Source organism: Promicromonospora sukumoe 327MFSha3.1 (assembly GCF_000385135.1).
Lineage (GTDB): Bacteria > Actinomycetota > Actinomycetes > Actinomycetales > Cellulomonadaceae > Promicromonospora > Promicromonospora sukumoe_B.
This window is the reverse complement of the sequence record NZ_ARQM01000012.1, coordinates 1-57671: the sequence shown is the minus strand read 5'-3', so window position 1 is coordinate 57671 and position 57671 is coordinate 1. Positions and strand designations below refer to the sequence as shown.

At 72.6% G+C, this 57671-nt stretch carries 50 protein-coding genes and 1 riboswitch (1 of these 51 running past the window's edge); of the genes, 34 read left to right on the top strand and 16 right to left on the bottom strand.

Annotated features, from left to right (window positions below; genetic code table 11):
- From H291_RS0119130 to H291_RS0119100, 7 genes are all read left to right on the top strand, one after another.
- Window positions 1–479: the 3' portion of a TrmH family RNA methyltransferase gene (locus tag H291_RS0119130; protein ID WP_026365919.1), read on the top strand. Its footprint begins 358 nt before the window's first position; 479 of the gene's 837 nt are visible here — the last part of the coding sequence; its start codon lies beyond the left edge, outside the window; the stop codon is at window positions 477–479.
- A gap of 44 nt (window positions 480–523) precedes the next feature.
- Window positions 524–1087, top strand: a complete 564-nt coding sequence (locus H291_RS0119125; protein ID WP_020016625.1) for a VanZ family protein — start codon at window positions 524–526, stop codon at window positions 1085–1087.
- Between the two features lie 93 nt (window positions 1088–1180).
- Window positions 1181–1630: a spore germination protein GerW family protein gene (locus tag H291_RS0119120; protein WP_020016624.1), complete on the top strand. Its 450-nt coding sequence runs from the start codon at window positions 1181–1183 to the stop codon at window positions 1628–1630.
- Between the two features lie 44 nt (window positions 1631–1674).
- Window positions 1675–2271 carry an RNA 2',3'-cyclic phosphodiesterase gene (thpR, locus tag H291_RS0119115; protein WP_020016623.1) on the top strand — a complete coding sequence of 199 codons (597 nt, stop codon included), beginning with the start codon at window positions 1675–1677 and terminating at the stop codon, window positions 2269–2271.
- A gap of 589 nt (window positions 2272–2860) precedes the next feature.
- Window positions 2861–3928 carry a phenylalanine--tRNA ligase subunit alpha gene (gene pheS / locus H291_RS0119110; RefSeq protein WP_020016622.1) on the top strand — a complete coding sequence of 356 codons (1068 nt, stop codon included), beginning with the start codon at window positions 2861–2863 and terminating at the stop codon, window positions 3926–3928.
- A 1-nt stretch (window position 3929) separates the two neighbouring features.
- On the top strand, window positions 3930–6488 hold the full coding sequence (gene pheT / locus H291_RS0119105) for a phenylalanine--tRNA ligase subunit beta (protein WP_020016621.1): 2559 nt from the start codon (window positions 3930–3932) through the stop codon (window positions 6486–6488).
- The gene (locus H291_RS0119100; RefSeq protein WP_020016620.1) at window positions 6481–7383 is read left to right on the top strand and encodes an SDR family NAD(P)-dependent oxidoreductase; all 903 of its coding nucleotides are present in this window, start codon (window positions 6481–6483) and stop codon (window positions 7381–7383) included. The genes pheT and H291_RS0119100 overlap by 8 nt, the downstream gene beginning before the upstream one ends.
- 239 nt (window positions 7384–7622) lie before the next feature.
- On the opposite strand, the gene H291_RS0119095 is transcribed toward H291_RS0119100, so the two are convergent.
- Window positions 7623–8873 (bottom strand): GDSL-type esterase/lipase family protein, encoded by a 1251-nt coding sequence (locus H291_RS0119095; protein WP_026365917.1) that lies wholly within the window; start codon window positions 8871–8873, stop codon window positions 7623–7625.
- 245 nt (window positions 8874–9118) lie between these two features.
- Between H291_RS0119095 and H291_RS0119090 the strand changes: the two genes are divergently transcribed.
- Window positions 9119–10363: a hypothetical protein gene (locus tag H291_RS0119090; RefSeq protein WP_026365916.1), complete on the top strand. Its 1245-nt coding sequence runs from the start codon at window positions 9119–9121 to the stop codon at window positions 10361–10363.
- Window positions 10364–10483: 120 nt separating this feature from the next.
- Window positions 10484–12397 (top strand): glycoside hydrolase family 15 protein, encoded by a 1914-nt coding sequence (locus tag H291_RS0119085; RefSeq protein WP_157237190.1) that lies wholly within the window; start codon window positions 10484–10486, stop codon window positions 12395–12397.
- Here the strand turns inward: H291_RS0119085 and H291_RS0119080 are convergent.
- Window positions 12343–13122, bottom strand: coding sequence for an LLM class F420-dependent oxidoreductase (locus H291_RS0119080; RefSeq protein ID WP_020016616.1), 780 nt, complete (start codon window positions 13120–13122; stop codon window positions 12343–12345). The genes H291_RS0119085 and H291_RS0119080 overlap by 55 nt on opposite strands.
- Window positions 13123–13165: 43 nt before the next feature.
- Window positions 13166–13258: riboswitch (TPP riboswitch) on the top strand.
- Between H291_RS0119080 and H291_RS30805 the strand changes: the two genes are divergently transcribed.
- Window positions 13250–14035: a TenA family protein gene (locus H291_RS30805; RefSeq protein WP_198012549.1), complete on the top strand. Its 786-nt coding sequence runs from the start codon at window positions 13250–13252 to the stop codon at window positions 14033–14035. Its footprint overlaps the riboswitch before it by 9 nt.
- A 37-nt stretch (window positions 14036–14072) precedes the next feature.
- Window positions 14073–14504: an SRPBCC family protein gene (locus H291_RS0119070; protein ID WP_020016614.1), complete on the top strand. Its 432-nt coding sequence runs from the start codon at window positions 14073–14075 to the stop codon at window positions 14502–14504.
- Window positions 14505–14552: 48 nt separating this feature from the next.
- On the opposite strand, the gene H291_RS0119065 is transcribed toward H291_RS0119070, so the two are convergent.
- From H291_RS0119065 to H291_RS0119055, 3 genes are all read right to left on the bottom strand, one after another.
- Window positions 14553–15311: a methyltransferase gene (locus H291_RS0119065; RefSeq protein WP_020016613.1), complete on the bottom strand. Its 759-nt coding sequence runs from the start codon at window positions 15309–15311 to the stop codon at window positions 14553–14555.
- 138 nt (window positions 15312–15449) lie between these two features.
- Window positions 15450–16829, bottom strand: a complete 1380-nt coding sequence (locus H291_RS0119060) for a family 43 glycosylhydrolase (RefSeq protein ID WP_020016612.1) — start codon at window positions 16827–16829, stop codon at window positions 15450–15452.
- 244 nt (window positions 16830–17073) lie between these two features.
- Window positions 17074–18057, bottom strand: coding sequence for a quinone oxidoreductase family protein (locus H291_RS0119055; RefSeq protein WP_020016611.1), 984 nt, complete (start codon window positions 18055–18057; stop codon window positions 17074–17076).
- Window positions 18058–18126: 69 nt separating this feature from the next.
- On the opposite strand from H291_RS0119055, the gene argC reads away from it, so the two are divergent.
- The 13 genes from argC (at window position 18127) to H291_RS0118990 (ending at window position 31531) form a co-directional block, all read left to right on the top strand.
- Window positions 18127–19218 carry an N-acetyl-gamma-glutamyl-phosphate reductase gene (argC, locus tag H291_RS0119050; protein ID WP_020016610.1) on the top strand — a complete coding sequence of 364 codons (1092 nt, stop codon included), beginning with the start codon at window positions 18127–18129 and terminating at the stop codon, window positions 19216–19218.
- Window positions 19215–20396: a bifunctional glutamate N-acetyltransferase/amino-acid acetyltransferase ArgJ gene (argJ, locus tag H291_RS0119045; RefSeq protein WP_020016609.1), complete on the top strand. Its 1182-nt coding sequence runs from the start codon at window positions 19215–19217 to the stop codon at window positions 20394–20396. Before argC ends, argJ begins: the two co-directional genes overlap by 4 nt.
- The gene (argB, locus tag H291_RS0119040) at window positions 20393–21340 is read left to right on the top strand and encodes an acetylglutamate kinase (protein ID WP_020016608.1); all 948 of its coding nucleotides are present in this window, start codon (window positions 20393–20395) and stop codon (window positions 21338–21340) included. The genes argJ and argB overlap by 4 nt, the downstream gene beginning before the upstream one ends.
- Complete coding sequence (locus tag H291_RS0119035) at window positions 21337–22653, top strand: acetylornithine transaminase (RefSeq protein WP_020016607.1); 1317 nt, start codon at window positions 21337–21339, stop codon at window positions 22651–22653. The genes argB and H291_RS0119035 overlap by 4 nt, the downstream gene beginning before the upstream one ends.
- Window positions 22650–23579 (top strand): ornithine carbamoyltransferase, encoded by a 930-nt coding sequence (gene argF, locus H291_RS0119030; protein ID WP_020016606.1) that lies wholly within the window; start codon window positions 22650–22652, stop codon window positions 23577–23579. The genes H291_RS0119035 and argF overlap by 4 nt, the downstream gene beginning before the upstream one ends.
- The gene (locus tag H291_RS0119025; protein ID WP_020016605.1) at window positions 23579–24088 is read left to right on the top strand and encodes an arginine repressor; all 510 of its coding nucleotides are present in this window, start codon (window positions 23579–23581) and stop codon (window positions 24086–24088) included. The genes argF and H291_RS0119025 overlap by 1 nt, the downstream gene beginning before the upstream one ends.
- 51 nt (window positions 24089–24139) lie before the next feature.
- Window positions 24140–25387 carry an argininosuccinate synthase gene (locus H291_RS0119020; RefSeq protein WP_020016604.1) on the top strand — a complete coding sequence of 416 codons (1248 nt, stop codon included), beginning with the start codon at window positions 24140–24142 and terminating at the stop codon, window positions 25385–25387.
- On the top strand, window positions 25384–26862 hold the full coding sequence (argH, locus tag H291_RS0119015) for an argininosuccinate lyase (RefSeq protein WP_020016603.1): 1479 nt from the start codon (window positions 25384–25386) through the stop codon (window positions 26860–26862). Before H291_RS0119020 ends, argH begins: the two co-directional genes overlap by 4 nt.
- Window positions 26863–26956: 94 nt before the next feature.
- Complete coding sequence (locus H291_RS0119010) at window positions 26957–27508, top strand: uridine kinase family protein (protein ID WP_026365915.1); 552 nt, start codon at window positions 26957–26959, stop codon at window positions 27506–27508.
- A gap of 122 nt (window positions 27509–27630) precedes the next feature.
- Entirely contained in the window at window positions 27631–28830 is a 1200-nt protein-coding gene (locus H291_RS0119005) for a hypothetical protein (protein WP_020016601.1), read from the top strand.
- A 170-nt stretch (window positions 28831–29000) separates the two neighbouring features.
- Window positions 29001–29642: a DNA-3-methyladenine glycosylase gene (locus H291_RS0119000; protein WP_020016600.1), complete on the top strand. Its 642-nt coding sequence runs from the start codon at window positions 29001–29003 to the stop codon at window positions 29640–29642.
- A 117-nt stretch (window positions 29643–29759) separates the two neighbouring features.
- Entirely contained in the window at window positions 29760–30122 is a 363-nt protein-coding gene (locus tag H291_RS0118995; protein ID WP_020016599.1) for a PadR family transcriptional regulator, read from the top strand.
- A complete protein-coding gene (locus tag H291_RS0118990; protein ID WP_232216113.1) occupies window positions 30122–31531 on the top strand; it encodes a permease prefix domain 1-containing protein in 1410 nt (469 codons plus the stop codon). The genes H291_RS0118995 and H291_RS0118990 overlap by 1 nt, the downstream gene beginning before the upstream one ends.
- 113 nt (window positions 31532–31644) lie before the next feature.
- Here H291_RS0118990 and H291_RS0118985 read toward each other — a convergent pair whose 3' ends face one another.
- The 3 genes from H291_RS0118985 to H291_RS0118975 all read right to left on the bottom strand — a co-directional run bounded on the left by H291_RS0118985 (window position 31645) and on the right by H291_RS0118975 (window position 35428).
- Window positions 31645–32625 carry an ATP-grasp domain-containing protein gene (locus H291_RS0118985; RefSeq protein WP_020016597.1) on the bottom strand — a complete coding sequence of 327 codons (981 nt, stop codon included), beginning with the start codon at window positions 32623–32625 and terminating at the stop codon, window positions 31645–31647.
- Window positions 32626–32682: 57 nt separating this feature from the next.
- Entirely contained in the window at window positions 32683–34008 is a 1326-nt protein-coding gene (locus H291_RS0118980; RefSeq protein ID WP_020016596.1) for an MFS transporter, read from the bottom strand.
- Between the two features lie 97 nt (window positions 34009–34105).
- Window positions 34106–35428, bottom strand: coding sequence for an alpha-L-fucosidase (locus tag H291_RS0118975; protein WP_020016595.1), 1323 nt, complete (start codon window positions 35426–35428; stop codon window positions 34106–34108).
- Window positions 35429–35567: 139 nt separating this feature from the next.
- Here H291_RS0118975 and H291_RS0118970 point away from each other — a divergent pair, with 139 nt between their 5' ends.
- Both H291_RS0118970 and H291_RS0118965 read left to right on the top strand, forming a co-directional pair.
- Window positions 35568–36374 carry an SDR family NAD(P)-dependent oxidoreductase gene (locus tag H291_RS0118970; RefSeq protein ID WP_051109549.1) on the top strand — a complete coding sequence of 269 codons (807 nt, stop codon included), beginning with the start codon at window positions 35568–35570 and terminating at the stop codon, window positions 36372–36374.
- A 36-nt stretch (window positions 36375–36410) separates the two neighbouring features.
- Window positions 36411–37256, top strand: a complete 846-nt coding sequence (locus tag H291_RS0118965) for a fumarylacetoacetate hydrolase family protein (RefSeq protein ID WP_020016593.1) — start codon at window positions 36411–36413, stop codon at window positions 37254–37256.
- Between the two features lie 58 nt (window positions 37257–37314).
- On the opposite strand, the gene H291_RS30800 is transcribed toward H291_RS0118965, so the two are convergent.
- Window positions 37315–41304 (bottom strand): Ig-like domain-containing protein, encoded by a 3990-nt coding sequence (locus H291_RS30800; protein ID WP_020016592.1) that lies wholly within the window; start codon window positions 41302–41304, stop codon window positions 37315–37317.
- 162 nt (window positions 41305–41466) lie between these two features.
- Here H291_RS30800 and H291_RS0118950 point away from each other — a divergent pair, with 162 nt between their 5' ends.
- From H291_RS0118950 to H291_RS32755, 3 genes are all read left to right on the top strand, one after another.
- Window positions 41467–42132 (top strand): SGNH/GDSL hydrolase family protein, encoded by a 666-nt coding sequence (locus H291_RS0118950; RefSeq protein WP_020016591.1) that lies wholly within the window; start codon window positions 41467–41469, stop codon window positions 42130–42132.
- Entirely contained in the window at window positions 42129–42800 is a 672-nt protein-coding gene (locus H291_RS0118945; protein ID WP_020016590.1) for a GntR family transcriptional regulator, read from the top strand. The genes H291_RS0118950 and H291_RS0118945 overlap by 4 nt, the downstream gene beginning before the upstream one ends.
- Before the next feature lie 87 nt (window positions 42801–42887).
- Entirely contained in the window at window positions 42888–44570 is a 1683-nt protein-coding gene (locus H291_RS32755; protein ID WP_020016589.1) for a SpoIIE family protein phosphatase, read from the top strand.
- Window positions 44571–44580: 10 nt separating this feature from the next.
- Here H291_RS32755 and H291_RS32750 read toward each other — a convergent pair whose 3' ends face one another.
- The 7 genes from H291_RS32750 to H291_RS0118905 are packed head-to-tail and all read right to left on the bottom strand — an operon-like array spanning window position 44581 to window position 52311.
- Window positions 44581–45456: an amidohydrolase family protein gene (locus tag H291_RS32750; protein WP_157237189.1), complete on the bottom strand. Its 876-nt coding sequence runs from the start codon at window positions 45454–45456 to the stop codon at window positions 44581–44583.
- Window positions 45453–46445 (bottom strand): aldo/keto reductase, encoded by a 993-nt coding sequence (locus H291_RS0118930; RefSeq protein WP_020016587.1) that lies wholly within the window; start codon window positions 46443–46445, stop codon window positions 45453–45455. The genes H291_RS32750 and H291_RS0118930 overlap by 4 nt, the downstream gene beginning before the upstream one ends.
- The gene (locus H291_RS0118925; protein ID WP_020016586.1) at window positions 46415–47245 is read right to left on the bottom strand and encodes a hypothetical protein; all 831 of its coding nucleotides are present in this window, start codon (window positions 47243–47245) and stop codon (window positions 46415–46417) included. The genes H291_RS0118930 and H291_RS0118925 overlap by 31 nt, the downstream gene beginning before the upstream one ends.
- A complete protein-coding gene (locus H291_RS0118920) occupies window positions 47242–49224 on the bottom strand; it encodes a hypothetical protein (protein ID WP_020016585.1) in 1983 nt (660 codons plus the stop codon). The genes H291_RS0118925 and H291_RS0118920 overlap by 4 nt, the downstream gene beginning before the upstream one ends.
- Window positions 49225–49228: 4 nt before the next feature.
- Window positions 49229–50098, bottom strand: coding sequence for a carbohydrate ABC transporter permease (locus H291_RS0118915; protein WP_033327395.1), 870 nt, complete (start codon window positions 50096–50098; stop codon window positions 49229–49231).
- Entirely contained in the window at window positions 50098–51024 is a 927-nt protein-coding gene (locus tag H291_RS0118910; protein ID WP_020016583.1) for a carbohydrate ABC transporter permease, read from the bottom strand. The genes H291_RS0118915 and H291_RS0118910 overlap by 1 nt, the downstream gene beginning before the upstream one ends.
- A 27-nt stretch (window positions 51025–51051) precedes the next feature.
- A complete protein-coding gene (locus H291_RS0118905) occupies window positions 51052–52311 on the bottom strand; it encodes an ABC transporter substrate-binding protein (RefSeq protein WP_020016582.1) in 1260 nt (419 codons plus the stop codon).
- A gap of 150 nt (window positions 52312–52461) precedes the next feature.
- Between H291_RS0118905 and H291_RS0118900 the strand changes: the two genes are divergently transcribed.
- From H291_RS0118900 to glmS, 5 genes are all read left to right on the top strand, one after another.
- Window positions 52462–53163, top strand: a complete 702-nt coding sequence (locus H291_RS0118900; protein WP_020016581.1) for a helix-turn-helix transcriptional regulator — start codon at window positions 52462–52464, stop codon at window positions 53161–53163.
- An 87-nt stretch (window positions 53164–53250) separates the two neighbouring features.
- On the top strand, window positions 53251–53658 hold the full coding sequence (locus tag H291_RS0118895) for a VOC family protein (protein WP_020016580.1): 408 nt from the start codon (window positions 53251–53253) through the stop codon (window positions 53656–53658).
- 115 nt (window positions 53659–53773) lie between these two features.
- The gene (gene tyrS / locus H291_RS0118890) at window positions 53774–55033 is read left to right on the top strand and encodes a tyrosine--tRNA ligase (RefSeq protein ID WP_020016579.1); all 1260 of its coding nucleotides are present in this window, start codon (window positions 53774–53776) and stop codon (window positions 55031–55033) included.
- Window positions 55034–55207: 174 nt separating this feature from the next.
- Window positions 55208–55471 (top strand): hypothetical protein, encoded by a 264-nt coding sequence (locus H291_RS0118885; protein WP_020016578.1) that lies wholly within the window; start codon window positions 55208–55210, stop codon window positions 55469–55471.
- A 34-nt stretch (window positions 55472–55505) separates the two neighbouring features.
- Window positions 55506–57329 (top strand): glutamine--fructose-6-phosphate transaminase (isomerizing), encoded by a 1824-nt coding sequence (gene glmS, locus H291_RS0118880; RefSeq protein ID WP_020016577.1) that lies wholly within the window; start codon window positions 55506–55508, stop codon window positions 57327–57329.
- Window positions 57330–57671: the final 342 nt, after the last annotated feature.

Genomic DNA, 57671 nt, shown 5'->3' with positions numbered 1-57671 from the left:
TGCTCGTGGCGGTGCTCGCCACCGTCCGCGACCCCGGGAACGCCGGGACGGTCATCCGCGCCGCGGACGCCGCCGGGGCCGACCTCGTGGTCCTCGCCGGCGAGAGCGTCGACGTGCACAACCCCAAGGTGGTGCGCTCGACCGCCGGATCCCTCTTCCACCTGCCCGTCGTCACGGGGCTCCCGCTGGATGCCGCCCTGACGGAGCTGCGCGGCATGGGCTGCCAGGTCCTCGCCGCCGACGGCACGGGGCCGCTCGACCTGGACGACCTGCTCGACGACGCCGGGAGCGGCACCGCCCCGGACCTCGCCGGGCCGACCGCCTGGGTGTTCGGCAACGAGGCCTGGGGCCTGCCCGAGGCCGACCGGGACCTGGCCGACGCCGTGGTGCGCGTGCCGATCCGGGGGCGCGCCGAGTCGCTCAACCTGGCGACGGCGGCGACGGTCTGCCTGTACGCGAGCAGCAGGGCGCAGCGCTGAGGCTGCCGGACGCCGCCTCCGACGTGTGGGGCGCGTGGGGTCACGTGCTGCGGCCCGCCGTGGTGGGCCTGCTGGTCGCCGTCCTGGCGATCCGCCTGCTCGTCCGGGTCCGCCGCCTGCGCGGCGTGCCGCACTCGCGCGCGTGGCGGCACTCCGTGGCCGAGGTCGGCATGGTGGCCGGCACGGCGCCGTGGCTGTGGATGATCCTCACGCCCCAGCCGGGAGAGGGTGGGCTCTCGCTCGTCCCGATCCAGGACCTCGCGGCCCAGTTCTCAGGCGCGACGTCGTCGGCCGTGGTCCAGGTAGGCGGCAATCTGCTCGTGCTGGCGGCGCTCGGCTTCTTCCTGCCGGTCCGGTTCTCGCTGGTGTCCATGCCTGGCAGGTTCGGTATGCCGGCCGGGCCTGGTGTGCCGGCCAGGCCCCGTGGTCGCACCGCGGCCGTGCTGCTCCGGGTCGGCGGTGTGCTCGCGGCGGTGGCCGTGACCGTCGAGGTGCTCCAGTACGTGCTGGGGCTCGGCCGGGTCACCTCCGTGGACGACGTGCTGGTGAACGTCGCCGGTGGCCTGCTGGCGGCGCTGTGCTCCCGCAGGTGGTGGGCCGCGGGCTGACCGCGCGCACCGCGCGGGCCGGGCGAGCGGGTGACAAATGCTCCTGCTGTATCGCCCCGGCGGACGGTCCCCTACGGTGATCGCATGAGGTACATGCCTGATCTGAACCGCATCAGTGAGGCCCTGACCGAGGCGTTCGGCGTCCGGCAGGTGTACGGCGAGCCGATCGAGCGCGAGGGGACCCTCGTGATCCCGGCCGCGCGCGTGGCGACCGGCGGCGGCTCCGGCGCCGGAGGCGGCACCGAGCCGGGTGGCCACCACGCCCGGGCCGATGACGTCGAGGGCGACGCCGCGCCGGGTACCGACGCCGGGACCGATCCCGAGGCAGGCGACGAGCCGCGCGCCCTCGGCGAGGGTGGTGGTGGCGGGTTCGGCTTCGGCCGGCGCGCCGAGCCCGCGGGCGCGCTCGTCGTCGACGACGAGGGTGTGCGCTGGGTGCCTGCCGTCGACGTGAACCGGATCGTGCTCGGGGGCCAGATCGCGTTCGTGCTCGCGGCCGCCGCGGTCGCGTGGGCCCTGACGCGCCGTCGTCGTCGCCGGTGAGAAATGGCTCCCCGGAGCGCGGGGAGCGCCCCTAGGATCGTCGGGTGCGGTTGTTCACGGCGGTCATCCCGCCCCAGAGCGTCCTTGACCATCTCGGGCTCGCCATCGACGGCGTGCCGGCATCTCCGCGGTGGGTACCCCGGGAGAGCCTGCACATCACGCTCGCCTTCTACGCCGACCTCCCCGAGGGGACGGTCCCGGAGCTGCGCGACGATCTGTCCGACGTCGCGCGCAAGCACGGGCCGATCGACCTGCGGCTGCGCGGTGCGGGCTCGTTCGGCGCCCGCGTCCTGTGGATCGGCGTCGACGGCGGCACGGCCGAGCTGAAGGACCTGGCGACCGACTGCCTCGCGGCCTCGCCCCGCGAGGTGCCCGACGATGTGAAGCCGCACCGGGCGCACGTGACCATCGCCCGCGCGCGGGCCGGTCAGGTGAAGCCGCCGCGCGGACGCGACCGTTGGGGCAAGCGTGCGGGTGCCGAGCCGAGGTCGGCCCTGGAACCCGCTGCCCAGGCGCTCTCCGTGTACGCCGGTCCGGGCTGGACCGCCGACTCCTTCGCCCTCCTGGAGTCCCACCCGGGGGAGGGGCCGCAGGGCGGTCCGCGCTACGAGATCGTCCAGACCTGGTCGCTCGAGGGCTGAACGCGCGGGTGCTGACCTGCCCGGGGCCGTCGAGCCTCGCCTCCGTGGCCGGGACCAGGGCCGCCCCGACCACGGAGACATGACTGCCCGAAGTGCCGGTGAGCGGTGCGGCGGGCGCGCCAGGGAAGGGGCCGGTGTACCGGCCGACGCGCCTTGCTCGCTCCCACCAGACTCGAACATGTGTTCCACCGTAACGCACCGATTCGCGATACGCCACCGCATGCTGCCAACAAGAATCAATAGGTATCGATCGAGTTCAAAGACGTAAATCGGGCAGTGCGCTATCGACGGGTGGTGCGAGGCTACGCCCGCCCACCGACACCCATAAAAAGTGTGCCAAGCGTGACCGCGCCACCCCACATACACGTTGCCCGGTTTCGCCGAAGCATGGAATGATCACGGCATGCAGCCACTCACCCGCCGATTTATGCGGCCCGCCACGGGCCGTGCGGCGAGCGCTGCGCGCGGGCACTGAGCTGCCCTGTGGACAACGCGTCCTGAGCCCTGGCGGGCACCTAGACTTCACATGCCGGTACGGCTGCCCGAGCAGGGGAGCGGGCCGGCTCCCGAATCCGCCAGGAAGGCAAGCATGTCCACGCCCGAAGAGAAGGCACCCATCGATCCGCTCGACGAGGCGGCACTCGACGCCGCGGTCAAGACCGCTCTCGACGACATCGCCAAGGCCGGCGACCTCGACGCGCTGAAGGCCGTCCGCACGCAGCACACGGGCGACCGCAGCGCCCTGGCCCTCGCCAACCGGGGGATCGGCGCGCTGCCCGGTCCCGACAAGGCGAAGGCCGGCAAGCTCGTCGGCCCGCGCCGCGGCCGGATCAACCAGGCGATCGCCACCCGCCAGTCGGAGCTCGAGGCCGACCGCGACGCGCGAGTGCTGCTGGAGGAGACGGTCGACGTGACCCTCCCCGTGCAGCGCACGACGACCGGCGCGCGGCACCCGATCGAGCTGGTCCAGGAGCGCATCGCCGACTTCTTCGTGGGCCTCGGCTGGGAGATCGCCGACGGCCCCGAGGTCGAGGCCGAGTGGTTCAACTTCGACGCCCTGAACTTCGGACCGGACCACCCGGCCCGCCAGATGCAGGACACGTTCTACGTCGCGGGCCAGGACGGTGCCGACTCGAACCTCGTGCTGCGCACCCACACCTCCCCGGTCCAGGCGCGCTCCCTGCTCGAGCGCGGCGTGCCGCTGTACATCGCCTGCCCCGGCCGGACGTTCCGCACGGACGCGCTGGACCAGACGCACACTCCGGTGTTCCACCAGGTCGAGGGCCTCGCCGTCGACAAGGGCCTGACCATGGCCAACCTCGTGGGCACGCTGGACGCCTTCGCCCGGGCCATGTTCGGCCCCGAGGCCCGCACGCGCCTGCGCCCGGCGTTCTTCCCGTTCACCGAGCCGTCCGCCGAGATGGACCTGTGGTTCCCGCAGAAGAAGGGCGGGGCCGGCTGGATCGAGTGGGGTGGCTGCGGCATGGTCAACCCGAACGTGCTGCGCGCCGCGGGCGTGGACCCCGACGAGTACACGGGCTTCGCGTTCGGCATGGGCATCGAGCGCACGCTCATGCTGCGCCACTCGATCGCGGACATGCACGACATCGTGGAGGGCGACGTGCGCTTCTCCACCCAGTTCGGGACGGAGATCTGAAGTGCCCCTCATCGTGAAGGACTGGCTCGCCGACCACGTCGAGCTGCCCGCCGGCCTGACCGCCGAGCAGCTCGCGGCCGACCTCGTGAAGGTGGGGCTGGAGGAGGAGGCGATCCACCCGGCCGCCGTCACCGGCCCCCTCGTCGTGGGCCGCGTGCTCGAGATGACCCCCGAGCCGCAGAAGAACGGCAAGACCATCAACTGGTGCCGGGTCGACGTCGGCCCCGAGCACAACGACGAGCAGGGTGCGCGCGGCATCGTCTGCGGCGCGCACAACTTCGGCGTGGGCGACCTCGTCGCGGTCTCGCTGCCCGGCACGGTGCTGCCCGGTCCGTTCCCGATCGCTGCCCGCAAGACCTACGGGCACGTGTCCGACGGCATGATCTGCTCGGTGCGCGAGCTCGGCATCGGCGACGACCACGACGGGATCCTGGTGCTGACCCGCCACGGGTTCGCCGCCGAGGACCTCACCCCCGGCCAGGACGCGATCGCACTCCTCGGCCTCGGGGAGGAGGTCCTGGAGATCAACGTGACCCCCGACCGCGGGTACGCGTTCAGCTACCGCGGTGTGGCGCGCGAGTACGCGCACTCCACGGGCGCCAAGTTCACCGACCACGGCCTGGCCACCGGCGCCGAGCCGGCGGCCACGCCGGACGGCTTCGAGGTGCAGGTACGGGACGACGCGCCGATCAACGGCGTGACGGGCTGCGACCGGTTCGTGACGCGCATCGTGCGCGGCATCGACCCGGCCGCGCCCACGCCCGCCTGGATGAAGCACCGCCTCGAGGGCTCCGGCATGCGGTCCATCTCCCTGGCGGTCGACATCACGAACTACGTGATGCTCGACCTCGGGCAGCCGCTGCACGCCTACGACCTGGCCAAGGTCGCGGCCCCGATCATGGTGCGCCGTGCCACGGCGGGCGAGCGCCTCACGACGCTCGACGACGTCGACCGCGTCCTGAACACCGAGGACCTGCTGATCACCGACTCGCCCGCGGGCCCCGGCAGCCGCGTGCTCGGCCTCGCGGGCGTGATGGGCGGGGCGTCGTCCGAGGTCAGCGACACCACGACGGACGTGCTGGTGGAGGCCGCGCACTTCGACCAGATCACGGTCGCGCGCACGTCCCGCCGACACAAGCTCTCCAGCGAGGCCGCCAAGCGCTTCGAGCGGGGCGTCGACCCGCTGCTGCCCGCGGTCGCGGCGCAGCGCGTGGTCGACCTGCTCGTCGAGCTCGGCGGCGGCACCGCCGACCCCGCGGTGAGCGACCTCGACCACACCGCCGCGACCAGCCGCGAGCCGATCGCGCTCAAGGTCACCGAGCCCACCCGGCTCTCGGGCGTCGAGTACACCCCCGAGCAGGTGCGCAGCACGCTCGAGGAGATCGGCGCCACGGTCGAGGCGGCCGGCGACGGCGTGCTCGCCGTCACCGCGCCGTCCTGGCGGCCCGACCTGACCGAGCCGGCCGACCTGGTCGAGGAGGTCGTGCGCATCCAGGGCTACGACCAGATCCCGTCGGTGCTCCCGGCGGCCTCGGGCGGTCGCGGGCTCACGGCCGAGCAGCGCACGCGGCGCTCCGTCGCGCGCGCCCTGGCCGAGGCGGGCTTCGTCGAGACGCTCAGCTACCCGTTCGTGGGCACGCCCGAGTACGACGCCCTCGGTCTGCCCGCCGACGACGAGCGCCGCAACGCGCTCCGCCTCGTCAACCCGATGGCCGACGACAAGCCGCTGATGCGGACCAACCTGCTGGTCACGCTGCTCGACACCGTGCGGCGCAACGTGTCGCGCGGGCTCACCGACCTCGCGGTCTACGAGATCGGGCTCGTCACCCGCCCGGTGCCGGGTGCCCCCGCGGCGCCCGCGCTGCCCGGCGGCGTGCGGCCCACCGACGAGCAGCTCGCCGCGCTCGCGGCGGCGGTCCCGGACCAGCCGCGCCGGGTCGCCGGTGTGCTGACCGGCAAGCGGGAGCTCGCCGGCTGGTGGGGCGCGGGTCGTGCCGCCGGCTGGGCGGACGCCCTCGCGGCGGCCCGCCTCGTGGCCGAGCGCGCCGGTGTCGAGGTGGTCGTCACCGCCGACACCGAGCACATGCCGTGGCACCCGGGGCGCTGCGCGCGTCTCGAGCTCGCGGACGGCACCCTCGTCGGCCACGCCGGTGAGCTGCACCCCAAGGTGGTCGAGGGGCTGGGCCTGCCCGCCCGCGCGGCGGCGTTCGAGGTCGACCTGACCGTCCTGGTCGGCGCGGCCTCCGGCGAGCCCGTCAGCGCCACGCCCGTGTCGGCGTTCCCCGCGGCCAAGGAGGACTTCGCCTTCGTGGTCGACGGCGGTGTGCCGGCCGAGGCCGTGCGCTCGGCGATCGTGGCCGGTGCCGGTGAGCTCCTGGAGGACGTCGCCCTGTTCGACGTCTTCACGGGGGAGCAGGTGGGCGAGGGCAAGAAGTCCCTCGCGTACTCGCTGCGCCTGCGCGCCGCGGACCGCACGCTGTCGGCCCAGGAGGTCCGCGCGGTGCGCGACGCCGTCGTGGAGTCGGCGTCGGAGAAGGTCGGCGCGGTGCTGCGTGGCTGACGCGCCAGCGGCGGGCGCTGCGGCGGCGGACACCTCTGCGGAGGTGCCCGCCGCCGTGCCGCCCGCGCGCACGGCTCTCGTCACGGGCGCCTCGCGCGGCATCGGTCGCGAGATCGCGCTGGGTCTCGCGCGGGCAGGGCTGGACATCGCCCTGCTCGCGCGGGACGCGGCGCGGCTCGAGGCCGTCGCCGCCGAGGCGCGGTCCGCCGGGTCCGCGACGGTCGTGGTGCTCAGCGCCGACGTCTCCGACCCGACGGCGGTGCGGGCCGCCGTCGGGCAGGCCGAGGAGGCGCTCGGGTCGATCGACCTGCTCGTCAACAACGCGGGTGCCATCGAGTCCGAGCACCCGCTGTGGGAGGCCGACCCCGACGAGTGGTGGTCGGTCTTCGAGACCAACGTGCGCGCGCCCTTCCTGTTCAGCCGCAACACCGTGCCCGGCATGATCGCGCGCGGTGGGGGCCGGGTCGTCGACCTGGCCTCGGGTGCGAGCTCGCACGAGATGTCCGGCGGCAGCTCGGCGTACAACGCGAGCAAGACCGCCCTGGTACGGATGGGCGCCAACCTGCACGACGAGGGCTTCCGCCACGGGATCCGCGTCTTCGAGCTGGCGCCCGGCGTCGTGAAGACCGACATGTCGACGGGCATGACGCTGCACGAGAACCGCACGGAGTGGACCCCGGTCGAGCGGGTCACCGACGTCGTGAACGCGATCGCGGCGGGCGACCTCGACGAGTGCTCGGGCTGGTTCCTGCGTGTCACGGATGACACCCCGGCCTCGCTCAAGGAGCGCGCGGCGCAGGTCGCGGCCGAGGGCACGGAGCGGACGGCGCGCCGGCTCCGCGTGCTGCCGGCAGGCAGCACCGACCCCCTGACGGGAGCCCTCACGGGCCGCTGAGACGTGCTCTCGCGGGCGCGGTCCCGACACGTGGCCGACCGAACCGGGCGCGACGTTCGTTGACCGGGCGGTCGGCCGGCTGACCGGGCACGCGGCCCCCGGCCCAGCCCGTCGCAACTGGCGCGGCCAACCTCCGCTTTGAGGCCTAAGTTTCTTCGCTTTGAGACGACGCAAAGCGAAGAAACTTAGGCCTCGAAGGCGATCGGCGGACACGACCCGACCCGCGGCCGCCCGCCTCCTCAGCGCTCCGCCAGCACGCCCCGCCAGAGCCGCCCGAGCGGCACCGACCTGGCGATCGCCGTCTGCCCCGCGATGTTCGCGTGGACCCCGTCGCCGGTGTCGTACGGCGGGTAGATGGAGTTCGGGTTCTCCGGGTCGCGCAGCACGGCGTCGAAGTCGAAGACGCCGTCGCACGTCCCCGAGCAGTTGCCGCCCGCCCGGACGAACTCGTTCACCACCGCGCGGCGCGCGTTCTGCTCGGCCGTGTAGCCGGGGCGCGGCGTGATCGGCGTGACGTAGACCTTGATCCCGGCCGCGCGCAGGCGGGCGAACGTGTCCCGGTAGGCCGCCAGGATGGTCTCCGCGTCGCAGTTGTTGGCGAGGTCGTTGGTGCCGTAGTAGTAGATGACCGCCCGCACGTCGTGCAGCGCGAGCACGTCGCGGTCCAGGCGCGAGACGCCGTCCAGCCCGCCGCCCCCGCACTCGGGCGCCGCCGTGGTTCCGGCGATCCCCTCGTTGACGACGGCGAACTGCCGGTCGGCGGGCAGCTCGTCGACCACACGCTGCGCGAGCGTGTCGGTCCAGCGCTGGAAGACGGCCGGCGACGGGCAGCCCGCGCCGCAGTTGTCCGCGCCCACGCCGTCGACCACCGAGCTGCCGTAGGCGACCACCGTGCCGGCCCTGTCGGGACCCAGCACGTCCACCGCGCTGACCAGGTACGTCCAGCCGTGGGTGTCGGGGAAGGCGCCGCCCGAGGTGTCGGCGGTCGTGTTCCCGCCGCCCACGGCCGAGAAGTAGTTGGTGCGGCCGGCCAGGTCGTGCAGCATCATGCGCGTCGGGTTCGCCAGGTAGAAGCTCACGGCCAGGTCGTCCATGGAGCTCGTCGAGAGCTGCACCGGGTCGCTCCAGACCTGGCCACCGGCCGGCACCGACACGGAGGCCGAGCCGCCGAAGGTGACGTCCCGCAGGCTCTCGGGCCGAACCGCCGCACCGCCGGCGCTCAGGCCGGCAGTGGTCGCGTTCACGACCAGGGGCGCGGTGCCGAACTGGTTCTGCAGCCGCACCCGTAGTGCCGAGCCGCCCTGCGTCAGCCGGGTCACGACCCGCACCGAGCGGTTCTGGAACGTCTCGGGGCTCAGCCCGGAGCTGCGCTGCTGCGACTGCGTCCACGACGTCGACCACGTGTCGGCGTCGGGCACGGCCCCGGAATCCCCGGATGCGGTGACGGCCCCGCCCACGGCGAGTCCAACCGCTGTGAGGAGCGTGATCACGGTACGTGCAAGGTCTCGGAACTCCATCGGTCCACCTGCTTCGCTGCTCGAGTCGTCGCTGATCGAGTACGCGGCGCGGCACCCCGTGCGCCGCCCCGGACGAAACATCCGCCGGACGGAACGTATGACCCGGGCACCCGACTGTCAACGCTGTCATCGCCGTCGAAGGCGCTTTTTGCTCGCGTCTGCGGGCGGCTGGTCCCTACGGTGGGCGGGCGAAAGTCCCTTCGAGCAAGGAGACCACCATGCGCCGTCGTCGTCGTTCCGCACTTGCCGTAGCGAGCCTGGGGGTGGTCGCCCTGCTCGCGTCAGCGGGCCAGGCCGCCGCAACCCAGGCTTCCGACGAACAAACCTCGTCCCTCGCAGCCGCCGCCACGCCGCTCACCGCGGGCAACTTCCGCTACACGCTGTCCGAGACGTCGTCGTCCCTGATCGGCGCCCTCGACTCTGCCCTGCCGAACGTCTCGATGAGCACCGTGGCCGACGACGGCAACCGCACCCCGACCTGCGGCAGCGCGCCCTCGGTGACGCACCGCACCGCGTACTACTGCTGGAACGACGGCGACCAGGACACGAGCGCCTGGTACCCGCAGGGCATCACCACCAGCTCGGACGCGTTCGCCGCGGGCACCTACGAGGGCAAGCGGATCAACCTGGTGAGCTGGTACGACCACGCCGAGGACGGCATCGACAAGGGCGTCCGCATCAGCGTGTCCAACCTGTCGGCGAGCACTTCGGCACCGCCGTACCGGCACCTGCTGCTGGTGGAGCCGAGCGGCACCGCGGCCGCGCCGTCGTTCAAGCCGATCGACATCCACGCGGGCGGCATCATGTGGTACGGAAACCTGCTGTACGTGGCGGACACGGGCGGCGGCTTCCGGGTGTTCGACCTGGACCACCTGTGGCAGGTCTCGACGGGCAGCGCGTCGAAGATCGGGCGGCAGTCCGACGGTTCGTACCACGCGTTCGACTACAAGTACGTGCTGCCGCAGACAGCGAAGTTCACGGACTCGACGGCGGGCGGCTACGCGCAGCTGCAGCACTCGTCGGTGTCGCTGGACCGCAGCAGCTCGCCGGACTCGGTGGTCGTCAGCGAGTACCGCAGCAAGGACGAGCTCGAGAAGGGGGCCCAGGTGCGGACCATCCGCGTGCCGATCGACTACACGAACCGGTACCTGAAGCCGGCCTCGGACGGCGTCATCAAGGCGACCGAGGCATACCGCACGGACCTGGAGAGCGTGCAGGGCTCGACGGCGATCAACGGCGAGTTCTTCTTCTCGCAGAGCGACGGGGACGACTTCTCGAACCCGAACTCGGACGGCGACCTGCACACGTTCGTCGCGCCGTCGGGCTCGATCGTGCGCCACGGCGACGCGCTGACGGTCGGCGCCGAGGACCTGTCCTACGACCCGACGCGAGACTACCTGTGGTCGCTCGGCGAGTACCCGGGCCACCGGTGGGTGTACGCGGCGGACGCCTCGTCGTTCTGAGCCCCGCCCGACGTGTCAGACGTACAGGTCACCCGAGGGATCTGTACGTCTGACACGTCGAGCACGATCCGCGGACGTACACCCATGGTGCCCGGGTCGCGCCGACCCTAGTCTTTGACGGTGACGCGCCGAATCGAGGATTACGGGTTGGTCGGGGACCTCCAGACCGCGGCTCTGGTCGGCCGGGACGGTTCGATCGACTGGATGTGTCTGCCGAGGTTCGACTCCCCGGCCTGCTTCGCCGCCCTGCTCGGTGACGAGCGGCACGGGTCGTGGCAGCTCGGCCCGACGTCGGGCGGCGCCTGCACCAGCCGGCGCTACCGCGGCGACACGCTGATCCTGGAGACGGAGTGGGACCTGCCCGAGGGGCGGGTGCGGGTGATCGACCTCATGCCGCCGCGCGGCGAGGAGGCCGACCTGGTCCGGATCGTCGAGGGCGTCAGCGGGCACGTGCCCATGACCACCGAGCTCCGGCTCCGGTTCGACTACGGCGACATCGTGCCCTGGATCACCTGGGACCGGGACGCGCTGCGCGCCGTCGCCGGCCCGGACTCGGTGCGGATCGACTCGCCGGTGCCGTTGGAGCACGCGGGCGCGAACGACGGTTCGGTGCTGCGCGCCGAGTTCACCGTGGGGCCGGGGGACCGGGTGCCGTTCGTCCTGAACTACCACGCGTCGCACCTGGCCACGAAGGACCCGGTGGACCCGTACGCGGCGCTGGCGGACACGGAGGACTTCTGGCGGTCCTGGGTCGGTGGGTGCACCTACACCGGCCCCTGGCCCGACGCCGTCCACCGGTCGCTGATCACGCTGAAGGCGCTGACCTACGCGCCGACGGGCGCCATCGCCGCGGCGGCCACGACGTCGCTGCCCGAGGAGATCGGGGGAGAGCGCAACTGGGACTACCGGTACTGCTGGCTGCGCGACGCCGGGCTCACCCTGCAGGCCCTGATCGGCACGGGCTTCATCGACGAGGCCCGGGACTGGCGGGCGTGGCTGCTGCGCGCCGTCGCCGGCGACCCCGCGGACCTGCAGATCATGTACGGGCTCGACGGGCGCCGTCGGCTGCCGGAGTACACGATCGAGTGGCTGCCCGGTTTCGAGGGCTCCGCGCCGGTCCGGATCGGCAACGGGGCGGCGAACCAGCTCCAGATCGACGTGTGGGGCGAGACGCTCGACGCCCTGCACCAGGCGAGGGAGGCAGGGCTGGAGCAGGACCAGGACGTCTGGCGGCTGCAGCGCGCGCTCCTGGAGCACCTGGAGGAGCACTGGGACGACCTCGACAACGGGCTCTGGGAGGTACGCGGCCCGCGCCGCGCGTTCGTGCACTCGCGCGTCATGGCCTGGGCGGGCTTCGACCGGGCCGTCCGCGCCGTCGAGAAGTACGGCCTGGTCGACGAGCCCGTGGACCGCTGGCGCGCCGTCCGCGACCGTATCCACGAGGACGTCTGCACCAACGGGTTCGACGCCGAGCGCAACACGTTCACCCAGTTCTACGGCTCCGACGGGCTCGACGCCGCGCTGCTGCTCATCGGGCAGGTCGGGTTCCTGCCCTGGGACGACCCACGCGTGGTCGGCACGGTCGACGCCGTTCAGCGCGAGCTCGGCCAGAACGGGCTCCTGCGGCGGTACCACAACGAGGCGGACGACCAGGTGGACGGCCTGCCCGGCTCCGAGGCGACGTTCCTGGTGTGCAACTTCTGGCTCGTCGACGCGCTGCACGGCATCGGCCGCGTCGAGGAGGCGGTCGCCCTGTTCGAGCGGCTGCTCACCCTGCGCAACGACCTCGGCCTGCTCAGCGAGGAGTACGACGTGCGTACCGGGCGCCACCTCGGCAACACGCCCCAGGCGTTCAGCCACCTCGGCCTGGTCAACAGCGCGCTGCGGCTCGGCCAGGGCCTCGCCGGGCGCGCCGCCGGTCCCGGGGCCGACGGCGAGCGCGCCGCCGGCCCCGGAACCACGGCCGTCCCGGCCGAGCCTCAGCCGCGGGAGTCGCGCCAGGCGATCCAGCGCTCCGCGGTCGACAGGTCGTAGTCCGGCCCCGTCACCCCGATGGTGAACAGCGTGGCGCCGGCCGCCACCAGGGCCTCGCCCGTCTCCTCGGGCGAACCCTGTGCCTGCACCGAGCGTTCCACCAGCTTCGCGGTGTCCCGGCCGACGGCGGCGCCGTGCTCGTCCAGGATCGCCGACTTGCTGGTCAGGGTCGGCACGTCGCCGAACGCGTGCCAGATGTCGGCGTGCTCGGCCACGATCCGCAGCGTCTTGCGCACCCCGCCACCGCCGATCAGGACCGGGATCTCGCGGGTGGGCGCCGGGTTGCCGGCCGCCAGCCGGGACTTGATGCGCGGCATGGCGTCGGCCAGGCTCGCGATCCGGGAGCCCGCCGTGCCGAACTCGTAGCCGAACTGGTCGTAGTCCTTCTCGAACCAGCCGGCACCGAGGCCCAGGATCAGCCGCCCGCCGGAGATGTGGTCGACCGTCCGCGCCATGTCCGCCAGCAGGTCGGGGTTGCGGTAGCCGATGCCCGACACCAGCGCGCCGATCTCCACGCGCTCGGTCTGCTCGGCCCACGCGCCGAGCATGGTCCAGCACTCGAAGTGCTTGCCGTCGGGGTCGCCGCTGAGCGGGTAGAAGTGGTCCCAGTTGAAGATGATGTCGACACCGGCGTCCTCGGCGCGGAGCACCGCGTCACGAAGCTGCGAGTAGTCGGCGTGCTGGGGCTGGAGCTGGACTCCGATGCGGATGGGGCGGTCTGTCATGGCCGCAGCCTACGACCGCCCGTGGCGTCCGGTAGCCTCAGTGGCACGTGACACGGGGTGCCCTGCCAGGGCTGAGACCACACCCGTCGAACCTGATCCAGATCATGCTGGCGAAGGGATGTCCATCGTGACCTCTGTCGTACCCGTCTCCGCGGAGACACCTGCCGTTACCCCTGCCCGCACCGCGCCCGACGACGGCGCCGTCCGCCCCTTCACCGAGGAGGCCTGGGACCGCATCGCGGGCTGGCGCGACGCCGTCGACCACATGCCGTTCATCGCGGCGCTCGCGGACGGCTCGCTGCCCGCCGAGGCGTTCGCGTTCTACCTCGCCCAGGACGCCGCGTACCTGCGTGAGTACTCGCGCGTTCTGGCGCGGGCCGCGCAGAGCGCGCCCGACCCGGCCGCGCAGGGCTTCCTCGTCCGGTCGTCGGTCTCGGCGCTGGAGGTCGAGACGGCGCTGCACCGCGACTGGCTCGGCGCGCATACCGGGCTCGCCGCGGGCGACGTCGCCGCCGTCGAGGCCTCGCCCGTGACCGCGGCGTACACCGGCCACCTGCACGCCGCGGCGTCGGGCAGCTACGCGGAGACCATCGCGGCGCTGCTGCCCTGCTACTGGCTCTACGCCCACGTCGGCGGCGTGCTCGTGGACCTGGCTCGACGCCGCCCCGGCGGGCTGGCCGGCCATCCCTACGCCACCTGGATCGGCACCTACGGCGACGAGGGCTTCCAGGTCGCGACCCGGCAGGCGTGCGCCCTGGCGGACGACGCCGCCCGCTGGGTCTCCCCGGACCAGCGGGAACGCATGCTGCGCGCCTTCGAGATCTCGTCGGTGCACGAGTACCTCTTCTTCGAGCAGGGCCTGACCCACCCCGCCTGGCCGACGCCGCCCCCGAAGGCCGAGACTAGGGGGTGACGCCGCCGACGGCGCCGACCCGAGGACAGGAGCACCGATGCCGAACTACAGCACCTCCGCCGAGATCGACGCGACACCCGAGGAGGTGTGGGCGGTCCTGTCCGACGTCGAGCACATGCCCGACTGGACGTCGTCGATGAGGTCGGTCGAGATCATCGACGGCCCCAACCCGCCCGACGTCGGCACCCAGGTGCGGATCGAGCAGCCGGAGCTGCCGCTCGCGGTCTGGCTGATGGACGAGTGGGACCCGCCGCGGCACTTCGCCTGGATCACCGAGGCGCCGGGCGTGACCACGCAGGCGGAGCACCTGGTCGAGCCGCTGCCGGACGGCCGGTCCAAGGTGACGCTCGCGATCACCCAGACCGGCTCGCTGGCGTGGCTGGTCGGCGGCATGGTGCGCAAGCGCACCCGGGAGTACGTCGACACCGAGCTGGCCGGGCTCGAGGCGCGGGTCACCCGGCAGGGCTGACGCCGGGACCGGCGCCGGCGCCCGGCGTCAGGCCGGCGTCGTCCCGGTTCAGACCCGCGTGGCCACCACGAACACCCGGCGGAACGCCAGCGGCGTGCCGTGCGCGTGCTCGGGGTACGCCGCGCGCAGCGCCGCGCCGAACTCCTCCTCGAACCGGGCGCGCAGGGCGTGGTCCTTGGCCTCGAGCGCCTGGAGCGTGGGCTGGGCCCCGGTCGCCGAGATCCAGCGCAGCACCGGGTCCGGCCCGTGCAGCACGTGCGTGTAGGTGGTCTCCCACGCGTCCACGGACCAGCCCGGCCGGGCCAGGATCTCCAGGTACTCGGCCGGGTCGGCGGTGGCCCGCCGCTCCACCGGCCCGACGACGTCGGCGTACGGCGCGCGGGCCGCGACCTCGCGCAGCAGCACGTGGCTGGGCGCGTCGTGGTTGCCCGGCACCTGGAACGCGAAGGTCTGCGCGGCCCGGTCGGCGAGCGTCGTCAGGAGGTCGCGGTGGCCCGGGACCCACTGGAGCGCCGCGTTGCTGATCACGAGATCTGCGGTGTGCGTGTCGGTGGCGAGGTCGGCCAGCACGTACTCCGTGCCCGAGTCCGCCTCCCGGGCGCGCTCGATCATGGCGGGGGAGGCGTCCACGCCGGTCACGTGCGCCTCGGGCCAGCGGGCGCGGAGCACCGGGGTCAGGTGGCCCGGGCCGCAGCCCAGGTCGACGATCGTGGCCGGCGTCCCGGGCACGCGGGCGACCAGCTCCGTGAACGGCCGGGACCGCTCGTCCGTGTACTGCAGGTATGCGCCGGGGTTCCAGTCGGCCATCACAACTCCTCGCCGTCGAGTATCTTGATGTCAAGATACATCACGCGCGGAACGTGCCGCAGCCCAGCGATTGCGCCCGGAACGGTGGCGGTCTCGGGCGTAATCGCTGGGCTGTCGACCCGCTGGGTGCGGCGTCGGCTACGCGACCTCGATGTAGTCGAGCTCGGTGAACGCCGTCCCCTTGCCCAGGCGGATGGTGTTCCAGCCGGCCTGGAGCGTGATGTCCTTGCTGGCCTGCCGCCAGTTGTCCCAGCCGGTGATCGGGTAGCTGATCGACCCGGCGGCGGTCCCGTTGACCGTCACCGTGTGCGACGCCGTCTCCACCGAGCCGTTGGCGTAGCCCACGTGCAGCGTGTAGCTGCCGGACGTCGGCACGTAGATCGCGCCGATGTCGACCGAGCTGTCGGCGTGGTCGATGTACGCGGCGACCTTGCCGTCCGAGGCGCCGGCCGCGTTCTCGCGCACCGAGCAGTTGTTCAGGGTGCCGCGCTCGGCCTCGTACCGCACGCGGCTGCCGCGCACCACGGGGTTGGCACCGGCCCAGCCGAGGTCGGCCACGTACATGCCGCGGCCGCCCGCGTCCCGGTGACCGTGGAAGATCAGCTTGTCGCCGCCGGCGTCGCGCAGCACGTCCGCGCCGCCGGGTCCGGCCACGGCGCCGTCGAGCGAGTCGGTGGTCATGAGGAACCGGAAGGCCTTGGTGTACGGGCCGGTGAGGGAGTCGGCCACGGCGTAGTTCGTGCCGTAGGAGTTGGTGCTGTACGGGCCGGCCGAGTAGAAGAGCACGTACTTGCCGTCCACCTTGGTCACCACGGGCGCCTCGATGATGCCGGCCTCGTCGGCGCGGTCGTTGCGCAGCACCTGGGTGGCGCCGCCCTGGAACGTGATGCCGTCCGCGGCCACGCGCTGCACGTGGATCCAGGTGGTGGCGCCGATGGCGTTGCCGTCGTTCTTCCACAGGATGTACCGGGTGCCGTCGGTGTCCACGAAGCTGGACGCGTCGATGGCGCCGCCGTCGGACAGCGGGCAGATGAGCGGCTCGCTGCCGACCGGGACGAACGGGCCGCCGGGGGAGTCGGCCAGCGCGGCGCCGAGGCACTGGCGACCGGACGCGTTGTGCCAGGCCGTGTAGTAGAGCAGGTACTTGCCGTCGGCGCGCTGGGAGACGTCGGGTGCCCACGTGCGGCCGGTCTTGGCCCAGACCCCGAGCGTCGGCAGGGCGTCGGTGGACTGGTAGGTCCACGGCCCGTCCGGGTCCGGCGCCGTGGCCCAGGGCAGGTTCTTGCCCTCGTTCGTGGCATAGGCGTAGTAGGTGTCGCCGAACTTCGTGACGTCGGGGTCGGGGAAGTTGCGGTCGAGCACGAGGCTCGGGCGCACCGTCGTCTGGACGGAGACGTCGCCGGCGGGCGCGTCGTCCGCGGGTGCCGCGACGGCGGCACCGGTGGTGAGGGTGCCGAGCGCCAGTGCGGCGACGGCGACCCCGGTGGCCAGGGCGCGGGAGAAGCGGGGAAGTACCACGTTGAACCTCCGAGCTGGAACGAACCGGACGGGTGAATTGTCGCCACCGCACGGATCGCTGTAAAGGCCTGGACCTCAGCGAGGGCGAAAAAGATCCAACGTTAAACCGATCCGACGAGGGGCGGCGTCGGCGGAGTCGGCAGTTTGCCCGGCAAACTCGGCAGTTGGCATCGAGATCGGCTCAGGCCTGAGCCGATCTCAATGCCAACTGCCGATGACTCTGGCGATGCCCCAGGGCCCCTCCTCAGGGGACCAGCAGCACCTTGCCCGTCGTGGCGCGGGACTCCAGCGCCTGGTGCGCCTCGGCGGCGTCGGCCAGGGAGTAGGTGGCCCCGATGCGGACGTCCAGGTCGCCCGACGCCGCGGACGAGAGCACCTCCGAGGTGCGCCACTCGACCTCGCCGCGCGTGAGCGTGTAGTGCGCGATCGTGGGCCGGGTCAGGAACAGCGAGCCGCCCTTGTTGAGCCGCTGCGGGTCGAACGGCGGCACCTGGCCCGACGCCCCGCCGAACAGGACGAGCATGCCGCGCGGGCGCAGCGAGGCCAGCGACGCCTCGAAGGTGCTGCGGCCCACGCCGTCGTACACGACGTGCACGCCCTGGCCGTCGGTGAGCTCGCGCACCAGGGCGGGCAGCTCGGTGGTGATGTCGGACATCGCGGCGTAGTCGATGGTGTGCGCGGCGCCGGCCGCGGCGGACAGCGCCGCCTTCTCCGGCGTCGAGACCGTGGTGATCACGCGCCCGCCGCGGGCTACGGCGAGCTGCGTGGCCAGCAGCCCGACGCCGCCCGCACCGGCGTGCAGCAGCACGTCGTGCCCGGGCTGCACCTCGAACGTGGACCGCACCAGGTAGTGCGCGGTGATGCCCTGGAGCGGCAGTGCGGCGGCCGTGGTCAGGTCGAGCCCCTCGGGCACGTGCACGACGCCGGCGGCGTCCACGGCGACGAGCTCCGCGTAGGAGCCCGGCCCGTCGTGCCAGGCCACCTGGTCGCCGACGGCGAAGCCGGTGACGCCGTCGCCCAGCGCCTCGACGGTGCCCGAGCCCTCGGCGCCCACCACGTGCGGGTACTGCATCGGGTACACGCCGGCGCGCTTGTAGGTGTCGATGAAGTTCACGCCCGCCGCAGCGACGCGGACCAGGAGCTGACCTGGTCCCGGCGTCGGGTCGGGGAGCTCGGTGTACTGCAGGACCTCGGGGCCGCCCGCCTCACGGGCTACGACTGCGTGCATGGGCCGAGCCTACGTCGCGACCACGAGACGGGTTTCGCCCCCGCTGCATAACTATGTATAGTGCGGAATATGTCCAGCAGCCAGCTCATCCGTGTCGCCGTCGCAGGCGCTTCCGGCTATGCGGGCGGGGAGGTGCTGCGCCTCCTGGCCGCCCACCCCTTCGTCGAGATCGGCACCCTGACCGCGCACGCGAGCGCCGGGTCCAGCCTCGGCGAGGTCCAGCCGCACCTGCGCAGCCTCGCTCACCGGATCCTGGAGCCCACCACGCCCGACACGCTCGCCGGCCACGACGTCGTGGTGCTCGGCCTGCCGCACGGCGCGTCCGGCCAGGTGGCCGCGCAGCTGCCCGACGACGTGCTGGTCATCGACCTGGGCGCCGACCACCGGCTGGAGTCCGCGGCCGACTGGGAGCAGTTCTACGGCTCGACCCACGCGGGGACCTGGCCGTACGGCATGCCCGAGCTGATCCACGCCGAGGCGCCGGGCGCCGCCGCGACCGACCTGGCCACCGCCGCCCGCCAGCGGGACAAGCTCCCCGGCGCGCGCCGCATCGCGGTGCCCGGCTGCAACGTCACCGCGGTGACCCTGGGCCTTCAGCCGGGCGTGGCGGCGGGCGTCGTCGAGCCCACCGACATCGTCGCGGTGCTGGCCAACGGCTACTCCGGCGCCGGCAAGGCGCTCAAGCCGCACCTGCTGGCGAGCGAGGCGCTCGGCTCGGCCCAGCCGTACGCGGTGGGCGGCACGCACCGGCACATCCCCGAGATCCAGCAGAACCTGCGGGCCGCCGGAGCGCCCGAGGTGACCATCAGCTTCACGCCCACCCTGGTGCCCATGGCGCGCGGCATCCTCGCCACGGCGACGGCCCCGCTGGCCCAGGGTGCGGACCCGGAGCAGGTCCGGGCCGCCTGGGAGGCCGCCTACGCCGACGAGCCGTTCGTGCACCTGCTGCCCGAGGGGCAGTGGCCGAGCACCGCGATGACGCTCGGCGCCAACACCGCCCTGGTCCAGGTCGCCGTCGACGCCGCCGCCCGCCGGGTGGTCACGGTCACCGCCATCGACAACCTGGTCAAGGGCACCGCCGGTGCCGCCGTCCAGTCCATGAACCTCGCCCTCGGCCTGCGGGAGACCGCCGGCCTCATCACCGAAGGAGTCGCCCCGTGAGCGTCACCGCGGCACAAGGATTCCGGGCTGCCGGCGTCACCGCCGGCCTCAAGGCCTCCGGCAACCCCGACCTGGCCCTCGTGGTCAACGACGGTCCCGAGTTCGCCGCCGCCGCGGTGTTCACGAGCAACCGTGTGGTCGGCGCGCCGGTCATGTGGTCGCGACAGGCGGTCAAGGACGGCGCCGCCCGCGCCGTCGTGCTCAACTCGGGCGGGGCCAACGTGTGCACGGGGCCGGGCGGGTTCCAGGACGCGCACGCCACCGCCGAGAAGGTGGCCGGCGAGCTCGGCATCGGCGCCATCGACGTGCTCGTCGCCTCGACCGGCCTGATCGGCGTGCGGCTCGCCGCCGACAAGCTGCTCGCGGGCGTCCCCGTGGCCGTCGGCGAGCTCGCGGCCGACGACGCCGCCGGGCAGGCCGCCGCCACCGCCATCATGACCACCGACACCGTCGCCAAGACGGCGGTGCGCACGGTCGAGACGTCGCAGGGCACCTTCACGGTGGGCGGCATGGCCAAGGGTGCGGGCATGCTCGCCCCCGCCCTGGCGACGATGCTGTGCGTGGTGACCACGGACGCCGTCGTCCCGGCCGCGGACGCCGACGCCGCCCTGCGGGCGGCCACGCGCGTCACCTTCGACCGCGTCGACTCCGACGGCGCCATGTCCACCTCGGACACCGTGGTGCTCATGGCCTCGGGCGCCTCCGGCGTCACGCCCGGCCTGGACGAGCTCACCACGGCCGTCACCGAGATCTGCGCCGACCTGGCCCGCCAGCTCGTGGCCGACGCCGAGGGCGCGTCCCACGACATCGCGATCACCGTCACGAACGCCACCACCGAGGACGCCGCGCTCGCCGTCGCCCGCGCCGTCAGCCGGTCCAACCTGGTCAAGGCCGCCGTGTTCGGCAACGACCCCAACTGGGGCCGCATCCTGTCCCAGGTCGGCACCGTGCCCGAGGACGTCGCGCCCTACGACCCGGCCCAGCTCGACGTCAGCGTCAACGGCGTCCTGGTCTGCAAGGCCGGCGGCGCGCACGAGGACCCGGAGAAGGTCGACATGGCCGCGTCCCGCGACGTGACGTTCACGATCGACCTGCACGCCGGCGACGCCGAGATCACGCTGTGGACCAACGACCTCACGCACGACTACGTGCACGAGAACAGCGCCTACAGCTCATGAGCAGCGACATCGTGAACGGGCTGCGGCCCGACCAGAAGGCCGAGGTGCTGATCGAGGCCCTGCCCTGGCTGCAGGAGTTCTCCGGCGCGCTCGTCGTGGTCAAGTACGGCGGCAACGCCATGATCGACGCCGAGCTCAAGGCCGCCTTCGCGCAGGACATGGTGTTCCTGCGGCAGGTGGGCCTGCGGCCCGTCGTCGTGCACGGCGGGGGACCGCAGATCAACGCCATGCTCGACCGCCTCGGCATCGAGTCGGAGTTCAAGGGCGGCCTGCGCGTCACCACGCCGGAGGCCATGGAGGTCGTCCGCATGGTGCTGACCGGCCAGGTCAGCCGCGAGCTCGTAGGCCTGATCAACGCCCACGGCCCCGTCGCCGTCGGCCTGTCGGGGGAGGACGGCGGCCTGCTCGGCGCCCAGCGCCGGCACGCCATCGTCCAGGGCGTGCCCGTCGACGTCGGCCTCGTGGGCGACGTCGTCCAGGTGGACCCGCGTGCCGTCGAGGACCTGCTGGAGGCCGGCCGCATCCCCGTGGTCTCCACCATCGCGCCCGACAAGGACGACCCGACCCAGGTGCTCAACGTCAACGCGGACACCGCTGCCTCGGCGCTCGCGGTGGCGCTCGGCGCCAAGAAGCTCATCGTCCTGACGGACGTCGAGGGCCTGTACACGAACTGGCCCGACAAGGGCTCGCTGGTGGAGCGCATCACCGCGCCGGAGCTGGCGGAGCTGCTGCCCAGCCTCGAGTCCGGGATGGTGCCCAAGATGGAGGCGTGCCTGCGCGCCGTCGAGGGCGGCGTGGGCGCCGCGACCGTCATCGACGGCCGGCAGCCGCACAGCGCGCTGCTGGAGGTCTTCACCACCCGGGGCAACGGCACGATGGTCGTCCCCGGCCCCGCCGCCCCGCTGGTCGAGCCTGTCGAGACCCAGGAAGGAACGAACGAATGAGCACCATGATCCCCGCCGACGAGGGCTCGGCGCTCGCGGCCGAGGGCTCGGTCGCCGCCTGGACCCAGCGGTACTCGGGCGCGGTCATGGACACGTTCGGGCCGCCGCAGCGCGTGCTCGTGCGCGGCGAGGGCGCCTACGTGTGGGACGCCGACGGCAAGCGCTACCTCGACCTGCTCGCGGGCATCGCGGTGAACGCGCTGGGCCACGCGCACCCCACGCTGACGGCCGCGATCAGCGCCCAGCTCGGCACGCTCGGCCACGTCTCGAACTTCTTCGGCACGCCCGCCCAGATCGCGCTCGCCGAGACGCTGCTGCGCGTCGCCGAGGCGCCCGACGGTTCCCGTGTGTTCCTCACCAACTCGGGCACCGAGGCGCTCGAGGCCGCGTTCAAGATGACGCGCCGCGTGGCGACGTCGTCCGGCGTGGGCACCCGCACTCGGGTGCTCGCCCTGGAGGGCGGCTTCCACGGCCGGTCCATGGGCGCGCTCGCCCTGACCGCGAAGGCCGCCTACCGCGAGCCGTTCGAGCCGCTGCCCGGCGGTGTCGAGCACCTGCCGTTCGGCGACCTGGCCGCGCTCGAGGCCGCGTTCACGCCGCAGTCCGTCGCCGAGCACGGCGAGGTCGCCGCGCTGGTGGTCGAGCCCGTGCAGGGCGAGGCCGGCGTGCGCCCCCTGCCGCCGGGCTACCTCGCGGCCGCCCGCCGCCTGACCAAGGCGCACGGCGCGCTGCTCGTCCTCGACGAGGTGCAGACCGGCGTCGGCCGCTGCGGCTCGTGGTTCGCCTACCAGCAGCCCGAGATCGGCGGCGGCATCGTGCCCGACGTCGTCACGGTCGCCAAGGGCCTCGGCGGCGGCTTCCCCGTCGGCGCCGTCATCGCCTACGGCGACGCCGCGCACCTGCTCGGCCGCGGCCAGCACGGCAGCACGTTCGGCGGCAACCCCGTGGCCTCGGCCGCGGCGCTCGCCACCCTCGGCGTGATCGAGCGCGACGGCCTGCTCGCCAACGTGCGCGAGGTCGGGGCGCTGCTGCGCCAGGAGATCGAGATGTGCGGCAGCCCGCTCGTCAAGGAGGTCCGCGGCCGCGGGCTGCTGCTCGCCGTCGTCCTGAACGAGCCGGTGGCGCCGCAGGTGGCCACGGCCGGGCTGGAGGCCGGGTTCATCGTCAACGCGGTCGCGCCCGACGCGATCCGGCTGGCCCCGCCGCTGATCCTGACCCCGGAGCAGGCCACGGAGGCCGCCCGCTTCTTCGCCTCGCTCGACCCCGTCGGCACGCCGGTCGAGCCTGCCGAGACCAAGGAGGACCCCGCATGACCCGCCACTTCCTGCGCGACGACGACCTGACGCCTGCCGAGCAGAAGGCCGTCCTGGAGCTGGGCCTCGCCCTGCGCGCCGACCGGTACGCGAAGCGCCCGCTGGAGGGCCCGCGGGCCGTCGCGTTCATCACCGACAAGCCCACGCTGCGCACCCAGGTGTCGTTCGCGACCGGGATCGCCGAGCTCGGGGGCTTCCCGCTCGTCGTCGACGGCCGGCTCGCCCAGATCGGCGTGCGCGAGTCCGTCGTCGACACCACGCGCGTGCTCGACCGGCAGGTCTCGGCCATCGTGTGGCGCACGTTCGGTCAGGAGCGCATCGACGAGATGGCCTCCGTCTCGCGCGTGCCCGTGGTCAACGCTCTGACGGACGAGTTCCACCCGTGCCAGATCCTCGCGGACCTGCTCACGGTGGCGCAGCACCGCGGGCTGGCCGCCCTGCCCGGCACCACGTTCGCCTACGTGGGCGACGCCGCGAACAACATGGGCAACTCGTACGTGCTGGGCGGCGCCACGGCGGGCCTGCACGTGCGGGTCGGTGGCCCCGAGGGCTACCTGCCCGACGCCGACGTGGTCGCCAGGGCGCGCGAGATCGCCGCGACCACGGGCGGCTCGGTGACCCTGACGACGTCGGCCAAGGAGGCCGTGGCCGGCGCGGACGTCGTCGCCACCGACACCTGGATCTCGATGGGCGACGAGGCCGAGGCCGAGCAGCGCGCCGACCTGTTCTGGGACTACCAGCTGAACGCGGAGCTCCTCGCGGGCGCCGCCCCCGGCGCGCTCGTGCTGCACTGCCTGCCCGCCTACCGCGGCAAGGAGATCACCGCCGAGGTGATCGACGGCCCGCAGTCCGTGGTCTTCGACGAGGCCGAGAACCGCCTGCACGCGCAGAAGGCGCTGCTCGCCTTCCTGCTGGAGCAGGGCTGATGGTCGCCCGGCAGACGGCGACGACCGCCACCACGAAGGCGGCCCGGCACGCCCGGATCACCGCGATCGTGACGCGCAACGCCATCCACTCCCAGGCCGAGCTCGCCGACGCCCTGGCCGCGGACGGCGTGAGCGTCACCCAGGGCACGCTCTCGCGCGACCTGATCGAGCTGCAGGCCGAGAAGGTGCGCGGCTCGGACGGCACGCTCGTCTACGCCGTGCCCGGCGAGGGCGGCGACCGCAGCGCGCAGTCGGACGCGAGCGAGGAGTACCTGTCCGCGCGGCTCGCGCGGCTGGCCAAGGAGCTGCTGGTCTCGGCGGAGTCCTCGGGCAACCTCGTGGTGCTGCGCACCCCGCCGGGGGCCGCCAACCTGCTGGCCTCCGCCATCGACCACTCCGTCTTCCCCGGCATGCTGGGGACCATCGCGGGGGACGACACCATCCTGGTGATCGCCCGCGACGCCGACGGCTCCGCGCTGGCCGAACGCTTCCTCGCGCTCAGCGCCTGAGAACGCACAAGAATTGCACCTGACACCACCACCGGAAAGAGATCGTCAATCATGACTGAACGCGTCGTGCTCGCCTACTCGGGCGGCCTGGACACCTCCGTCGCCATCGGCTGGATCGCCGAGGCCACCGGGGCCGAGGTGGTCGCCGTGGCCGTCGACGTCGGCCAGGGCGGCGAGGACATGAACGTCATCCGCCAGCGCGCGCTGGACTGCGGCGCCGTCGAGGCGTACGTCGCCGACGCGCGCGACGAGTTCGCCGCCGAGTACTGCATGCCCGCCCTGCGGGCCAACGGCATGTACCTCGACCGCTACCCGCTGGTCTCCGCCATCTCGCGCCCCGTCATCGTCAAGCACATGGTGCGCGCGGCCCGCCAGTTCGGGGCCTCGACCGTGGCCCACGGCTGCACCGGCAAGGGCAACGACCAGGTGCGGTTCGAGGTGGCCACCACCTCGCTCGCGCCCGACCTCAAGTCGATCGCCCCGGTGCGCGACCTCGCGCTGACCCGCGAGAAGGCCATCGACTACGCCGAGAAGCACGACCTGCCGATCGCGACCACCAAGAAGAACCCGTTCTCGATCGACCAGAACGTGTGGGGCCGCGCCGTCGAGACGGGCTTCCTCGAGGACATCTGGAACGAGCCCACCAAGGACGTCTACTCCTACACGGACGACCCCACGTTCCCGCCCGTGGCCGACGAGGTCTACCTGACCTTCGAGCAGGGCATCCCGGTCGCGATCGACGGCGTGCCCGTCACCCCGCTGCAGGCCATCCAGGAGATGAACCGCCGCGCCGGCGCGCAGGGCGTGGGCCGCATCGACATCGTCGAGGACCGCCTCGTGGGCATCAAGTCCCGCGAGATCTACGAGGCCCCCGGTGCCATCGCCCTGATCACGGCGCACCAGGAGCTCGAGAACGTCACGATCGAGCGCGAGCAGGCCCGGTTCAAGCGCCAGGTCGAGCAGCGCTGGAGCGAGCTGGTCTACGACGGCATGTGGTTCTCGCCGCTGAAGAAGTCGCTCGACGTGTTCGTCGACGACACCCAGAAGTACGTCTCCGGCGAGATCCGCATGGTGCTGCACGGCGGCCGGGCCACCGTGACCGGGCGCCGCTCGGAGCAGTCGCTGTACGACTTCAACCTCGCCACCTACGACGAGGGCGACGCGTTCGACCAGTCGCAGGCCCGCGGCTTCATCGAGATCTACGGCCTCACCGCCAAGCTCGCCGCCGCGCGCGACGAGAAGTTCGGCAACGGCGTGGACCTCGGCACCTCGGCGAGCCTGACGGCCGGCGCGCTGTGAGCGAGCACGACGGCAAGGACGTCGGCCACGCGACCCCGCGGACCGTCGGGGAGCACACCGGGCCGAAGGTCGCCCTCTGGGGCGGCCGGTTCGCCGGCGGTCCCTCGCCGGAGCTGGCGGCGCTGTCGCAGTCGACGCACTTCGACTGGCGGCTCGCGCAGTACGACATCGCCGGGTCGCGGGCGCACGCCCGCGCCCTGGCGGCCGCCGGGCTGCTCACCGAGCCGGAGCTCGCGCGGATGATCGACGCGCTCGACGTGCTGGAGCAGGACGTCCTGTCCGGTGCCTTCCTCCCGGTGCTCGACGACGAGGACGTGCACACCGCGCTGGAGCGTGGCCTGCTGGAGCGCGCCGGCGACGAGCTGGGCGGCAAGCTGCGCGCCGGCCGGTCCCGCAACGACCAGATCGCCACGCTGGTGCGGCTGTACCTGCGCGACCAGGCCCGCACGATCGGCACGCAGGTGCTTGACCTCGTGGACGAGCTGATCGTGCAGGCGCAGGCCGCGGGCAGCGCGCCCATGCCGGGGCGCACCCACCTGCAGCACGCCCAGCCCGTGCTGCTGGCGCACCACCTGCTGGCGCACGCCTGGCCGCTGCTGCGCGACGTCGACCGGTTCCTGGACTGGGACGTGCGCGCCTCGAAGTCGCCCTACGGCTCGGGCGCGCTCGCGGGTTCGTCGCTCGGCCTGGACCCGGCGGCCGTGGCCGCCGACCTGGGCCTGGAGGGCGGGCCGGTCGAGAACTCGATCGACGGCACCGCGTCGCGCGACGTGACGGCGGAGTTCGCGTTCGTCGCGGCGATGATCGGCGTGGACCTGTCGCGGATCTCCGAGGAGATCATCCTCTGGAACACCAAGGAGTTCGGTTTCGTCCGCCTGGACGACGCGTACTCCACGGGCTCCTCGATCATGCCGCAGAAGAAGAACCCGGACATCGCCGAGCTCGCGCGCGGCAAGGCCGGGCGCGTGATCGGTGACCTCACCGGTCTGCTCACCACGCTCAAGGGCCTCCCGCTCGCGTACAACCGCGACCTGCAGGAGGACAAGGAGCCGGTGTTCGACCAGGTGGCGACCCTCACCACAGTGCTGCCCGCGTTCACGGGCATGGTGCGCACCATGGTCTTCGACACCGACCGCATGGCCGAGCTCGCGCCGCAGGGCTTCTCGCTCGCGACCGACATCGCCGAGTGGCTGGTCAAGCAGGGTGTCCCGTTCCGCGTGGCGCACGAGGTGGCCGGCTCCTGCGTGCAGGAGTGCGAGGCGCGCGGCATCGAGCTGTGGGACCTGTCCGACGAGGACCTCGCCAAGATCTCGGAGCACCTCACCCCCGAGGTGCGCTCGGTGCTCTCGGTCGAGGGCTCGCTCGCCTCGCGCGACGGAGTCGGCGGCACCGCCCCGGTGCGGGTCGCGGAGCAGATCGAGGCCGCCAAGGAGCGCGCCACGGAGTTCCGCTTCTGGGCCCAGCCGGAGGCCTGACGCGCGGCGTCGGCCGACGTCTACCCAGCGATTGTGCCCGGATCCCACGTGGATTCCGGGCACAATCGCTGGGTACACCTATGAGGGGAGTGGGATGACCGTCACGCCAGGGGTGCTGGGTGATGTGCTGGAGCGGATCCGGGTCGCCGACGCGCGGCTGGTGTGCGTCGACGGCCCCGCCGGGTCGGGCAAGACGACGCTTGCCGCCCAGCTCGGGGACGCGCTGGAGGCGGCGGTGATCCACATGGACGACCTCTACGAGGGCTGGGCCGCCGGCCCGGACGGCGGCGCCGCCAACCTCCGCCGCTGGGTCCTGGACCCGCTGGCCGCGGGGGAGCCGGTGCGCTACCGGCGCTACGACTGGTTCGAGGGCGACTGGGCCGAGTGGCACGACGTGCCGCCGTCGCCCCACCTCGTGGTCGAGGGCTGCGGCGCGGGCGCCCGCCAGGTCGACGCGCTCGGCGCGTTCCGTATCTGGGTGGAGGCGGACGACGCCGAGCGGCTGCGCCGCGGCCTGGAGCGCGACGGCGCGGAGGCGCGCGAGCACTGGCTGCGCTGGATGGCCGACGAGGCCGGGCACTACGCGCGGGAGCGTACCCGCGAGCGCGCTGACCTGCGGCTGGACGGGTTCGGCGCGCTGACCTGACCGGGCTCGATCCCGGAGCCTCTCGCATCACAGAGGCGCTTGTCACCGTACGGTAGACCCTCTAACGTTTCGCGCGGTGTCTCGTGCGGGACGCCGAGAGGGTCGACCGAACGGGGACACGCGTGGCTGCGGTGCGCTGGTGGCGCAAGTGGTGGGTCTGGCTGATCGCCGGGGGTGTGGTGCTCCTCGGGCTGGCGGTCGCGGGCATCGTCACGCTGGTCTCGTCGTTCCTGGGTTTCGCGGAGGACGTCGCCGCGGAGGAGGAGGCGCGCCAGCCCTTCGAGCTCGCGCTCGACGAGCTCGCGCAGACGGCGGCCGTCCACCACCGGGGGACCACCGCAGGCGTCGACTACGACCTCCGGGTCACCTCTGACGGCGACGCGCTCGGGTCGTTCTCGGTCGACGGCGACGAGTACCGCGTCCTGAAGATCGGTGACCAGGAGTACGTCAAGCCGCCGTCCGGCACGCTGGCGGCCGAGGGCGCGACCCGGGAGATGCGGCGGGAGCTCGACAAGCGGTGGCTGCTCAACGAGGGCGACGCGGCCCTGCCTGTCGGCGACCTGGTGCAGACCCCGCAGGAGTACGCGGAGTACCTCCGGTCCGCGGTCCGGGCGGGCGAGCTGCCGTCGTCGGACGCCGCCGTCGAGGAGGTGGAGGTCGACGGCGTGCCCGCGCGGTGGGTGCGGACGTCGGCCGGGCCGGTCTACGTGACGCAGGAGCCGCCGTACGAGGTGCTCCGGGTGGACCCGCCCGCGGCGTCGGGGTCCGGTGGGTCGGCCGAGGGGCCGTCGGCGGTGACGCAGATGTCGCAGGACGAGGTCGCCGAGCTCTTCGACGAGATGATCGGCCTCACCAAGCAGCTCAAGAGCGCGGTGAACCCGAGCATCACGTTCGACATGGGCGGTCAGGCCCAGGTCAGCTGCGCTGCCGGAGGTTGCTCGTCGAGCGTCGAGGTGACCACCGACGTCGCCACGTCGCAGGGGACGGTGACGGGCGGCTCGGTGACCGGCGAGCTCGTCTCGGTGTTCCAGGTGCAGGGCGGCGCCGCCGGGACCTGCCGGACGTCGTCGGCGCTCCCGCTGACGGGGACGTCGTCGATGGGCTGCTCGTCGCCGGGCGCGGGCGGTGTGTTCGCCGCGGCCGAGGCGCGGGAGGGGGCCAAGGCCCAGGCGGAGGCCAACGCGTGCGGCTGTTCCGTCCCGTACGAGGTGCCGTACACCGTGGACGCGCAGGTGGTCGCCCGCGCGGAGGTGCAGGTCGATGTGCTGCGGTCGGAGCTTGGTGACCGGCGCAAGAGGCTGATGGACAACGGGTCCTTCTGACACGAACCGCGCGGCAGCCGAGTGCGGCGGCGGGCGGGAATGTGCTTCCCGCCGGGGTCGGTTGCGCACAGTAGACAATGTCTACTGTCGGTGACACGGCCCGGGCGGATGGGTTCTCCCCGCGCCGTCTGCCCGGCGAGAATCGAGGAGTCAAGCTGAGCGACGCACCCATGGCCGTCCCGGTCCGCGAGTTCTACGCCCGCCCCGTGGTCGACGTCGCCCGCGACCTGCTCGGCGCCACCCTGACCCGCCGCACGCCTGACGGCGCCGTCACGCTGCGGATCACCGAGGTCGAGGCGTACGACGGCACCAACGATCCCGGCTCCCACGCCTTCCGCGGCCCGAGCCGGCGCAACGAGACCATGTTCGGCGGGCCCGGGCACCTGTACGTGTACCGGCACCTGGGCCTGCACTACTGCGCCAACGTGGTCTGCGGGCCCGAGGGGACGGCGTCGGCCGTGCTGCTGCGCGCCGGCGAGGTGACGGGACCCGGGCCCGAGGGGCTGGCGCTCGCCCGGACCCGGCGCCTCGCCTCGGGCGTGGCGCGCACCGACCGCGACCTGGCCCGCGGCCCGGCCCGGCTCGCCGTCGCGCTCGGCCTCGACCTGGCCGACGACGGCGCCGACGTCACCGACCCGGGAGGTGCGGTGGCGCTGGAAGTCCCCGCGACGCCGTCGGGCACCGTGCTGTCCGGGCCGCGCGTGGGTGTGAGCGGAGACGGCGGCCGCGCGGACCTGTACCCGTGGCGCTTCTGGCTCGACGGCGAGCCGACGGTCTCGGCCTACCGGGCCGCGACCCCGCGCCGGCGCTAGCGCTCCGCGGCCCCGAAAAACACAGACCCGGAGACTTGCCTGGTTCCTGACCTAGGACTCCTATGCCTAGTGCTGCTAGGGTAGGCATCCCTAGCAGCACTAGGCATAGGAGTGCAGGTGCACATCGACAAGGATCTGGTCGCGGCGTCCGCCACGCCGCTCGTCCTCGGCATCCTGGCCGACGGCGAGTCGTACGGCTACGCGATCCTCAAGCGCGTCAACGAGCTCTCCGGCGGCCGCATGGAGTGGACCGACGGCATGCTCTACCCCCTGCTCCACCGGCTCGAGCGCCTCGAGTACGTCAAGGCCACGTGGGGCACGTCCGACGTCGGGCGCCGGCGCAAGCACTACGCGATCACCGCGTCGGGAAAGGAGGCGCTCGCGGAGCGCCGCCAGCAGTGGGCCGTCGTCTCCGACGCGCTCAAGCAGGTGTGGCAGGACGTCCAGCCCGGCCCCGCCGTCGCGGAGGGGTGGGCCTGATGAGCGACCAGAACGGGAACGACGCCGGACCCGCCCAGCGGACGGAGCCCGCCGAGCACGTCGTGCTGGAGGAGCAGATCGACCTGTGGCGCGGGTACGTCCAGCGCCGTCGGGCGATCTCGGCTGCCGACGTCGACGAGATGGAGGACCACCTGCGCGGCCAGGTCAGCGACCTGACCGCCGGTGGCTTGGAGGACGAGGAGGCGTTCCTCGTCGCGGTCAAGCGCATGGGCAACCTCGACGAGGTGTCCCGCGAGTTCGCGCGCGAGCACTCCGACCGGCTCTGGAAGCAGCTCGTGCTCGTGCCCGAGGAGCCCGGCGACAGCGGACGCTGGCGTGAGCTGGCCGTCGTCCTGGCCCTCGCGGTCGGCGCCGGGATCGTGCTCAAGGTCCTGCTCGCCGCGACCGTCGGCAACGAGCTGGTGCTCGTGCGCAACGGCGTCTTCGCCGTCCTGCCGTTCCTGGCCGGGTACTTCGTGTGGAAGCGGCACGTGTCGTGGCGGGTGAGCGCCGTACTGCTCGCGATCACGACGGCGCTCGCGCTCGTGGTCAACCTCTACCCGTTCGAGTCCGGCCCCTACCAAGAGCCCGGCATGACCGAGTTCCTCGCGATCACCCACACGCCCGTGGTGCTCTGGCTCCTCCTCGGCGTCGTGTACGCCGGCGGTGCCTGGCGGTCGAGCGCGCGCCGTATGGACTTCGTCCGGTTCACGGGCGAGCTCATCATCTACCTCGCGCTCGTCGCGCTCGGGGGCGGGCTGCTCATCGGGCTCACCGTCGGCACGCTCAGCCTGGTCGGCGTCGACTTCGAGCCGTTCTTCGCGGACTGGCTCCTGCCGTTCTGCCTGCCGGGGGCGCTGCTGGTCAGCGCCTGGCTGGTGGAGGCCAAGAAGAACGTCGTCGAGAACATCGCCCCGGTCCTGACCCGCGTGTTCACGCCGCTGACCATCGTCATGCTGGTCGCGATGTTCGTGGTGCTGCTCGTCAACGGGCCGCTCACCGACGTCGACCGCGAGCTGCTGATCCTGATGGACGCGATCCTCGTGCTGGTCCTGTTCCTGCTGCTGTACTCGATCTCGGCCCGCGACCCGCACGCCCCGCCCGGGATCTTCGACTGGCTGCAGCTCGTCCTGGTCGGTGCGGCGCTCGCGGTGGACGCCGTGGCCCTGACCGCGATGCTCACCCGCATCGCCGAGTTCGGGTTCACCGCCAACAAGGTCGCGGCGCTCGGGCTCAACCTGGTGCTCCTGGTGCACCTCGCGTGGGCGGCGTGGCTGGCGACCGGCTTCGTGCGCGGGCAGCGCACGTTCGGCGCGATCGAGCGCTGGCAGACGGCGTACCTGCCGGTCTACGCGGTGTGGGCGACGATCGTCGTGGTCGCCTTCGGCCCGATCTTCGCCTTCGCCTGACCTACCCGCCGCTCGACCGGTAGTGCGCTTCTACCCAGCCATTGCGCCCGAAAACAGCGTGTTTTCGGGCGCAATGACTGGGTAGAAGCGCACCAACGGTCGCACCCGACCCGTCAGGTCGCCGGGTACGTCTCCTTCAGGACCCGCGCCAGGTGGCGCACGATCTCCCGCGGCCCCGACCTCGCCGTGCCTCGCTCGACGTCGCTGTTGTAGTTCGTGTTCGTGTTCACGTCGTACGTCAGCACCCGGCCGTCCGCCGTCCGGATGTTCTCGATGCCGGCCACCTCGATGCCGTGCCGCCGCGTGAACTCCAGGTACTTGGCCACCACCGGGTCGTCGTAGCCCTCGCGCTCCGAGAACAGCCCCCACTCGTCGTCGGGCGCCATGGAGATGGTCGCGCCGACCGGCGGGATCGGCCGGCCCGTGACCGGGTCGACGGCGCACGCGTCGGCCGGGCAGAGCTGGAACCCGCCCCGCTCGGTGTCGCCGCGGACGGCGTAGACCATCTCGCCGCCGACGATCTCCACGCGCGTGATGCCGCCGTCCGCCGCCACGACGTACTCCTGGATCAGCGTGATGCCGTCCACCGGCTCCTCGTACTCGTCGGAGGCGACGTGCTCGGCGAGGTCCTCGAACGAGTCGAACTTGCGCACGCCCAGGCCCTTGCCGCCCTGGTTGTGCTTGGTGACGAACGGCGTGGGGAACCCCTGCGCCGCCTTGAGCACCTGGTCGCGGCCGACGGCGGCCACGGTGCGCGGGGTGTCGATCCCGGCGGCGCGCAGCGCGGTGAGCTGGTCCACCTTGCTCATCTCGAGCTCCAGCACGCGCCGGCCGTTGACCGTGCGGCGGCCGTACGCCTCCAGCCAGGACAGCACCGCGCGCGAGTAGTCCTTGGTCAGGCCGTGGTCGCGGGTGTGGCTGCTCGCCGAGATGCGCGACCAGAAGATGCCCTCCGGCGGCGCCTCGTCCAGGTCGAGGACGCCGTCGGTGAGCACCCACTCCTCGAACTCGACACCCTCGGCCGCGAAGGCCTCGGCGAACGGCGGGAACCACTCGGGGTTCTCGTGCAGGGCATAGATCTTCGGAGCGCTCACAGGAACCTTCCGCACGGATGGCTGACGGCTATGGGACCCAGCAATACTTTCACGCCGTCAGCGCAGGTCGGCTGTGTCCTGTGGCACAGCCGACGTCGCCGGCCCCGCTGCCGCGACGGCATCCGCGGCAGCCTCCTCCGGTGCGGCAGCCGGCGCCGCGTCGACCTGCCCGAGCGAGCGCCGCGCCCCGGGGAACGCGAGGATCGCGCCCAGCACCGCCACCAGCAGCACGCCGGCCAGGATCAGCAGCGCCTGGACGGAGAACTGGTCGGCCAGCGGGCCGAACACCACCATGGACAGCGGCATCGCCACGGTCATCACGATGCCCACGAAGCCGAACACCCGGCCCTGCATCTCGGGTTCCACGCGCTCCTGGATGATCGTCAGCGCGGGGGTGTTGAGCGCCGCGAACATGACGCCGATCACCAGCCCGATCCCGAAGAACACCCACATGTTCGTGGCCACGCCCAGCCCGGCGACCAGCACGCCGGTGGCGAGCACCGACCCGACCATGAGGCGCACCCGGCGCGTGACCCGGGGCCCGACCGACGCCATGATGATGCCGCCCAGCAGCATGCCGCCGCCCCAGAACAGCTCGTTGGCGGTCAGCTTCCACACCTCGTCGCCGAACGTGCGGGTGACCATGAGCGGCGTGAGGTAGCTCGGCGCCCCCACCAGGAACATGACCAACGCGAACAGCGTGATGAGCCACCGCACGGGCGCGTTCGACCGGATGTACCGCACACCCGCGGCGAGGTCGCCGAAGTAGCTGACCGGCTCGCCGGCGTCGGACCGCACCAGGCGCGGCACCGCGACCAGCGCGAGCATCCCGACGCCGAGCAGCGCGGTCACGACGTCCACGAAGAAGACGGTGACGATGTCGAAGGACGCGTAGATCACGGCCGCCAGGGCCGGGGCGAGCAGCATCATGCCCGACTGGATGGACTGGAAGATTCCGTTGACGCGCATGAGCTGGTCGGTCGGGGTGATCTGCGGGATCATCGCGCTCACGGCCGGCGTCTGGATGCCGGCGAACACGGAGCGCACCGCCAGCGCGGCGTAGATGACCCAGAGCGAGTCGACGCCGCTGACCATGAGCAGCGCGAGCGCCAGGGTCGCCAGGGCGATGACGGTGTCCGAGCCCATGATCAGGAACTTGCGGTGGTGCCGGTCCGCCCACACCCCGCCGAAGATCGACACGAATGCCTGCGGCAGCATGCCGAACACGATGCTCAGCATGAGCACCGACCCGGACCGCGTCTCGATGGTCAGGTGCCACATGACCGCGTACATGACCACCATCGACCCGAACAGGGAGATGGTCTGGCCGGCGAGGAACAGCCCGACGTTGCGCTTCCAGCGGGGCATGTCGACGTCGCTCATGGCTCAACCCTGCCTGACGAGGGGGCGGGCCGCCGATGCTTTTTCAGGTTCATGCCCTGTCCGACGACGGCGCGCCCCCGAACTCATCGCAGGAGCCTCATCGCAGGAACAGCTCGACCACCGGCACCGCGACGTCGGGCCGCGCCGCGGGCAGGTGCAGCGTCAGGGTGCCGGGCGGCTGCCCGCCGGGCGTCGTGTTCCACGCCTTCTGGTCCGGGTCGGTGCGGGTGGCGCGCAGCTCGGAGCCGTCGTGCAGCAGCTGGGCGTACCGCACGCGGTCGGCCAGCCCGCGCAGGTGCACGTGCGCGAACGGCCACGCGAACAGGTGCAGGTACAGCCGGTCGGCGCGCTGCGTGAGCACGACGCCGGGCGGCAGCCCCGGCGCGAGGGCTTGGGCCAGCTCCGGCTCCGCGGGACCCGCCCCCGTGATGGAGCGGCCGTGCAGCCGGGTCCAGGCTCCGAGCGCCGCGAGCGTGGTCGCGTCGCGGGCCGGGATCGCGCCGCGCCCGTCCGGGCCGATGTTCAGCAGCAGGTTGCCGCCCTTGGCCACCGTGTCCACGAGCATGCGCACCAGCAGGTCCGGGTCCTTGAACCGGGTGTTGTCCCGGTCGTAGCCCCAGCTCCCGTTCAGCGTCTGGCAGGCCTCCCAGGTGATGGGCGTGCCGGCGTCGTCCCGCATGGGCTGGTCCGGCTGGTACTGCTCCGGGGTGACCAGGTCGCCCGGGATGCCGAGGCGGTCGTTGACCACGGCCTGCGGCTGCAGCTCGCGGACCAGGGCGAGCAGCCCCTCGGCGTCCCAGTCCTCGGGGTACTTGCCGCGCCACCCGTCCCGGTCGTGGGCGTAGGTGTAGTCGAAGAACACGTAGTCGACGGCGCCGTACCCGGTGAGCAGCTCGCGCACCTGCGCGTGCAGGTAGGTGCGGTACCGCGCCATGTCGCGGCCCTCGTTCAGGGCGTGGGCGTCCGGGTCGTCCCGGCGGGGGTGCACGAAGTCCACGGTGAAGTCCGGGTGGTGCCAGTCGATGAGCGAGTGGTACAGCCCCAGGCGCAGCCCCTCGGCCCGCACCGCCTCGGCCAGCTCCGCGACCAGGTCGCGCCCCCGCGTGCGCGCGACGGAGTAGTCGCTGACGGCGGAGTCCCACAGGGCGAAGCCGTCGTGGTGCTTGGTGGTCAGCACCACGTACCGCATCCCGGCGTCCTTGGCCGCTCGCGCGATCGCCCGGGCATCGAACAGGTCGGGGTCGAACACCTCCGCGTAGCGCTCGTACTGCTCGACGGTCTGGCGTTCGTTGCTCATCACCCACTCGTGCCGGGCCGCGGCGGAGTACAGCCCGAAGTGCACGAACAGGCCGAACCTGGCCTCGGTGAACCAGGTCCGGTCCAGGTGCGGCTGCGGGGCGGAATCGGCCGGCTGGGACATGTGCGGATCACTCCTCGTCGAGCGGTTGAACCCGAAGCGCGGGCAGAGGTATGACGTATCGCTTCGAGTAGGTCGAGCCTAGCGGGTCCAGAACGTGATCGAGCCCTACGAATTGGCACGGATCGGTGCTATAGATTGGATGAATCGCCATCGCAGCCGTTTTCCAGGAGGAGTTCCCGTGACCACAGCCCTTGAGTTCGACGGCGTCCGCGCCATCGTCACGGGAGGGGCGTCCGGTATCGGCGCCGCCGTCGTGACCGCCCTGCTGGAGCGCGGCGCCCAGGTCGTCGCGATCGACCGCTCCGCCGACGGCGTGCCCGAGGGCGCGAGCGGCGAGGTCGCCGACGTGACCGACGACGCCGCCGTCCGCGCCGCCGTCGAGGCCGCCGCGCGGCGCCTGGGCGGCATCGACGTCGTCGTCAACAACGCCGGCATCGGCGCCCAGGGCACCGTCGCCGACAACGACGACGCCGAGTGGCTGCGCGTGCTGGACGTCAACGTGCTCGGCATCGTGCGCGTCACCCGCGCCGCGCTGCCGTACCTGCGCGAGTCCGAGCACGCCGCGGTGGTCAACACGGCGTCCATCGCCTCCTGGACCGGCCTGCCGCAGCGCGCCCTCTACTCCGCGAGCAAGGGCGCCGTCCAGGCGCTCACGCTCGCGATGGCCGCCGACCACGTGCGCGAGAACATCCGCGTGACCTGCGTGAACCCCGGCACCGTCGACACACCCTGGGTGGGCCGCCTGCTCGACGCCGCCGCCGACCCCGCCGCCGAGCGCGCCGCCCTCGAGGCCCGCCAGCCCACGGGCAAGCTGGTCAGCCCCCAGGCCGTCGCGCACGCCGTCTGCTACCTCGCCAGCCCGCTCGCCACGGCGACCACGGGCACGGCGCTCGCGGTCGACGGCGGCATGCACGAGCTGCGCGTGCGGCCGCCCGAGCAGGCCTGAGCCCCTCTGCCCACCCGAACCGAGAACGAGGACACGATGCACCTGCTCCGCCTGGGCCCCCTCGGCCAGGAGATCCCCGCCGTCACCTCCGACGGCGTCACCTACGACCTGCGCCCGCTGACCGCCGACGTCGACGGCGCGTTCCTCGCCACCGACGGCGTGGCCCGCACCCGGGCCGCCCTGGCGACGGGGGAGCTGCCCGTGCTCGACGGCGCGGACGCGCTGCGCCGCGGGGCGCCGATCGCGCGCCCGGCCGCCGTCGTCTGCATCGGGCAGAACTACGCCGCGCACGCGCGCGAGTCGGGCGCGGAGCCGCCGCGCCTGCCGATCATCTTCTTCAAGCACCCCAACACCGTCGCCGGGCCGGACGACGCCGTGCCCCTGCCGCCCGGCGCCGAGAAGGTCGACTGGGAGGTGGAGCTTGCGGTCGTGATCGGCCGGCGCGCGAGCTACCTGCCGTCGGTCGAGGCGGCGCGGGAGCACGTCGCGGGCTACACCGTGGTGGACGACGTCAGCGAGCGCGCGTGGCAGCTCGACGACTCGCTCGGCCAGTGGTCCAAGGGCAAGTGCGGGCCGGGGTTCCTGCCCACCGGCCCGGCGCTCGTGCCGGCCGACGAGGTGGACCCGGGCGGCCTGCGCCTGCGCTCCTTCGTCAACGGGGAGCCGCGGCAGGACTCGTCGACGGCGGACATGATCTTCGACGTCGCCGCGATCGTGCACCACCTGTCGCAGTACATGGCGCTCGAGCCGGGCGACCTGATCTGCACGGGCACGCCCGAGGGCGTCGCCCTCTCCGGCCGTTTCCCGTACCTGCGCGACGGCGACGAGGTGACCCTGGAGATCGAGAACCTGGGCCGGCAGACCCACACCTTCACCTCCTGATAAGACGACGTGTCAGACGCTCAGACCCCTCCAGGGATCTGAGCGTCTGACACGTCGATCAGCTCGCCGGGGAGATGCTCATCTCGCCCGCCGGGCCCTGGCGATAGACCGTGAAGTAGCCCGGCGCCGCCAGCGGGTTGTCCGGGGTGTCGTCGAGGTAGCTCCACACCGGCTCGCCGTCCACGCGCAGCACCACGCGGGTGCCGCCCTCGACGGCCACGCTGCCGAACGTGATCTCGTGCGACGAGTTCGGCTCGATCACCGTGTTGGGGAACACGTCGATCATGAAGACGTCGGGCTTCCACCGCTGCATCTCGATGACGTCCTCCTTGATGACCACGAGGTAGCCCGAGCTGCTGTTGGTCCACACCGGGTTGCCCGCGGTCTTCGAGCGCACCGAGAACCCGAACCAGCCGCCGTTGAAGTCGCCGAACGACGAGTCGAAGCGCAGCAGCTCGTCACCGAACGTCGTCGGCGCGAACCCGGAGGCGCTGCGCGGGGCGAGCTTCGCCACGCCGTCCGCGACGGTCACCCCGCCGGACGGCGCCCACGCCGCCGCGTCGAGGATCTCCGCGCCCAGTTCGGTCACCGGGTGGTCGGCCGCCCGCACGGTCACGGTGGACGACGCCGTCAGGCCGGGCACGGCCGTCGACGTCGCCGTGACGGTCGCCGTGCCGGCCCCGACGCCGCGGACCGTGCCGTCGTCCGCCACGGTGGCCACCGTCTCGTCGCTGGAGGCCCACTCCAGGCCGGTGCGGGTCGCGTCGGCCGGGGTGAACGTGGCGTCCAGCTCCCACGTCTCGCCCGGCTCGATCGTGGCGGCCGACGGCGCGAGCGTCACGCTCGTGGGGTCCACTCCCACCAGCGAGAACGTCACGTCGTCGAAGTCCAGGGCCGTGAAGCCCTGCACGTAGAAGCCGACCTTGCCGGCGGCCGTGGGCGCCGGGTTGGCGCCCTCGACGACCACCTCGCCGTCGAGCAGGACCCGCACGCCGTCGGCCGTGACGACCACGCGCACGTCGTACTGCGTGCCCGGCGCCAAGCCCTCGCCCGCGGGCAAGGTCACCTGCTTTACCGTGCCCCATGCCGAGTCGAAGATCGTCCACGTGGACCCGGCCGCCGCGTGCCGGTACCGGACGTACCCGCCCGGTGTCGCGCCGGTGCGGTCGTAGACGAGCAGCTGCCCGCCCTCGGGCACCTCGGCCGGCGTCGTGACGGTGAAGTCCAGCGCGTACTGCGAGAACTGCCGGTCGAGCTGGGTGTTGGCACCGTTCTTGATGCGCAGCACGTGGTCGCCCGTGCCGTCGTCGACGATCGCGCGGTTGGCATCGGTGGGCCAGCCGTTCGCGCCCGACTCGAAGTCGGTCCGGTGCAGCACGCCGTCGCCGGCGGCCACGGTGACCGTCATCTCGTCGCGGATGTCCGGGTCGGCCTTCGACTCGACGGTCACGACCAGCTCGCCCGGCCCGATGGCGGTGAGCACGCCGGACGCGCTGACCGTCGCGACCTCCGGGTCGCTCGAGGCGTAGGTGACGGCCTGGTTCGTCGCGTTCCACGGCACGGCCTGCGCCGCCACCGAGAGCTCGTCGCCCAGGGTGATCGTGAGCTGGTCGCCGGGGAGTACGAGGGACTCCAGCGCCACCTCGTCCGGCGTCTGCGAGTGCCCCACGTGCCCGTCGGTGCCGATCTCGTCGAACGGGATGGCCTCGAAGCCGGGGATCTGGTCGAACACGTCGGCGTCCGCGGTGAACGAGTAGTCACCGCCCGCCGCGTCGACGAAGCCGGGGTCGGCGTCGGTGACCCAGTTGTCCCCGTAGTTCAGCAGGTTCTTCGTGTCCAGGGCGCCCTCGGCGTTGACGTCGGGGTTGCGGGTGCGGTTCGGGTTCCAGATCACGTTCCGGTCGAACGTGCTGTGGTCCGGGAAGTAGTGGTTGTCCTCGAAGAAGCGGCCCAGCTCCGGGTACTTCGTCAGGTACGGCGTGCCGACGAAGTCGCCGTTGTCCGCGAAGACCTTCTCCCACTTGGGCATGTAGACCCGGTCGACGGTGTTGCCCTCGCCGTCGCCCATCCACTGCGTGTAGTTGTCGTACGGCACGGTGGTGTCGACGAACACGTTGTTCACGGCGTCGATGTAGTCGGCCGAGCCGGACTTGATCGCGTCGTTGCCCATGTTCACGAACACGTTCTGCTCGATGTTCAGGTCCCACGTGAAGTTGTCCGCGTAGATGCCCTCCACGCCGTGCTTCGTCAGGCCCACGTCGTGGAAGTAGTTCTGCCGGAACACGTGGCCGCGCTGCTGCGGCGTCTCGCCCGAGTTCATGTAGATCGCGCCGAGGTCCTGGAACGTCTTGCAGACGTCGTAGACCTCGTTCTGCTCGAACAGGTGGTCGTTGCCGTGCACGATGATGCCCGGGTGCGGGGCGTCGTTGATCTCGTTCCCGCGCGCCACGTTGCCCACGCCGTCGAACATCACGCCCGGGTTGTAGGCCTTGTGGTAGTAGGCGAAGTCGTGGATGTGGGAGTCCTCGACCCGGTTGTTGCCGGGCGCGAGGGTGGTCTTGTTCCCGCCCTGCAGCACCACGCCGACGCCGCCCACGTGGCGGATGTCGTTGGAGACGACGGCGTGGTCCGTGCCGCCGCGGTTCACCGGGATGCCGTCGTAGGTGTACCGGCCGGGGGAGTTGATGAGCACCCCGCCGTCGGTGAAGTTCTGGATGTCGCTGTTCGAGACGGTCACGTGGCTGCCGCCGAGGATGACGGCGGCGTTCGCGCGCCCGTAGTCGAGCACCAGGTCGTCGAACGTCACGTACGAGGTGCCGTCCGTGCGGATCATCGGCTCGTCGAGCGTGGTGACGACGGGTGCGCCCCGCTGGGCGAGGAACGACGCGTTCGGCACCAGGTACAGGACGCCGGAGTCGCGGTCGATGAAGTACTCGCCGGGGGCGTCGAGCTCCTCCAGCAGGTTCTGCGCGAAGTGGAAGTCGGGGTACCAGGTCTTCATCAGGCCCGACATCTCGCCGTAGCGCAGCGTGATGGTGCGCGCGTCGGTGTCGATCGACTCGATCTTGTTGTACGACCACTCCCAGCTCTGGCCGAAGATGCCGTCCAGCCAGATGTCGTCGGCCTGGCCCCAGTGCTGCGGCCGGTCGTAGGAGTAGCTGAACGTGCCGCCCCGGTCCTGCAGGTCGGCGTCGTCCTTGGTGGGGCCGGCATCGACGATCTTGTTCATCTGGACGGTGTCCTGCACGGCGCCGGCGTTGGGCCAGCGGGCGAGCGTCATGTCCTGGCCGTCGACGTACAGCTCCATCGGCGGGGTGGTGCTGACGTCGTTGGCCTTCCAGTAGCCGTGCCGGCTGAGCTGTCCGTAGTCGTCGATGCCGAGCTCGCCCAGGTCGATCTGCAGGATGTCGTCGCGCGCCGACGTCTCGATGACGCGGTCGAGCACGGCCTGGTCGGTCACGGGGGAGAAGCCGTCGTACGGCAGCTCCTTGCCGCCGGAGACCGTGGCGGTCTCGCCCGGGTAGGAGCGGTACGTGATGGGCGCGCCCGCGGTGCCGGAGTCCTCGGCCCCGAGCGTGAACGACGCCGACCGCTCGTACGTGCCCTCGCGCAGGTAGACGGTCACGCCGTCGTCCGGGAGGTTGTCCGCGGCGCGCAGCGCGCGGATGGCGTCGCGTGCCGCCTCCAGCGTGGCGAGCGGGGCGGCCTCGGTGCCGGCGGCGGCGTCGTCGCCGTCCGGGGCGAGGTAGATCGTGCCCCGCGCGCCGGGGGCGTGCGGGCCCTTGCCGGGCTTGCCCGGCTTACCGGGCTTCGGCTTGCCCGGCTTCCCGTGGCCCTTCCCGTGGCCCTTGCCGTCCTGCTTGCCTTGCCCGGCCTGCTTGCCGGGGGAGGGCCTGTCGGGTCTGTCGGGTCTGTCGTCGGTGGTGATCGCGGGCGCGTGCTGCACCCCGGTCTGCGGGACCGCCGCGGCGGCCGCGCTGGTGGCTGCCGCGCCGACGACGCACGTGGCGACGGCGGCGGCGAGCAGGGCTGACAGTTGTCGCTTCATTGCGAGTGCTCCGACCTCTTCGGTGATGGTCACGGACTGCGGGTCGACGTCGACCTACGGCTGGCAGCGCGAGCGATGCTACATTAATCGATAATCGCTGACAATGGTCAGGCCAGTGCTCCCGGTACGGTCGGACCTGTTCATCACACGAAGGAGTGCTCCATGACCAGCGGTACCACCAGCGGCAGCGCCGCGGAACGACTCGTCTTCGTCGGCGACTCGATCACCGACGCCGGCCGCGACCGGGCGGACGCCGCGTCGCTCGGCGACGGCTACGTCAGCCTCGTCGCGGGCGACCTGCCCGGGGCGGAGGTACGCAACCTCGGCGTCGGTGGCGACCGCGCCGTCGACCTGGAGGCGCGCTGGGACCGGGACATCGCCGGCTCGGCGCCCGACGTGCTCACGCTGTACGTGGGCGTCAACGACACGTGGCGCCGCTTCGACCGCGACGACCCCACGAGCGCCGCGGACTTCGAGGCTGCCTACCGCCGGCTCCTGGACCGCGTTCCCGGAACCCCGCGCCTGGTGCTGATCGAGCCGTTCCTGCTGCCGGTGCGCGCCGAGCAGCACGACTGGCTCGACGACCTCGCGGGCAAGCGCGACGTGGTGGCGCGCCTCGCCGCGGAGACCGGGGCGGCCCTGGTCCCGCTGCACGCGCTGCTCACCACCGCCGCCGAGGCGGCGGGCCCCGCCGGGGCCGAGTCGCTCGCGCCCGACGGCGTGCACCCCACGCCCACCGGCTCGCGGGCCATCGCCGACGCGTGGCTCGCGGCCTACCGGTCCGACGCACAAACGATTGTCGATAATGGCGCTAGGCTGGCCGGATGACTGATGCGCTGAGCGGTATCCCGGGTCTCGAGCGCGGGCTGCTGTCCGACCAGATCTACGACCTCGTCAAGTCGATGATCAAGTCGTCGCAGCTCGCCCCGGGAGAGCAGCTCGTGGAGTCCCAGCTCGCCCGCCGCCTGCGGGTGAGCCAGGCCCCCGTGCGTGACGCGCTCAAGCAGCTCGCGCACGAGGGGCTGGTCACGCACGTGCGCCACCAGGGCAACTTCGTGACCAAGCACTCCGACGAGGAGGCCCAGCAGGCCAAGCAGGCCCGTGTGGCGCTGGAGGCGCTCGCGGGCCGGCTCACCTGCGGCCGCCTGACGGCGGAGACGCGGGCCCGGCTCGAGGAGGTCATCGCGGCGATGCACACCGCGGTGGAGGCCCAGGACCTGCCCGCGTTCCGCGAGCTCGACTTCGGCTTCCACCGGGCGATCATCGAGGCGAGCGGCAACACCTACCTGCCGCGCATGTGGGACATCATCGAGCCGAGCCTGCGCTCGATGCACCTGCTCGGCGACCCCGAGTTCACCGGGGACTGGCACCAGGTGGCGGACTGGCACCGCAGCCTGCTCGACGTGCTGGACGCCGGGGACCCCGACGCTGCGTCGGCGCTGTTCGAGGCGCACGCGGCGGGGACCCTGCTGGACGAGGACGGCGACGCCGGCTGAGGGGAGGGGCGGGGAACGAACCGGGGCAAGCCGGGCTCACCCCCTCGGAAGGCTAGACCGGCGAGGGATTCTCGTTACGATTCGCGTGTGAAATCGGGGTGGTTCGAGGAGGCGACGGCACGCAGCGCCGTCGGCCACGAGGCCCGGACCGTCGCGTGGGAGGCCACGCCGCTCGGTCCGCCCGACGCATGGCCGGAGTCGCTGCGGCACGCCGTGCGGCTGTGCTACTCGACCCGGTTCCCCGTGATGATGGTCTGGGGCCCGGACCTGACGCTGATCTACAACGACGGCTACCGGGACATGCTCGGCACGGACAAGCACCCCGTCGCGCTGGGCGCGCCGGCCCGGGTGATCTGGGCGGAGATCTGGGACGACATCGGCCCCCTGTTCGACGCCGTGCTGAGGACCGGCGAGCCGACGCTCAGCCGCGACCTCTACCTGCTGATGAACCGCTCGGGGTACGCCGAGGAGACCTACTTCACCTTCTCCTACAGCCCGCTGTCCGACGACGACGGCCGGGTCGTCGGTGTGCTGGACATCGCGACCGAGACCACGCTCGAGGTGGTGAACCAGCGGCGCCTGGCCTTGCTGGGCAACGTGCACGGAGTCCTGCCCGCGACGTTCACCGACCTGCGGAGCTTCGCGCAGCCCGTGGTCGATGTGCTGGCGGCCAGCCCGGACGTCGCCCGGGTCGCGGTCTACGCCGCGAGCGGTCCCGAGGCGATCCTGGAGTCCGGGGACGCCGCGGGGCCGAGCGAGCTGCCGCTCGTCCTCCGCGCGCTCCGTACCGGCCGGCGCCAGGTGGTCCCGGGCACGGTGGTCAAGCCCGTGAAGTCCGGCCAGGGCAGCGGCGTCATCGCCGCGCTCGTCCTGCGCGGCAGCGTGGTGCGGCCGTGGGACGCGGACTACGCCCGCTTCATGATGGTCCTGGCGACGACGGTCACCTCCGCGCTGCGGGACGTCGTCCGGCGGCGCGTCCACGACGACGCGCTGCGGCTGCGGGCCGTGCACTCGGAGGAGGAGCGGGTCCGGGCCACCGAGGTGTCCCTGGCGCTGCAGCAGGCCGTGCTCACCGAACCGCCGCGGCTCGACGACCTGGAGGTGGTCGTGCACTACCAGCCGGCCGCCGTCGAGCGGGACATCGGGGGCGACTGGTACGACGCGTTCGCGACGCGTGACGGCGCGGCGACCCTGGTGATCGGCGACGTCATCGGGCACGACCTGGACGCGGCGGTCGCGATGGGGCAGCTCCGTGCCCTCGTCCGCGCGATCGGGTACGACAGCCAGGAGACGCCGGCGCGCGTGCTTGAGCGCGTCGACGCGGCGATCGACGGCCTCGCGCTCGGACGGGCGGCGACGGCTACCGCCCTCGTGGCGCGCGTCGAGAAGGCCGCGGGGTCGCGGGAGGAGGCGCGCACGGTCCGGTGGTCGAGCGCGGGTCACCTGCCGCCGATCCTGGTCCGGGCCGACGGCACGAGCGAGATCCTGCAGGTTCGCAACGACCTGCTGCTCGGGATGGATCCCGGGGTGGCGCGCCGGGACCACGCGGTCGACATCGGCCCCGGCGACACGCTGGTGCTCTACACCGACGGGCTGATCGAGACGCGTGACGACCGCCTCCGCGCGCGCCTGGACCAGCTGGCCAAGGTGCTCGCGGGGACGCACACCGAGGAGCTCCCCGCCGTCGTGCAGGTGGCGCTGTCGGGCATGCTCTCCGGCTCGGCCGGGGACGACGTGGCGATCGTGATGGTGCGCGCCGCCGCCTGGTAGGGCGCTCCCGTCAACCCGTGATCCCGTAGAGCCGCGCGGCCGTACCCGACCACAGGGCCGACGTCGCGGGGTCACCGAGCCGGGGGAGAGCGCGGGCGGTGCGCCCGACGATCTCGGCGTACGGCGCGACCCGCGCCGACATCGGCCAGTCGCTGCCGAACAGCAGCCGGTCCGTCCCCAGCAGGTCGACGGCGGCGCGTGCGGCCGCGACGACCCGGCGGGCGTCCTCGGGGTCCGTGGTGTGGAGGCCGGACAGCTTGGCGTGCACGCGCGGGCGCTCGGCGGCGTCGGCGAGCGCGGCGCGCCATGCCTCGTCGGGCGGGCCGGTGCCGAGCCCCAGGTGGCAGACGACGACGTCCAGCGCCGGGTGCCGGTCGGCCAGCGCGGCGACGGCGGGGAGCTGCGCGGGGCGCACGAGCGTCTCCAGCACCCGGCCGGTGCCGGCGAGCCCGGCGCACAGGGCGTCCAGCCCGGCGACGTCGGACAGGTCGGCGGCCGCGCCGGGGACGGCGAGCCGGAGGCCGGCGACGGGCACGCCGTCGTCGAGCAGGGGCTGGGCCATGCCCGCCCAGGCGTCCGGGTCGCCGGGGCGGGCGTCGTACTGCGGCACGACAGGTCCGGGCAGCGGGCCGTGGGCCGCGGCGTGTGCGGCGAGCCAGCGGGCCTCGCCCTCGGTGTCGGCGGCCTGGACGGCGACGGCGGCGCGTACCGGCACCGGGGCGGTCGCCACGGCGCGGGCCAGGTCTGCCGGGCCGACCCGCCGGGGCAGGCCCAGGTGCTCGGCGAACCAGGAGATCCGCATCGCACCGGTGTCCCAGAGGTGCACGTGGGCGTCGACGATCCCGCCGGCCGGCGGGCCGCCGCGCGCCCCGGGAGACCCGCTCATGCCCGGGCCGGGGCCGCGTCCAGCGCGGCCCACAGGTCCTCGGGCACGTCGGCCGCGGCGGCGTCGGCGAAGACGTCGACCTCGGCCGGGGTGCGCGCCCCCACGACGACCGCCTCGACCCCCGCGACCCGCAACGGGTACCGCGCGGCGGCCGCCGCCAGGGGCAGCCCGGCATCCGCGCACGCGGCGGCCATGTGCAGCGCCCGGTCCACCTGCTCCGGGCCGGCGGCGTGGTACTCGAAGAACGGCGCGCCCACGGGGTCGGCGAGCACCCCGGAGTTATACACGCCCGCGGCGATCACGCCCACGCCCCGCTCGCGTGCGGCGGGGAGCAGGTCGGTCTCGGCCGTGCGGTCCAGCAGCGTGACCCGCCCGGCGGGCATGACGACGTCGAGCGCGTCCGCGGCCTCCCGCACCAGGCGCGCGACCGGCGCGTTGTGCCCCATGCCCACGCCGACCGCGCGCACCACGCCCTGGTCGCGGAGCTCCAGGAGCGCGGGCAGGGCGCCACGCAGCGCGGCGTCGACGTCGTGCGGGTCGTGCAGGTAGAGCAGGTCCACGCGGTCGGTGCCGAGTCGCAGCAGGCTGCCCTCCAGCGAGCGCAGCACGCCGTCGCGGCTCAGGTCGCCGACGGTGCTGACCCCGGTACCGCCGACGGGCACGGGGGCGCCGTCGGCGTCCACGATGGTGCGCCCCACCTTGGTGGCGATCACGACACCGTCGCGGTCGACGCCCGCCAGGGCGGCACCGAGCCGTCGCTCGCTGACGCCCTCGCCGTAGTGCGGGGCGGTGTCGAAGAACCGCACGCCGCGGTCCAGGGCGCGGCCCACGGTCGCCTCGGCGGCGGCCTCGGCCACGGGTACGAACAGGTTGCCGATGGGCGCGCAGCCCAGGCCGAACGTGGTCGTCACGGCCGCTTCGGGGCCGGGCTCGTGCCCGACGTGGCTCGGCGCCGGGCTCAGCGGGCGGAGGGCTGCGCGGAACGCCATGCCTCGAACTCCCCTCGGGTGTCGGGGGTCAGCGGGTAGTAGTCGCTCAGCCGCGCGCCCTCGTCAAGGCGCTGCCGGCTGAACACCTCCCACTCCTCGTGGTCGCTGGCCGAGTCGATCACCTGGTCGGCCATCGCGCGCGGCACGATGACGGGGCCGTCGTCGTCGGCGACCACGAGGTCGCCGGGCATGCAGAGCACGCCGCCCACGGCGACGGGCACGTCGAACGCCCAGGGGAACAGCTCGGACTGGGAGGCGTAGTGCGGCGTGACGCCGGTGGACCACACGGGCAGCCCGAGGTCACGGATCTTCCCGGAGTCGCGGATCCGGCCGTCGACGACGACGCCGGCCCCGCCCTTGCGCTGGAAGTAGCGAGCCAGGATGTCGCCGAGGCAGCCCGAGAAGCGGCTGCCGAACGCCTGGATCACCAGCACGTCGCCGGGCTGCGTGGTCTCCAGCACGTGCCACAGGGCGGTGTGCCGCTCCACGTACTCCTGCTCGTCGCCCGCGGCCAGGTCCTCGCGCTGCGGCATGAACTGCAGCGTGAGGGCCGAGCCGACCACCCGGTACCCGGGTGACAGGGGGCGCGGGCCCTCGACGAACGAGCGGCGGATGCCCAGCCCGTGCAGCTTGGCGCAGGCCGTGGCCGAGGACACCTCGCCCAGCCGCGCCAGCGTGCCGGCGTCGGCCCGCTCGAACGGCTCGCCCCGCACGGGGAGCGTGACGTCCGGCCGGACCAGACCCGCCGTGGGGTCGGTGGGCAGGCCGTCGGCGCCGGTCCTGGTGAGCGCTTCGGTCATGAGGATGCTCCTTCTCGGGGCTGGGGGTGGATGGTCGCGGCGGGCTCGTGGCGCGGCGCGGTCGTGGCGGGGGCGGTCAGCAGCACCAGGTCGGCGCGGTGGGAGGGTGGCAGCTCCACGAGCAGGTCGGCGGCCTCCAGCGGCACGGTCGCCGAGGTGGGCGTCCCCGCCCGCCCGGCCGACGCCGTCGACGGCCCCGGGTAGACGCCGCCGGTCTCGCCCCGGGTCACGACGCCGGTCAGGCGCTGCTCCCCGAACCGCCCCGGCCGCACCCGCACCCGCCGGGCACGCGTGGGCGACAGGTTGACCAGCGTCAGCTCCACCTGGCCCGCCCGGGGGTCGCCGTCCAGCCGCGTGACCAGGGCCGCGACGTCCGGCGGCAGGCCCGGCCGCGACCGGTCGGCGTCGGTGTAGCTCACGGCGGCGAACGGCAGCCCGCCGTTGTAGAGCGTCTGGGGCGTACCTGTGACGAGCTGCCCCAGCACCTCCGTGACCACGGGGTTGGCCCGCTGCCAGAAGTGCAGGTGCACCGTCTCCGGGTCCACGGGCTCGGCCTCCATCACCGCGACCCGGCGCGCGAGCTGCCCCAGCGCCATCGACAGCGCCCGCTCGGGGTAGTCCGGGAGCGCGCCGTCGAGGAACGTGAGCCACGGGCCCTCGTGCCCCGCCTCCACCTTGTCGCGGAACGGCCGCACCTCGCGCGCGCCGGGCGTGCCGTCGAGCACGCGGTCCAGGCGCTCGCGGTCGTTCGGGTCGCGGGTCCACCACCACAGCCAGGTCGGCAGGTCGAGCTGCAAGGGGCCGAAGTCGAACCAGCCCTCGGCGCCGTATCGGTAGGGCACCAGCAGCGCGGGCTCGGCGGCGTGCGGCCCGAGCCGTTCCAGCCAGCTCCCGCGCAGGCTGAACGGCGTCTCGGTGACCGGCGCGGTGACCGCCTGGTCCAGCACCGTGTCGAGCATGGTGCGCACCAGGTCGAGCGGGCCGTCGTCGCGCGCCCCGGCCCCGTCGGGGCCCGAGGCCGCGCCCGAGACGAACGACGCGTTGATCGCGCCGATCAGCGTGCTCATGCCCACCGAGTGCAGGCCGTGGGGCCAGGTCCAGCCGTAGTGCCCGCCGTACCAGGCGCCGTCGTGCAGGCCGCCGACGACGCCGTCGGGCGCCACGTTGTCGGGCATGAGCCCGCCTGCCGCGGCGGCCCGCTCGCGCCACCCGCCGACGTACCGGGCCACCCACCCGGCCGACGCGGCGTCGCCGTCGTACAGCCAGGAGTTGGTCACCAGGGAGGTGGCAGCGAGGTTGACGGCGGTGTCGCCGGCGGCGCGGCGCTGCATCTCGTCGCCCATGAGCTGGGCCCTGGCCGGGTCCTCGAGGTCGGACCAGCGCGTGATGCCCGGCAGCCCGTGCAGCGGGAGGCCGTAGGCCTCCATGTAGTCGAGCGAGGCCGGGTAGGTCAGCCACTCGGGACCCAGCCCGGGGAGCGGGCCGCGGGCCCCGTTGTGCGGCGCGGTGACGATGTTGCGCGCCGGGTCGTAGTTGCCGTGGGCCGGGTCGGTGTACAGCCGGGCGAACCGCCGGGCGCGCTCGGCGAACCGCTCGTCGCCCGGGTCGGCGGCGCACAGGCCGTAGAAGAACAGGAGCGACTCGCCCTGGTGGAACCAGTCGTACCCGTTCTCGTACTCGCCGCTGAGCATGCCGGCCTCGGTGAGCTGCGCCGTCACGCCCTCGAAGTGGTGCTTGGCGGCGTCGAGCACGTCGTCGCTGCCGCCCAGGGCGTAGAAGGCCGGCCAGTTGAAGAACGGCTCGTAGAGGTCGTCCACGCCGTCGCGGTGCTCGAACCCGCCGGCGTGCAGGATGCGGCCGTCGGGGCCGCAGTACCGCGCGGCGAAGAGTCGCCAGGCCTCCTCGGTCGCGTCGAACAGGCGGCGTTCGAGCACCGCCCAGGCGGGCACCTCGGTCAGGGGAGTGGTGGGGATCCGCATCGCGTCAGCCCTTCGTCGCCCCGGCGACCAGGCCGCCGATGATGTGCCGCTGCATGAGGACGAAGAACAGGATCGCGGGGGTCACCGCGAGCAGCAGCGTGGGGAAGACCGTGGTGTAGTCCGTCGAGAACTCGCCCACGGCCGCGTACACGCCGGTGGTCACGGTGTAGATGCCGGAGCCGGGGCCCAGGATGATCTGCGGGCTCACGAAGTCGTTCCAGACGCTGATCGAGTTGAGCACCACGATCGTGGCCACGACGGGCCGCATGATCGGGAAGATGCAGGCCCAGAACGCCCGGATCTTGCCCGCGCCGTCGAGCGCGGCGGCCTCGTCGATGTCCCGCGGCACGGTGCGCAGGTAGGCGGCGAACAGGAAGATCGTGACCGGCAGCGTGGCGGCCGTCTCGAACAGGATGAAGCCGGGGATCGTGTTGATCAGCCCCAGCACCCGCAGCACGAACACGACGGGGATCAGCGTCACCTGGCCCGGGATGAACAGCCCGGAGACGAACAGGAGCAGCAGCCCCAGGTGCCACCTCGACCGGCCGCGCGCGATCACGTACGCCACGGGCGCGGCCAGCGCGATGCCGAACACGTTGACCAGCGCCACGAACAGCAGCGTGACGCCGTACGCGCGCACCACGTTGAACTTCTCGCTGGTCAGCGCCGCCTGCAGGTACTCCAGGCTGAAGGTGTCGGGACCGATCGCCAGCGGCGAGGAGATGATCGCCTCCTGCGGTTTGAAGGCGTTGATCACCATGATGTAGAGCGGCACCAGCATGACCAGGGCGGCCGCACCGAGCAGCACCCACTTGAGCACGGTGCCCACGCCGGGGGCACGCAGCCGGCGTCGCGGGGTCGGGTATCTGCGCATCAGTCGGCCACCTTCTGCTCCGCGCCCCGCCGGGCGAACGTCACCGCGAGGCCGAGCACGGCCGTGACCAGCAGCAGGATCACGGACTGCGCCGCGCCGAACCCGAGCTCGGACTGCGCGAACGAGTCCCGCAGGATCTGGTAGACGATCGTCTGGGTGGACCCGGCGGGGCCGCCGTCGGTCAGGGCCAGCACGATGTCGTACACCTTGAGCAGCCCCACGAGCGTGAGCACCAGGTTCACGGTGAACACGGGGGCGATCAGCGGCAGCGTCACGTTGCGGAACTGCTGCCACCTCGAGGCGCCGTCCACCGTGGCGGCCTCGTAGTACTCGGTCGGCACGGACTTGATGCCGGCCAGGAACAGGATCATGTTGAAGCCGAAGTGCGACCACACGATCGTGAGGATCACGCTCGCCTTGGCGAACGCGACCTCCGTGAGGAACGGGACCGGCGGCACGCCGAGGTGACCGAGCAGGCCGTTGACGGCGCCCTCCGGCGCCAGCATGGCCGACCAGAGGAACCCGATGATCAGCGCGCTGATGATGTACGGGTAGAAGAAGATCGTGCGCATCAGCGTGTTCGCCCGGCCGGAGCCCGAGATGAGGGCCGCGATCGTGAGCCCGACGCCGTTGCACAGCACCGTGCCGAAGAACGCCACGACGGCGGTGAAGATCGCGGCGTCGACCGTGCGGGGGTTGCGGAACGCCTCCGCGTAGTTGTCGAGCCCGATGAACGTGAAGTTCAGGCTGTAGCCGTTCCAGTCGGTCAGGCTCAGCACGAACGCGAGGAACATCGGGACGATGAACATCGCCAGGAACACCAGGACGGCGGGGCCGCCCATGACGATCCCGGGGAGGCGGTCGCGCCACACCCGCGCCGCCGAGCGGCGGCGGGGGTGCGGCACGACGGTGAGCGTGTCTGCCATGTCGGTCACCTGTCAGCTAGCGGGGGGTCAGCCGATGGTCGCGGCGAACCAGTCGTCCATGGCCTTCTCGACGTCGGCGGCGTCGGTGCCGCCGATCAGGGCCTGGGTCTGGGCGTTGATCTCGTCGGAGTAGCCGGTGGGCAGGGTGCGCTCGCCGTAGCCCTGGCCGGTCGGGGTGTAGGCCTCGGCGGGGGTGTCGGCCACGATCTGCTGCAGCTCCTGGCCCAGCTCGTCCATCTCGTACTCGTAGCCGTCGCGGAAGTTGCCGTCGACCTCGAGCTGGTCGGCCACCGCCGTCTGGTCGGTCACCAGGAACTCGACGAGCTTGGCCGCCGCGTCCGTGTCCTCGCTCGTCTTCAGGATCGAGTACGGGCTCGCGATGTTGGCGCCCATGGCGGGGGTCGCGACGCCGTCGGCCGCGGGGGCGGCGAAGACGCCGATCTCGGCCTTCTCCTCGGCCTTGGCCTCGGTCCCGGCGAACCAGCTGCCCATCGGGTAGATCGCGCTCTTGCCCGACAGGAACGCCTGCTCGGCGTCCGGGTACTTGATGCCCAGGGCGTCCTTGGGCACGTAGCCGTCGGCCACCCAGCCGGCGTACGTCTCCACGGCCGGGCCGTACGTCTCGGCGAAGGTCTCCTCGCCGGCGCTCATGCTCGCGAACCAGTCCGGGTCCTCGCCCACGACCGTGGGCAGGCCCAGGGTCTGCAGCGAGTGGCTGGTCATCCAGTCGCCGCCGGTCTGGATCGGCGTCCAGCCGGCGTCCTTCAGCTTGCCGAGCGCGGCGGTGAGCTCCTCGACGGTCGCGGGTGTCTGGGTGATCCCCGCCTCCTCGAAGGCGGTCTTGTTGTAGAACCACAGGCTCTGCAGCTGGAAGCCGATGCCCGCCATGTAGTACTTGCCGTCGATCGAGTACTGGTCGGCCAGCGGGCCGCTCGTGGCCCAGTCGTACTGCGACAGGTCCACCAGCTCGGGCGCCAGGTCGACCGTCGGCGGCAGCGACTGCACGACGTCGGGCGCGTCGCCCGCGGTCAGCAGCCGGGGGAGCGCGGCCGCCACACCTTCGGCGCCCGGGTTCTGCACGACGACGTCGATCCCGGGGTTGGCCTCCTCGAACGGCGCGACGAGCTCGTTCCAGAACTCCTCGGTGAGGTTGGGCGTGACGTTGACGAGCAGGCTCAGCTCGGTGGTGCCACCGGCGCTGTCGCCGCCGTCCCCGGCGCAGCCGGTCAGGGCGAGGGCGGCCACCGTGAGCGTGCCCACGCTCGCGAGGTTGCGGTGCTTGATCATCGTTGATCCTCTCGGGGGGTGCCGCGGGACGCTGCTGTGCGTGGGCCGCGACGTGTGGCGGTACGGCAATGGAGTGACGTCTCAGGGAGGCTAATCGATAATCGTTGGGATGGGAAGTGCGTCGTCGTCCGGCCCACGTAGGCTCAGCGGGTGAACCGGACCGACCGCCTCTACGCGATCGTCGAGGAGCTGCGAGCCGTGGCCCCGCGCCCGCGGAGCGCGTCCTGGCTGGCAGACCGGTTCGAGGTCAGCCGCCGCACCATCGAGCGCGACATCGGCGCGCTGCAGCAGACCGGGGTTCCCCTCTGGGCGGAGCCGGGTCGCACCGGGGGCTACTGCCTCGACCGGGCCAGGACGCTCCCGCCGGTCAACTTCAGCCCCGACGAGGCGGTCGCGGTCGCGGTGGCGCTGGGCGGCCTGGCCGGCACGCCGTTCGCGCCCGCTGGGTCGACAGCGCTCCGCAAGATCCTCGCGGCCATGCGGGACGACGACGCGACCGCCGCCCACGACCTCGCCGCCCGCGTGCACCTGCTCGGGGCGCCCCCGCCTGTGCCGCCGGTCCCCGCCGTCCTTACCGACGCGATCTCCGCGCGCAGGGTCCTGCGCCTGCGGTATACCGACCGGGCGGGCGCCGCTACCACGCGTGACGTCGAGCCGCTCGGGTTCGTGGGCTCGTCCACGGGGTGGTACCTGCTGGCCTGGTGCCGGCTGCGCGACGGGATCCGCGCCTTCCGCCTCGACCGCGTCGACCGGGTCACGGCCACCAGCGAGCGCGCGCCCCACCGGACCGTCCGGCCGGAGGACGTCCAGGTCCCTGACGGCGACCTGCGCACCCTGACGCTGCTCGGCTGAAAACACCGACACAAGGGTGTCGCGGAGCGACTGCACGCTGGTCAGGAGCCGTGGACCGACCGCGGCCACGACCGGAAGGACCACGCCATGCGCCCCACGACCTTCGCCTCCGTGCGCCTGATCACCGACGACGTCGAACGGCTGACCGCGTTCTACGAGCGCGTCACCGGCGTCACCGCGGACCGGCCGTCGCCCGAGTTCGCCGAGCTGCGCACGAGCCGGGGCACCCTGGCGATCGGCAGCACACGCACTGTCCAGGTCTTCGGTCCCGGCTCCGCGAGCCCCGCGGCGAACCGCACGGCCATCGTCGAGTTCCTCGTCGACGACGTGGACGCGCTGTTCACCGGGCTCGGCGACACGGTGGTGACCGTGACCCCGCCCACCACCATGCCCTGGGGCAACCGGTCACTGCTCGTGCGTGACCCCGACGGCACCCTGGTGAACCTGTTCACGCCCGCGAGCCCGCAGGCGCGGGAGCGGAGCGGGATGGAATGAGGGCGAGCCTCGCGCCGCCGTCGGGCAGACTATGACCATCGGGCCGACGAGCCCGCCGAGCGGTACCTGACCGACAACGCCGGTCCTACCCACCCCCCTAAAAGGAGCATCCACGGTGACTCACATCTTCGACGAGCTGCAATGGCGAGGCCTGGTGGCACAGTCCACCGACGAGGCCGCGCTGCGTTCTGCACTGTCGGAGGGCACCGTGGACTATTACGTGGGCTTCGACCCCACGGCCCCGTCGCTGCACATCGGCAACCTCGTCCAGGTCCTCACCGCCCGCCGCCTGCAGGACGCCGGCCACCGGCCCTACCTGCTGGTCGGCGGAGCCACGGGCCTCATCGGCGACCCCCGCGACTCGGGCGAGCGCACGCTCAACTCACCCGAGGTGGTCGCCGGCTGGGTCGAGCGCATCCGCGCCCAGATCGAGCCGCACCTGTCGTTCGACGGCGACAACGCCGCGCGCATGGTGAACAACCTGGACTGGACCGCCCCCATGTCGGCGATCGAGTTCCTGCGCGACATCGGCAAGCACTTCCGCCTCGGCACCATGCTGTCCAAGGACATCGTGGCCCGGCGGCTCGCCTCGGACGAGGGCATCAGCTTCACCGAGTTCAGCTACCAGGTGCTGCAGGGCATGGACTTCCGCGAGCTCTACCGCCGCCACGGCATCAGCCTCCAGCTCGGCGGCAACGACCAGTGGGGCAACCTGCTGGCTGGCGTCGAGCTGATCCGCAAGGCCGAGGGCGTCAGCGCGCACGCCCTGACCACGCCGCTGATCACCAAGGCCGACGGCACCAAGTTCGGCAAGTCCGAGGGCGGCTCCATCTGGCTCGACCCGGAGATGACCAGCCCCTACGCCTTCTACCAGTTCTGGCTCAACCAGGCCGACGCCGACGTCGTGAACTACCTCAAGGTGTTCACGTTCCGCTCCCGCGAGGAGATCGCCGAGCTCGAGCGCGAGGTGGCCGAGCGGCCCTTCGCGCGCGAGGCGCAGAAGGCGCTCGCGGGCGACGTCACCACGCTGGTGCACGGCGCGGGGGCCACGGAGGCGGTCATCGCGGCGAGCCAGGCGCTGTTCGGCCGCGGCTCGCTCGACGAGCTGGACGACCGCACGCTCGCCGGCGCGGTGGCCGAGCTGCCGCGCGTGACGGCCAAGGCCGGCGACCTGGTCGCCGACCTCATGGTCGGCTCGGGCCTGGTGGCGTCCAAGGGCGCCGCGCGGCGTGCGATCGCGGAGGGCGGCGCCTACGTGAACAACGTCAAGGTCACGTCCGACGACGCCGCGCTCGGCGCCGAGGACCTGCTGCACGGGCGGTACGCGGTGCTGCGCCGAGGCAAGAAGACCCTGGCGGTCGCCGCCTCGGAGTGACCACCTGACCACACCGGTGCCGGACGGCGGCTGCCTGCTGCGAAGCGGGCGGCCGCCGTTTCGTCTGCCCGGACCGGTTGCTCCGACCTGTCCCTCGAATCAGTGAAGTCGGATCTTGCCCGATTCCGGGCAAGAAGTTGTCGTTCGGTCGTGAGATGAGCGAGGCTCGGCGACATGAGGACGTCTTCCGACCTCGTCGCCCAGGTGGCGGCGACCACCGGACTCACGCCCGCCGAGGCGGCGCGCGTGATCGGCGACGTCGTCGCCTACTACGCCGAGCCGGTGGAGGACGTCGTCCGGCGGCGGCACGCCGAGCTGAAGACGCACGGGGTCAGGAACCCCGAGATCTTCGCGCGGATCGCCGCCGAGCTGGAGCAGCGGGTCGTCGCGGCGCCCCGCCTCAGCGAGCGGCAGCTGCGCCGGATGATCTACGGCTGAGCCCGCGCGCCCATCACTTCGAAGGAGCACCAACATGTGTGGAATCGTCGGTTACGTCGGCGGCCAGAACGCGGCGCCGTTGCTGGTGGAGGCGCTCGGCAGGCTGGAGCACCGCGGGTACGACTCGGCGGGCGTCGCCGTCGTCGGTTCGCAGCTGAAGGTCACCAAGCGCGCCGGGCGGGTCCGTGACCTGGCCGAGGTGCTGCCCAAGCGCACGTCCGGCCGGGTGGGTATCGGGCACACCCGCTGGGCCACGCACGGTCCCGCGACCGACGTGAACGCCCACCCGCACACGGACGCGAGCGGCACGGTAGCGGTGGTGCACAACGGCATCATCGACAACGCCGCCGCGCTGCGCGGCCGCCTGACCGACCAGGGCGTCGAGCTCGTGAGCGACACCGACACCGAGGTGTTCGCGCACCTCGTGGCCCTGTCGGGGGCGGACACGCTCGAGGGCAAGGTCGTCGACGCGCTGGACGCGGTGGAGGGCACCTACGGCCTCGCCGTCGTGCACGCCGGTTTCCCCGACCGGGTGGTGGTGGCGCGCAACGGCAGCCCGCTGCTGGTCGGCGTGGGGGAGAAGGAGATGTTCGTCGCCTCCGACCTGGCCGCCCTCGTGCGGCACACCACGACGGTCGCCCACCTCGCCGACGGCGAGCTGGCGACCGTCACGGCGGCGGGCTTCACGACGTTCCGCCGCGACCTGACCCGCACGCAGACGACGGCGCGCGAGGTCGACGTCGACCCCAGCGCCTACGAGCACGGACAGATCGACGGCCGGCCGCGCATGTACACGGAGATGCTGGAGCAGCCGGCCAGCGTGGAGCGGGCGCTGCGCGGGCGGCTGGACGAGCGGTTCGCGACCGCGCACCTCGGCGGCCTCGAGATGGACGCCCGTGAGCTGCGGGCCGTGCGCCGGGTCAAGATCCTCGGCTGCGGCTCGGCGTACTACGTGGGCCAGATGGGCGCCTCGCTCGTCGAGGAGCTCGCCCGCGTCCCCGCCGACGCCGAGGCCGCGAGCGAGTTCCGCTACCGGGACCCCGTGATCGAGCCGGACACCCTGTACGTCGCGGTGAGCCAGTCGGGCGAGACCATCGACACGCTGCTGGCCGTCGAGGAGATCAAGCGCAAGGGCGGCCGCGTGATCGGCCTGGTCAACGTGGTCGGCTCCGCCATCGCCCGTGCCTGCGACGGCGGGATCTACCTGCACGCGGGGCCGGAGATCGCCGTCGCCTCCACCAAGGCGCTCACCACGATGTTCGTGGGCTTCGCGCTCCTGGCCCTCCAGCTCGGTCGGGTGCGCGACCTCTCGGTCGCCGACGGGCGCCGGCTCGTGGCGGGCCTGCAGGCCCTGCCGGCCCAGATCGAGCAGGTGCTCGACGGCGAGGAGCGGATCGCCCAGGCCGCCAAGTCGCTGGCCGCGGCCGAGAGCCTGTTCTTCGTGGGCCGGGTGCGTGGGTACCCGGTGGCGCGTGAGGGCGCGCAGAAGTTCAAGGAGATCAGCTACCGGCACGCCGAGGCGTACCAGATGTCCGAGCTGAAGCACGGGCCGCTGGCGCTCATCTCGCCGGACGTACCCAGCGTCGCGATCGTGCCCGACGACGAGCTGACCGACCGGAACGTGGCCGCCCTGCACGAGATCGCCGCCCGCGGCGGCCCCCTCGTGGTCGTGACGCACCCGGGAGTGGACCTGGGCGAGCTGCGCGCGGAGCGCATCGAGGTGCCGCGCAACGAGCGGGAGCTCGACCCGCTGTTGCTGACGGTGCCGCTGCAGCTGCTGGCGTATCACGCGGCGCTGTCGCTGGGGCACGACGTGGACAAGCCGCGGAACCTGGCGAAGTCCGTCACCGTGGAGTGACGGGGCCGGCTTCTGGAGGGGCTCCTCGGGCACCGGGACGGGTCCGGGGAGCCCCATCGCAAGCTGATTTTGCGTGGACCGCGATCGCTGTGTACTGTTCCGGTTGTTCGCCCGGCAGGGAGAGACGGACAGGAAGCGCCGAGAGCGTGACTGGCCGGTCCCGGGGCGGAAACCACCTCAAGATCTCAGGGGGCCTCGTGCGCTCTGGAGCCGGGGGTGGGCTTGCCAGACAGGCACCCCGATGCATGGATCCTGAACAGGATGCTTGCGCCGGGGAGCGTGGTAGGGTAAGTTACAGAGGTTGCCTCCGAACGAGGATGACGCGGTTCAGGCCGCGATCCT

Coding starts and splice junctions, on each gene's coding strand:
- argB (WP_020016608.1), top strand. CDS start 20,393: ATGAGCAGCGACATCGTGAACGGGCTGCGGCCCGACCAGAAGGCCGAG.
- H291_RS0118990 (WP_232216113.1), top strand. CDS start 30,122: ATGAGCGACCAGAACGGGAACGACGCCGGACCCGCCCAGCGGACGGAG.
- H291_RS0118930 (WP_020016587.1), bottom strand. CDS start 46,445: ATGGCGTTCCGCGCAGCCCTCCGCCCGCTGAGCCCGGCGCCGAGCCAC.
- H291_RS0119120 (WP_020016624.1), top strand. CDS start 1,181: ATGCCTGATCTGAACCGCATCAGTGAGGCCCTGACCGAGGCGTTCGGC.
- H291_RS0118970 (WP_051109549.1), top strand. CDS start 35,568: ATGAATCGCCATCGCAGCCGTTTTCCAGGAGGAGTTCCCGTGACCACA.
- H291_RS0118925 (WP_020016586.1), bottom strand. CDS start 47,245: ATGACCGAAGCGCTCACCAGGACCGGCGCCGACGGCCTGCCCACCGAC.
- H291_RS30800 (WP_020016592.1), bottom strand. CDS start 41,304: ATGAAGCGACAACTGTCAGCCCTGCTCGCCGCCGCCGTCGCCACGTGC.
- H291_RS0119080 (WP_020016616.1), bottom strand. CDS start 13,122: ATGACAGACCGCCCCATCCGCATCGGAGTCCAGCTCCAGCCCCAGCAC.
- H291_RS0119020 (WP_020016604.1), top strand. CDS start 24,140: ATGACTGAACGCGTCGTGCTCGCCTACTCGGGCGGCCTGGACACCTCC.
- H291_RS0118910 (WP_020016583.1), bottom strand. CDS start 51,024: ATGGCAGACACGCTCACCGTCGTGCCGCACCCCCGCCGCCGCTCGGCG.
- H291_RS0119090 (WP_026365916.1), top strand. CDS start 9,119: ATGCGCCGTCGTCGTCGTTCCGCACTTGCCGTAGCGAGCCTGGGGGTG.
- argC (WP_020016610.1), top strand. CDS start 18,127: ATGTCCAGCAGCCAGCTCATCCGTGTCGCCGTCGCAGGCGCTTCCGGC.
- H291_RS0118920 (WP_020016585.1), bottom strand. CDS start 49,224: ATGCGGATCCCCACCACTCCCCTGACCGAGGTGCCCGCCTGGGCGGTG.
- H291_RS0119035 (WP_020016607.1), top strand. CDS start 21,337: ATGAGCACCATGATCCCCGCCGACGAGGGCTCGGCGCTCGCGGCCGAG.
- H291_RS0119055 (WP_020016611.1), bottom strand. CDS start 18,057: ATGCACGCAGTCGTAGCCCGTGAGGCGGGCGGCCCCGAGGTCCTGCAG.
- pheS (WP_020016622.1), top strand. CDS start 2,861: ATGTCCACGCCCGAAGAGAAGGCACCCATCGATCCGCTCGACGAGGCG.
- H291_RS0119070 (WP_020016614.1), top strand. CDS start 14,073: ATGCCGAACTACAGCACCTCCGCCGAGATCGACGCGACACCCGAGGAG.
- H291_RS32750 (WP_157237189.1), bottom strand. CDS start 45,456: ATGAGCGGGTCTCCCGGGGCGCGCGGCGGCCCGCCGGCCGGCGGGATC.
- H291_RS0118915 (WP_033327395.1), bottom strand. CDS start 50,098: ATGCGCAGATACCCGACCCCGCGACGCCGGCTGCGTGCCCCCGGCGTG.
- H291_RS0118980 (WP_020016596.1), bottom strand. CDS start 34,008: ATGAGCGACGTCGACATGCCCCGCTGGAAGCGCAACGTCGGGCTGTTC.
- H291_RS0119010 (WP_026365915.1), top strand. CDS start 26,957: ATGACCGTCACGCCAGGGGTGCTGGGTGATGTGCTGGAGCGGATCCGG.
- glmS (WP_020016577.1), top strand. CDS start 55,506: ATGTGTGGAATCGTCGGTTACGTCGGCGGCCAGAACGCGGCGCCGTTG.
- H291_RS0118945 (WP_020016590.1), top strand. CDS start 42,129: ATGACTGATGCGCTGAGCGGTATCCCGGGTCTCGAGCGCGGGCTGCTG.
- H291_RS0118965 (WP_020016593.1), top strand. CDS start 36,411: ATGCACCTGCTCCGCCTGGGCCCCCTCGGCCAGGAGATCCCCGCCGTC.
- H291_RS0118885 (WP_020016578.1), top strand. CDS start 55,208: ATGAGGACGTCTTCCGACCTCGTCGCCCAGGTGGCGGCGACCACCGGA.
- H291_RS0119000 (WP_020016600.1), top strand. CDS start 29,001: ATGGCCGTCCCGGTCCGCGAGTTCTACGCCCGCCCCGTGGTCGACGTC.
- H291_RS0118950 (WP_020016591.1), top strand. CDS start 41,467: ATGACCAGCGGTACCACCAGCGGCAGCGCCGCGGAACGACTCGTCTTC.
- argF (WP_020016606.1), top strand. CDS start 22,650: ATGACCCGCCACTTCCTGCGCGACGACGACCTGACGCCTGCCGAGCAG.
- H291_RS0119025 (WP_020016605.1), top strand. CDS start 23,579: ATGGTCGCCCGGCAGACGGCGACGACCGCCACCACGAAGGCGGCCCGG.
- H291_RS0118975 (WP_020016595.1), bottom strand. CDS start 35,428: ATGTCCCAGCCGGCCGATTCCGCCCCGCAGCCGCACCTGGACCGGACC.
- H291_RS0118895 (WP_020016580.1), top strand. CDS start 53,251: ATGCGCCCCACGACCTTCGCCTCCGTGCGCCTGATCACCGACGACGTC.
- H291_RS0118905 (WP_020016582.1), bottom strand. CDS start 52,311: ATGATCAAGCACCGCAACCTCGCGAGCGTGGGCACGCTCACGGTGGCC.
- H291_RS0119065 (WP_020016613.1), bottom strand. CDS start 15,311: ATGGCCGACTGGAACCCCGGCGCATACCTGCAGTACACGGACGAGCGG.